Here is a 57,671-nt window from a genome sequence, read left to right as displayed (position 1 = left end):
AATAACGTTTATTAGTTACGGTTTACAATGAACCCGCAGGCCGAACAATAAACAAATCTACCTCCGGGCAAATGCAAAGATAGAAAAGTCCCCACTAATAACATAATAACGTTGAAGCACCCTTCATGCAGCTGGTCCGCCGATGATTCACTCTATCATAATTAACTTATAACCAATTCATTATAATTAATTTATAAAAAACCTCAAAAATTATTTGCATTTAGTCTACAATTCCTATTATATTTGTAGGGTAATACAACGAGATCAAAACCAAAAACCAACCGTTTAACTTTTTAGAACTATGCTTTTAAAGGAGATGCAATCGGACCCGGAACATTTGCAGCGTGCTTTTTCCTACCACCACCGCGCTGCCGCCGGATGTTGCTGTATGTGCCGCTGATACCTTACCCAATCAGTCATCACACATACACTCACCGGAAAAAGAAAATAACATGAACATCAGGGACGACATCGGGCAATTGAGCCTGCGCCTGGCCAAACTGGGCCTTCAGGCAGTAAATATTGAAAACTCACTCGCAGACGATACGTTTAAGGTGGTTTACATCAATAAGAACGCTGGCAAACAAAGCATCTCCCAAAAGGGAAAGAACAAAAAAACTTCCTCATAGCTGTAGTTGACATAATGCAACAATTGCGTATTCATAACGTGGAATAGTTACCAGAGACAGGTGTTTTCGAACACCTGTATTTTTTTATCTACTGGCGTAAGCCAGGCTGCAGATACTTACACTGACTTTATCTTCTACCAACAGGGCGCGGGCGCAGGCCTCGAGTGTGGCCCCAGTGGTCAGTACATCATCTACGAGTAAAATGTGCCGGTCGCGTACTGCGGCGGGTTTTCCCAATGCAAATGCGGTAGCAACGTTGTTCCAGCGGTCGGGCCGGGATTGATGGGTTTGAGTGGTCACGGCCTCTGCGCGTGCCAACACGTCCGGCTGCATGGGACAACCAAGCACCCCTGCGATGCCGGCGGCGAGGAGTGCTGCCTGGTTATAACCGCGATGGCGTTGCTTTAACCGGTTGAGCGGTACCGGTACAATGAGACTCAGCTGTTGCCACCAGCTGCTCTGTTGCAGTTGAAGACCCAGTTGCCGGCCCATATACAGTGCAATGTCTTTCCGCCCGTGATATTTAAACTGGTGGATCAGCCGCTGTAAATGCGCATGGCGGCCGAAGTAATAACCGGCTGTGGCATGCCGCAGCTGTACGCGGCCCCAGAATATCTTCTCAACGGGATTGTGCGGCAGGCTGTGAAAATTGGTCACCGGCAACTTAACGGCGCAGCGGAGGCAGAGCACTTCTTCGCGGCGGGAAAGGTCAAGGCCGCAGCATTCGCATGTACGCGGGTACAGGAGGTGCAACAATGGATGCAACATAATATCTGAGTTATCGGGTTAAAACAACCGCTGGTAAACTTCGTCCACTCTCCCCAGCGACACCACTTCGATATTAAATTTACTGAAATCGAGCCCCTTCTTATGATATTTGGAGATAAATATTTTTTCGAATCCCAGCTTCTCCGCTTCCGCAATTCTCTGTTCGATCCGGTTTACCGCGCGAATCTCGCCGCTCAGGCCCACTTCGCCCGCAAAGCAGCATTTGTGTGAAATCCCGATGTCTTCAAACGAAGATAACAGTGCGCACAGCACAGCCAGGTCGATGGACGGATCTTCGACCTTGATGCCGCCTGCAATGTTGAGGAATACATCTTTCATACCGAAATGAAATCCACCGCGTTTTTCCAGTACAGCCAGCAACAACTGCAGCCTTCTGAGATCGAAACCGGTGGCGGTACGTTGTGGCGTACCGTAAACGGACTGGGTGACCAGTGCCTGCACTTCCACGAGCATCGGGCGCAGGCCCTCGATGGTGGCGGCGATGGCAACCCCGCTCAGCATATCGTCCCGCTGTGAAATAAGAATCTCCGATGGATTGTTGACCTGCCGCAGGCCGTTTCCTGTCATTTCATAAATACCCAGCTCGGCAGTAGAACCGAAGCGGTTCTTGATCGTCCGCAGGATACGGTAGGCGTAATGCTGGTCTCCTTCAAACTGTAAAACCGTATCCACCATATGTTCCAGCACCTTAGGCCCTGCAATGGAGCCATCTTTTGTGATGTGCCCGATCAGAAAAACAGGCGTGTTGCTTTCTTTCGCGAAACGCATCATTTCTCCTGCTGTTTCCCTGATTTGCGATACGCTCCCCGGTGCGGATTCAATCAGGGGAGATTGCAATGTTTGTATGGAATCAACGATGACCAGTTGCGGCTCGAGTTTTTTGATTTCCTGGAAGATGGCCTGCGTGGAAGTTTCTGTCAGCAGGTAAAACTGGTCGTTATGAATCTTCAGCCGGTCCGCCCGCATTTTTATCTGCTGCTCACTTTCCTCCCCGCTGATATACAATGTTTTAATGTTCTTCAACATAAGGGCGTTCTGCAGAAAAAGCGTTGACTTGCCGATGCCCGGCTCTCCGCCCACGAGCACGAGGGAACCCGCCACTATGCCGCCTCCCAGCACTCTGTTCAATTCCGCATCAGGCGTTAACCAGCGTTTTTCTTCTATCGCTTCCACTGCATCCAGGTGCACTACTTTCGGTGCGCGCGGCTGATCAATTTTTGTGCTTTTCCATTCCTGGCGGTGCAGGGGCAACTCTTTCTGAACTTTTTCCTCTACAAAGGTGTTCCATTGATTACAGGAAGGACATTTACCCGTCCATTTTGCCGATTCATATCCACAGTTCTGGCAAAAAAAAGCTGTTTTGATTTTACTCATGCAACAAAGTAAGCCGAAAAAAAGGAGAAGTGATTTTTGTTGCAGAAAAAGTTAAAATACCGATCCAAGAGAAGAAAAAAAGGCGGCAAAAATCCCCGAAAAGAGAAAAGAGCCAACGGAGGATTCCGCTGACTCTTTCTACTTACTAACCCATTAAATTCAGGACTAAATTACTAAATGGGATGAGAATAAAAAAGTTTATTTAAAGGATGTTAATAACTTTTAAAGTGTTAATTCCTGTGGCAGTCAGTCGGCTGTAACCCCCTATTGTAGCCTGTTTCGCCTGCAGATAATTTTATATAAAAAGCTGTAAATTATTGATAGCTAAGGGAGGTAAACCCGGTATTCATATATCAAATTCACGTCATATTATATATCAGACAAATATATAAAACGAAGCTCAAAAATGGGGGTTTCCGGCCAAACTGTCAGTGTTAATTTTTTGCTGCTGACAAAAAATATGTGTAACCGGTCGGTTTCGTTCAAAAAATGTTAAATCGGGTGAATGGTAGGAGATTTGATAGGTATTAGGAGTAATTTTATGTCAATAATTAAAAACAACAACAGATGACTCCAGGAATTATGATTGTATCCCTCATTTTTGTGGGTATCAGTATGCTGGTCAGCCTCCGGTTGAAGAGTAAGTTTAAGGAATACAGCCAGGTGCCTTTGTCTTCCGGCCTTACAGGCAAGGAAGTAGCGGAAAAGATGCTTAAAGATAATGGTATATATGATGTAAAAGTATTATCTGCTGACGGTTTCCTGAGCGACCACTATAACCCGGCCGACAAAACGGTGAACCTGAGCCCGGACGTATATAGCGGGGCCAGCGTGGCCGCCGCGGCCGTGGCGGCACACGAGTGCGGGCACGCGGTGCAGCATGCCACCCGTTATACCTGGCTGAACTTCCGGTCCAAAATGGTGCCGGCGGTGAAAATCAGCTCTTCGCTGGTGCAGATCGTGCTGATCGCGGGTATTTTACTGGTAAATATATTCCCGAACCTGCTGCTGGCAGGTATCATACTGTTCGGGGTGACCACCTTGTTTGCCATTGTGACGCTCCCCGTGGAGTTTGACGCCTCCAAACGGGCGCTGGCGTGGCTCGACAGTACGGGTATGACATACAAGGCTGAGCACGACAAGGCGAAGGATGCCCTCTGGTGGGCAGCAATGACCTATGTGGTGGCGGCAGTCTCCTCCGTAGTTATATTATTACAATATTTAATGATATACCTGGGTGCCCGCGATCGCAATTAGCCTTGTGAAAAAATCCTGTAAGGGCCGGGCTTCCGGCCCTTTTTTGTGCCTGTAGTTCTTTAAAACCGGCGGTTTAATAACCTGTTGATAACTCTATGTCAAATTTTTTATTGAAAATCAATTCGTTACAAGCGCGCCCTGTAAAAAAGACCTGTAAATTGATGGTTTTATTCTTTTTCCGCCTTAGCTTTGCACTCCCAAACAGGGCGAGATTTAATTACTATTTTATTAAGCAATGAATACTTTAAGTTTCAAAACAAAATCTGCTAACGACGCTTACGTAAAGCGCGACTGGTACATTGTGGATGCAACCAACATGACCGTGGGCAGAATGAGCGCCAGGATTGCAGCAATACTGAGAGGTAAGAACAAACCTTACTACACCCCTCATACTGACTGTGGCGACAACATCATTGTGATCAACGCCGACAAGGTTGTTTTCACTGGTAACAAACTGAATGACAAAGAATACCTGACTTACTCCGGTTACCCCGGTGGTCAGAAAGGTGAAACCGCCAAAGACCTGCTGAAACGCCGTCCTGAAGTGGTGATCGAAAGAGCTGTAAAAGGCATGCTTCCTAAAAACCGCCTGGGCCGTGCGATGTACAAAAAACTTTTTGTTTACGCTGGTGCGGAACATCCGCATGCTGCTCAGAAACCGCAGTCTTTAACTTTCTAATCACACCTGAATAATGGAAAAACAAAAAAATACTATCGGTCGTCGTAAGGAAGCAGTTGCCCGCGTATATGTGAGCAAAGGTACCGGCACCATTCTGGTGAACGACAAGGATTATAAAACATATTTCGCGCTGATCTACCTGCAGAACCAGGTTGAAGCGCCTTTCAAAACCATTGACGCGCTGGATAAATTCGATGTAAAAGTGAATGCACAGGGTGGTGGCATCAAAGGCCAGGCAGAAGCGGTAAAACTGGGCATTGCTCGCGCACTGTGCGAAATCAACCCTGAATTCCGTCCTGCGCTGAAAGCAGCCGGCCTGCTGAAACGTGACCCCAGGTCTGTTGAACGTAAGAAACCAGGTAAAGCTAAAGCAAGAAGAAGCTTCCAGTTCTCTAAACGTTAATGATTGCAGCATTCAATTCTTGACCATCAATTTGATTAAAACAACATGGAAAATAATACTTCATTACAGCAGCAGTTACTGGAAGCCGGTGTACACTTCGGTCACCTGAAGAAAAAGTGGAATCCTAAGATGCTGCCTTATATTTTCGCAGAAAAGAAAGGTATTCACATCATAGACCTGAACAAAACCGTTGAAGGCCTGCAGGAAACAGCCGCTGCGCTGAAATCCATCGCCAAGAGCGGTAAAAAGATCATGTTCGTGGCTACCAAAAAGCAGGCGAAAGAGATTGTAGCCGATGCTGCAAAACGCGTTAACATGCCTTACGTAACCGAAAGGTGGTTAGGTGGCATGCTCACCAACTTTGCTACCATCCGTAAAAGCGTGAAAAAAATGCAGAGCATTGAAAAAATGCTGGCGGACGGTACTTTCGACAACATCACCAAAAAAGAGCGCCTCACGCTCTCCCGCGATAAGGACAAAATGGAAAAAGTGCTGGGTGGTATCTCCCAACTGGCACGTGTTCCGGCAGCCCTGTTCATCGTAGACATCAGCCACGAGCACATCGCGCTGGCTGAAGCAAAACGCCTCGGCGTTTCTACCTTTGGTATGGTGGACACCAACTCCGACCCTACCAAAGTTGACTTCGCTATTCCCGCGAATGACGACGCTACCAAATCCATCGCCATCATCGTTAGCTACATCGCTGCAGCTATCGCAGAAGGCCTGGCAGAAAGAGCTGTAGAGAAAACTGACGAAGTGGAAGAAGAAGAAGCCGACAACAAAATCCGCAAATTCGAGCTGGAAGGCGGTGATGACCGTGGCGAAAGAGGCCGCAGACCGGGTGGTCCCGGCGGCAGAAGCGCAGGCCCTGGCGGTCAGCGTGGCCCAGGTGGTCCCGGTGGCAACCGTGGTGGTGGTAACCGTGGCGGTGGCCCGGGCCGAAGCGGCGGTGGTAACCGTCCCGGCGGCAATCGCCCGGGTGGCAACCGTCCCGGCGGTGGTGGCGGATTCCGGCCCTCCGGTGCAGGTAAACCTGGTCCTGCCAGATAATTACTGAACATACACAGTTAGAATAGTGAATCGTGAATGATACCTGTCGTTCACGATTCACATTATAAATTCTCCCGTAACTACATTTTAACTCAATAAACTGATTATATATCATGGCAACAATTACAGCAGCTGATGTAAACAAACTGCGTCAGCAAACCGGAGCCGGTATGATGGATTGCAGAAAGGCACTGGTAGAAACTGACGGTGACTTTGAAAAAGCAGTGGACTACCTGCGCAAGAAAGGCCAGAAAGTGGCTGCTCTTCGCTCTGACCGCGAAACCAAAGAAGGCGTTGTAATCGCTAAAACGAATGCTGAAGGTACTGCCGGTGTAGTGATATTACTGAGTTGCGAAACCGACTTCGTGGCAAAAAATGAGGACTTTGTGAAGTTTGCCCAGTCTATCGCCGACCTCGCACTGGCCAATAGCGTTAAAACTGTTGAAGAACTGAATGCAGCAGCCCTTGACGGCGCTACTGTTGCCGACAAAGTAAACGACCAGGTAGCCAAAATCGGTGAAAAAATCACCCTGAGCAAATTTGAAAGAGTGGAAGCTGCCGCTGTAACCGCCTACATCCACGGGAACTACCGTATGGGCGTACTGGTTGGCTTCAGCAAAGCTGTAGGTGAAGACACCGGCAAAGACGTAGCTATGCAGATCGCCGCGATGAACCCGATCGCTGTAGATGCAGCCGGTGTTCCCGCTGAACTGGTGGCCCGCGAAAAAGAAATTGCTATCGAGCAGATTAAAGCCGAAGGCAAACCTGCTGAAATGGCCGAGAAAATCGCTGCCGGCAAAATCGCTAAATTCTATAAAGAAAGCACGCTGCTGCAACAGGCATTCGTGAAAGACGGTAACAAGTCTGTAGCAGATCACCTGAAATCTGTAGACGGCGACCTGAAAGTAACCACTTTCAAACGCATTGCATTAGGATAATCCATTATGGAAATATAAAAGGAGAGAACGAAAATTCTCTCCTTTTTTTTGCATATACGTTTCGAGGGGATAATTTTGAGGATGGATTTGTATATTTGGCAGTCATTCCAATAACAAATCAGGGTTCGTTCGGGAGAATTTTAGATCTTACAATAATTATAGCTGACATGTTGCCAAAGTACAAAAGAATTCTGCTCAAGCTGAGTGGTGAGTCTCTGATGGGAGATAGTAATTATGGGATTGATCCGAAAGTGATCACCCAGTATGCGCAGGATATTAAAGCCGTAACCGACCTGGGAGTTCAGGTAGCCATTGTAATTGGCGGAGGTAATATTTACCGAGGGATGAATGAGGCGGAAACCGGTATTGAACGGGCACAGGGAGATTATATGGGCATGCTGGCCACCGTTATTAACGGTATGGCGATGCAAAGCGGCCTGGAACGGGCCGGCATGTATACCCGGCTGCAGTCCGCCATCAAAATGGAACAGATTGCGGAGCCTTATATCCGCCGCAGGGCCATCCGCCATCTTGAAAAAGGCCGCGTGGTGATTTTCGGGGCCGGTACCGGTAACCCTTATTTTACGACGGATACTGCCGCCTCGTTGCGTGCGATAGAAATACAGGCGGACGTGATTCTGAAAGGCACCCGTGTAGACGGCATCTACACCGCCGACCCGGAAAAAGATCCGGCAGCTACACGCTACGAGACCATTACATTTTCCGAGGTTTACCAGAAATCACTGAATGTGATGGACATGACCGCCTTTACGCTTTGCCAGGAAAACAAACTGCCGATTATCGTTTTTGACATGAACAAGATTGGCAACCTCCTGCACGTGATCATGGGCAGAAATGTGGGTACGCTGGTGAAAGGATAAACCTGCCACCAGGCGACTCCGATTCATTGAACAGATATTATTTGTTACAAAGGCCGGTTCAACGGATACCCGTTGACCGGCCTTTTGTTGTAAAAAACCCCTTCATCCGGGGAAGAATCCGCGGATATCTGTTCTGTTCTGTGCTTATGGAGAAGAATGCAGTATGCGCCGGGTGATTACGGTGGCAAATGTTGATTGTAATGCGTTAACGCTGGCACATCTGGCCCCTCGGCTCCTTGCGCCTGTTGAATCGTTGCTTTTGGGGCAGTTTCGTTTATGGGATCTTTGCGATAAAAGGCAGCTGAGGAAAATCTGTAATCTTCAGCGCGTTCGCAGCAACCGGCTATCACCGGCATCTGGTGCATGATGTTCAGTTTTTCCTGCGCTTCCGTCAGACTGGCTATCACAAGTACTTCCGATTTTCGCTCCCAAAACTGGAATTGCCGGTCGGCCTTAGGTGTTCGGTATGTTTCCAGTTCTCTGCGGTTTACGGCCTTCAGCCGGTGTTTGATTTGCTGGGCGGTGAACTTCAGCAGCATCTGCCGGATATTTTTAAGCTCCCAGGCAGGCTGTTTTCTCCACAACAAATGAAATTCATTCGGCAGGACCACAAAACCATACAGCCATATGCGGTTTTCCTGCACCATAAAGGTGAGGCTGTCCAGCATAATTTGTTTGTGTATATCGTCTTGCAGCAGCCACCGTCCATTTACGCAATACGCAGAGAGCAGTTCCATATGTTTGTGGTTTCAGTGGTTGGTTTTGTTTATTTTCTGCCAGAGTGAACTCATCGTGGCCCCGACGATCGATGCTGTTCGTTTCTCCGTCCAGAATTCGCTCACCTTAGTTAAGGCGGATGCTGTTTATTTCTTCGTCAGCTCATCGTGATTCCGGTGGTGATACTGTTTATTTCCCCATCCAGAGTACGTCCATCCTAGTTAAGGCGGTTATGCTGTTCGTTTTCTTCGTTAAGCGAGCTCATCGTGATCCCGGTGGTTGATGCTGTTTATTTCCCCCGTCCAGAGTGTGCTTGCTTTAGTTAAGGCGGATGCTGTTTATTTCTTCGCTAGGTGAGCCCATCGTGACTCCTACAATGTTGTCTATTTCTCTGTCTAGGGCGCTCATCATGATTTAGGCGGTTGAAACTGCTTATTCCTCCTTCGATAGTACTCCATCCTAGCTAAGGCGATTGATGCAGCCCAGTTCTTCACCAGGTGAACTCGCATACACGATGTCTCAAAAAATAAAGGCTGCCGGTGGCGGATGGCCAGCTCAGACGTTGTTGTGTTGTACTAAATCAGGATGTCTGTTCCTGCAACAACCTTCACAATGCCGGTGCAGGTTAAAATCAATTAAATATACCTGCTGCCGCGATCGTCTCAGGATGCGCAAGCTGGACGCCAGCCACCCTGCACCGACAAGCCTTTTAAGAAATCCCACGTATTTCTAGGAAGCCGTATATATTCCGCATTTAAGCATTACTACCTATTCTTGCATGCCCTCACGCCAAGCATAAATATTTTATGCGGCAGCGGATTTTTGTGCAACAACCCAGAAGGAATAACCTCATACATCACAAGTGCGGAAAGTGCCAGGACGCCTTCAGTGTTCACCCCAAAATTCAATGGAAGAAGGGCTTTTCTTTCGAAAAGTTTATCGTCCTGGCGAATATGTTGATGTTTGGATTTAAGTAGCTACGATTGCTTGGATCTAATAATGGCCACCAGACTATTGTTTGGGCATGAGTTAAATGCGGCAAAAACGTTTGTTTGAGTTTGAGCATCAACAAGCACTTGTTGGGTATGAACTATCCCAGCAAAATGTTTATTGAGTATGGACAAGCATATAACTGCGAAAACAAAATTCCTTCCTCTCAACACTCTCATGTGCAATTCTTCCGGCATTCCCCGGTTTCTGGCGTTAACCCAATTGGTGTTTTCCAAACGTTCTCCTTCAATGAACTCCGGAAACCCAGGCACTTAGCTAGTTTAACATGTGCATGTCTCCAAGCAAAAAACAATTTTTCTTTGCTGTATATGAGGCATGACAAAGCCTATCCCGCAGACGCCCAGGCACCGGAGGAGCAGAAGGTTTTTGCAATCAGGATAATGCATCCATTAACCGGCATACATTCCCGTTATGTAGATAGTGGTTTGCCTTGCAACGAAATCGATGTTGCCCGTCTCACCGGTCCGTCACGCTTATGAAAATGTGAAGAAATACGCATTAATATCCGGCTCAATCCCTTGTTGGCGCTATAACATGTTGGATCGTTCCCTGAAAGGCCGGTGCCGGGCAACGGTTCCTTCCGGCATTTGTCAGATGCTGTTTTTTTCAATGTGTTGGTTTTTAAATAAACATATGTTACATGCAAATCTTCGTGTATGACTCGTTTTTTGAATAAAAATGGTGATGAAATTAACCAGGAATCATGTTGCTCCGGCATCCGCAACCGGGGGAGAGCCGGCTCGCGTAAAAACTGTTATCCTGTTCATAACTACTTGTGGGTTTAACAAAACGATTAACAGGTGCAAAATAATATAGGAAGTTGAATTAACAATCGTTCATTCTGTTCATTTTCGAATATGGTGTTAACACCTGATCTGAGGGATTATTCCAGCGCCTGATTCGAAACCAGCCTTGGCAGGTAACCGCGACATCCATCCTCTTCTTCATCATATCAACCTCTTGTTATAAAGCTGCCTATTGGCAGATAGTGGTATCTCGTACCCCATTTTGATGCCTGCATTGAATTACAAAAAAAGTAAACTCCATGATCTTACTAACACTGCCCGACAATAAGGGATATGTGGGTTGGCAGATAAGAACAATTCCGCTTTCGTATTTCTGCCGTGAAGACGCTCGATTCGAATCCCTCCGATTGCTAGACAGCTGCACCCCGTACCCCGTCTGATACCGCCATTGAATTAGAAAACAAAGTAGCCACCGTGATCTCACTAGCACTACCCTGACAATAAGGGATACACGGGTTGGCAGGCAAGAACTATTCCGCTTTCATATTTCTACCATGAAGACACTCAATTCGAAACCCGCCTGTTGGTAGACAGCGCCATCTCGCACTCCATTTTGATGTCCACATTGGATTACAAAATAAAGCAGGCCCCACGATCGTACTCGTGTTACCCCGATGATAACGGATATACGGGTTGGCAGATAAGAAACTATTACGCTTTCATATTTCTACGCGAAGACACTCGATTCGAGACCTGCCTGTTGGCAGACATCAGTTCGCGACGCTCATCTCATCGTATACCCGGGATGCAGGCAGACACTTCTCATTACACCGCCGCATCCAGTTCATATTCAAACGTCGCATATTGCTCCCCATCACTTTTTACGGTAATCGTGCCGTTCATTTTCTCAATAAAATCCTTGCAGATAATCAGCGCCAGACCTGCCCCTCTCCCCGTTTCCCGCGCCATTTTACCGGGTAGGCGGTAGTTGAAAATATACGGCATATCCACCGCATGGATACCGGCTCCTTCATTGGTAACCGTCACACGCACACGATTTTCGTGCAGTCGGGCCAGTACATAAATATGATGCCCTCTCCGCGTGTATTTAACCGCATTGTGCAGCAGGTTGCGGTTGACAAACTGGAGCATCTCCCTGTCTGCCAGTATCATCAGCCCCTCTTCCACCTCGACCTCGAGCAAAATGCCCTTTTCCATTATTTCGGTCGCCAGCGGCTCCAACGCCTCGTCGAGCAAATGCCGCACCCCGTGAGGATTTGGCTGATATTCGAACCCGGATAACTGTGACTTCACCCAGCGCAGCACCGTCTCAAAGAGCTGCAGCGTTTCCGTAGCCGTGGTGGCAATACTGAAGGCCATTTCCCGGAAATGTTCGGGGGGAATATCCTTTCGCCGGAATAGTTCCGTGGTGCTGATTATCTGGCTTAGCGGCAGCCGGAAATCATGTGCCAGGATACTGATCAGCTTATTCTTGAAATCGTCGTGATGCTGTAATTCCCTGTTTTTTTGTAGCAGTAATTGGGTGGTTTCCTTATACAGTTTTTTCCTTTGCACTGCAACCCGCTGTACCCGTAAAAAGGCCAGCAGCAGCCCCACTACAAGCAGTACAATCACACTGAAAAAGAAGATGATCAGCTGGCGGTTGGTAATCTCCAGCTGGCCGGCGGCACGGGATTGCCGCTGCAGCGCATTGTTCAGGTGAAGCGCCCGCAGCTCCCTTTCCTGCAAAAAAGACTCCATATAATCCAGCTCTCCTTTGGTGCGCATGACACTTTGCTGTTCCCCTATCTCGCACATCACGTCCGCAAAGTGGAAAGCCCGCGCCTGATCGATTTTTTTATAATACCGGTACAACGATGTCACAGGCGCCATCACCAATCTCTTATACCCGCCGGCAACCGCAGCATCCAGCATCCTTTCGCGGTATAGCAACGAGTCTTTTAGTTTTGCGTAGGAGGCATAGATGTCGAGCTGGGCATTCCCGTATACGGCCAGATAAGTCAGCCCTGCCGGGAGCGCGTTTTTCACGAGCTCATTGATTTCGTTCATCGCCTGCTGCACCTGGCCGTTCAACATTCTTTCATGTGCCAGGAAAAGTCCGGTATAGGTTGTCATCCTCCCGTCGTGATACCGGGTGGCAATGTCGTGCGCCTTGTGCAGCGCCCAGCGGGCGGAATCCTGACGCAGGCTATCTTCCGCAAATACCACATAATAATGGGTCAATACAGGCACCCACAACGAATCGCGGAGCAACCTGCTGCCGATGGAAATGGCCTCCTGCAGGTAGGGGGCCGACAACTGGGTTTGCCCCTGATAATGATAATAGGTGCCGATGTTGGCGAGGGACTGGCTGATGCCGGCTGAATCGCCCAGGTTGCGGTAGCGCTGTAGACTTTCAAGGTAGAAGCGGTAGGCGAGGTTATTATTATTCATGAAAGTGAAACATGCCCCCAGGTTCATGTAGGCATCGGCCAGCCCCTTGGGGTATTTGAGGCGCTCACAAAGCAGGCGGGCGGTTTCGGCGTAGTGCCGGCTGCTGTCGAGGTGCTGTACCAGGTACAGGGCGCTGATGCGGTTGAGAATATTGGCATACTGCAGGCTGTCGTGCCCATACAGGGGGAGCGACGATTGCAGCGAGTGGATGACTGTTTTCTGTGCGCCGGCGCGGAGGGCACAACACAGCATGCACACGCAGAGCATGGAACAAATAGTCCAAACGTGGCGGGGAGGGGAATACTTTGTCATGTTTTATGTATCAGGCAGTCTAAGTCTAATGGTTCAATTTCAGGGTATGATCAGCCGGCATAGTAGTTCCACCGTCGTTTCGCCCGGCGCAGCCTCAATTTGGGAGCTATTTCCCGGATAATTTGTTAAATGCTTGTAAAAGATCCGGCCTGTTCAAAAAATGAACGCGCGTTGCCGGAAGCGCCTGAAAATGAATAAAATGAACAGCAAACGATCGATTGCAGTGTAGTAATTTACACCTAATCGTTGGAATTTGGATGCCCCTATCAGTCATTCGCCAACCCCGCTTTCCCCCATGTGAATGGTTCCCGCAGCATCAGACCGGGGAATGACGGTCTTTACAATCGCGTTTTTTAACCAAAAACTCCCTCATATGGAAAACTTGCAAGTTCAGCATTATGGCTGCCAGGAACTCGACACTACCGTTGCCAAAGACATTAACGGAGGATTCCTCGGACTTAGTTTAACCAACGTAAATGGTAAACTGACGGTAGGCGCACAATTGGACACCAATGCCCTGCTTTCTTCCGTACCCGGCCTGCCCGGTACCGGCGGCGGCGGTTTACCCGGCCTGGGTGGCCTGGGCAGCTTACTGACCCCGGTAACCAACCTGCTCAACAGCCTGCTGGGCGGCGCACTGCGTCTCTAACAGCGAAATTTGTGAAGGTGGACTAAACGAGTCGCCTTCTTACTCTTTAGCGGCTTCCTCCCGGGGAAGCCGCTTTTTTATTGCCCCTCCCCCCTTATTTTTGCTGCAAATCACACATCATGAGAATCGTCACCTATAATGTAAATGGCCTCCGATCGGCCATGACGAAAGGATTCACAGACTGGCTCAGTACCGACCCTGCAGACGTGATCTGCCTCCAGGAAGTAAAAGCACACAGGGAAAACGTGGATTTCCAGCAATTCGAAAAACTCGGCTACCGGGATTTCTGGTACCCCGCCCAGAAGAAAGGGTACAGCGGCGTGGCCATCCTCACCAAAATAAATCCGGACCATGTGCAATATGGAAACGGCTACATGCAAAGCGATGCCGAAGGAAGGGTCATAAGAGCCGATTTTGGCGATGTTACGCTCATCAACGCCTATTTCCCCTCCGGCACCACGGGAGACGAACGGCAGACCTATAAATACCAGTGGCTCGATGAGTTCTATGGTTACCTGCAACTACTCCGGGAAACAAGGCCCAACCTCATCGTGGTAGGCGACTACAATATCGCGCACCAGCCGATCGATATTCACAACCCGGTGAGCAATAAAGACTCCTCGGGATTCCTGCCGGAAGAAAGGGCCTGGATGACGAAGTTTTTTGAAAGCGGTTTCGTGGACACCTTCCGCCACTTTCACCCCGAACCGCACCAGTATTCCTGGTGGAGCTTCCGCGCCAACGCCCGCAACAATAACAAAGGCTGGCGCATCGACTACATTAATGTAACCGCTCCGTTGCAAAACCGCCTCGCGGACGCCCGCATCTGGCAGGACGTAAAACATTCAGACCATTGCCCTGTGTACCTTCAACTGAAACCGATATGATCATATACAATGTTACCGTGAAAGTGTCCGTCGCCATCAAAGACAGCTGGCTGGAATGGATGAAGCAGGAACACATCCCCGCCATCCTGGAAACGGGCCTTTTCCACGACTACCGCATCTGCCGCCTCCTTGAACAGGACGACTCGGACGGGCCCACCTACGTGATCCAGTTCCTGACCGATACACTAGAGAACTATTACACCTATCTGCAGGAGCATTCGCCCCGTTTCAGACAACAAAGTTTCGATACGTTCGGCGACCAGTTCGTCGCCTTCAGAACCGTTATGCAAGTGGTATAAGCGCATAACTTATCCACAGGAAATTCACTATTTTCAAGGCCTCGCCGCTTTGGTACAATAGTTGGTCCAACCAGGCGTTTTATACCATGATGTATTAAAAGTCAATACAGTAGCGTGTTTCGTTCTAAGATGCGAACGATTTATAAGGCCCGGTTTTTTAGGCCAATCAGCTGTAAACGTTACCTGTAGGGTTTTTCAGCCGACAAAAAAAAGTTTTAAAAATTTGGTAATCTTATAAAACGCGCTATATTTGCTCACATCAAACATTTTCTCACTAGTTAAATCTTAACTAACTATGAACAAAGCCGAATTGATCGACAGACTCGCCAAAGATGCTGGCGTTACCAAAACCCAAGCTAACGACGCTTTGGATTCTTTCACTAAAGCTGTTGCCGATACCCTGAAAAAAGGTGGTAAAGTAACCCTGGTTGGTTTCGGTACTTTCTCTGTTTCAAAACGTGCTGCACGTAATGGCAGAAACCCCCAGACCGGCCAGATCATCAAGATCAAAGCTAAAAAAGTGGCTAAATTCAAAGCTGGTAAAGCGTTGTCTGACAAACTCTAAGAGTTGGCGACCCAACTTATTTAAGCAAGGAACATTATTTGTTTCTTGCTTTTTTTATTTTTGCAGCTGGCAGGGCCCCTCCGGGAAGGTTTTCTGCCGTATCATTCATCAATTTTAAATTAATCAAATCATGGGTAGAGGAGATATCAAAACCAAGAAAGGTAAGATCTCTAACGGATCATTCGGTAAAAGCCGTCCGGCTAAAACCAAAAAAGCTGCTGCTCCGAAAGCAGAAAAAAAGGCCTAATCACATCAAGACCTTTATAACGGGGAACCTGGCGGTTTGCTTGCAGATGCCGGATTCCCCGTTTTTTATATCAGGGCGCCAGGCGCTCTATTTTCCAAATATTCCCGCTTTCCAGGGTATACCTTAACCGGTCGTGCAGGCGGCTGCTCCGCCCCTGCCAGAACTCCACCTCCAGGGGCGCCACAATGTACCCGCCCCAGTGCTCCGGCCGCTGCGGGGCGTGGCCGATGTGGCCGGCTTCCAGTTCGCGCACCCTGTCTTCGAGCACCTCCCTGCCGGCAATCACCTCGCTCTGGGGAGAAGCAATCGCCCCTATCCTGCTGCCCACCGGCCTGGAGTTAAAGTATTCGTCGCTCACCTCCGCGGGCGCCTTTATAACGGTTCCCTCTATACGAACCTGCCGCTCCAGCTCTTTCCAGAAAAACAGCAGGCTCACCTGCGGGTTCGCAGCCATTTCCTTCCCCTTGCGGCTTTCGTAATTGGTGAAAAAGAGAAAACCCTGCTCGTTAAAGCTCTTTAACAAAACTATGCGTGCCGAGGGTTTGCCGTCGGGTGAGCTGGTCGCCAGTGTCATGGCATTGGGCTCTTCCAGTTCGCTTTGTATCACTTCCTGCCACCAATGCTCAAACTGCTGCAACGGGTGCGCCGCCACTTCCCGCTCGTTGAGCGTAGCCAGCCGGTAATCCTGCCGAAGGGCCGCTATCTTCTGGTTAATCATCTGTTAGGTTTTTTGCAAAATTACGCTTTTAAATACCCCCGGATGCTGACCGGTATCTCTATAAATGGTAATTTACATCTGTTTTAAATGTGACCTCATGCGCATATTTTACGGTTTTTTCGCTCTGCTGACCATACTCACCGCCTGCCAACCGGCCACGCCGGGTCAACAGGCCAGTGTACAGGACAGCACCCGCACAACCACTCCCAAACCCGCTCCGGCCGTTTATTACAAACGGCTCAAAGGCACGGTGGCCAGCCAACCCGTCACCATGCACCTCATCAAAAGAGGTCCGGCCGCCTTCGAGGGCTGGTATGCATACGACAAACAGGGTATTCCCATCCAGCTGTTCCATAACACAGAAGATACCGTTCAGCTCTCCTTTTCGGAATGGGGCACCCCGGAGGGCGGGGACAACACCTTTAAAGGCACGCTTACGGACGATGGCGCCTACAAAGGCACCTGGTCAGGCAATAACAAAACATTCGATTTCGATCTGAAAGAAGAACTGACCGGTGCGGTGCTGTTCGATGTATTCACCATCTCCGACTCCGCGCTTTTATTCCCGGCCAATCCGAAGTCCCCGTTGGGGGTGGCGTCATCCACCGCCGTATGGCCGGTTGGCGGCGCCGATGAGGCGGCTTTGGCAGCCGTCCGGAAGGCCCTCACCCCGAAAGATGTACCGGAAGACCCGGAGCAAATCGTCCGCCAGCCCGTTGCCTCCTTCCTGCACGAATACAACGCTACCCACGACGAAGTGGATACCAACGATCTCAAAAAAGGCGCCGGCGCCTCCTGGAACTGGGATGCACAACATTCCGTGCGCATTGTCTGGAATGCGTACCCGCTGGTGGCATTCGAAATTTCCGATTACGCCTACACCGGCGGCGCACATGGCAACCATGGCAGCAGCTTTACCGTGGTGGACCTCGCACGGAAAAAACAACTCGGCCTCGACGATGTGTTCAAACCCGGATATAAAGCAGTCCTGGGCACGGCGCTGGAAAACTCGTTCCGCAAAAAGTACAACGTGCCGGCAGGGGAGCCGCTCGATAAACAATACCTGTTCGACAAACACATTGCGCCGAACGACAATTTTTTCGTTACAGACAAGGGTGTGGTGTTTTGCTACACACCTTATGAAATAGCCGCCTATGCCCTGGGGCAGATCACTTTATTCGTACCCTTCGGAGATGTGAAAACCCACGTGAACGAGGCGTACCTGACTAAATAATATGAGCATCAAAGATTCGCAAATATATAATCAACGTTTCCAGGAAGTATACGGCCGGCTGAACGAGCGCCAGCGTGAGGCGGTGGACAACACCGAAGGCCCCGTGATGGTGATTGCCGGCCCGGGCACAGGCAAAACCCAGATACTAGCCTCCCGTATCGGCAAAATCCTCATGGATACCGATTTTCTTCCGCACAACATTCTCTGCCTCACCTACACGGATGCCGGCACCGTGGCCATGCGCCGGCGGCTGACCGATTTTATCGGTCCCGATGCCTACCGTGTCAATATCCACACGTTCCACTCTTTTTGTAACGACGTTATCCAGGATAACCTGTCGCTTTTCGATAAAAACGTACTGGATCCGATTTCCGAGCTCGAGAAAATCCAGCTGCTCAAGACCCTGATAGACGGCTTTTCGAAAGATAATCCCCTCAAACGCTACCGCGGCGATGTGTATTTCGATATGCGCAACCTGGCCAACCTCTTTTCCACGATGAAGCGGGAAGGCTGGACCGTGCCCTTCATCCGTGAAAAAGTAGAGGCCTACGTCAATGCCCTGCCGCAGAACGAAGAGTATATCTATAAAAAAGCCAGTGGCCGCTTTAAAAAGGGCGACCTCAAGGAAGATAAGCTGAACGCCGAAAGGGAAAAAATGGCCCGCCTGCTGGCCGCTGTAGAGCAGTTCGATATCTTCCAGCAAATGATGCTCAAAGCCAACCGGTACGATTTTGACGACATGATCAACTGGGTGATACGGGCGTTTGAGCAAAACCCCAACCTGCTGCTCGACTACAAGGAACGTTTTCAATACATCCTGGTAGACGAATACCAGGATACCAGCGGCACGCAGAACCGCCTCATTGAATTGCTGACCGGCGGGGAAGAAAAACCCAACGTATTTGTGGTGGGCGACGACGACCAGTCGATTTACCGCTTCCAAGGGGCCAACATCGAGAACATGGAAGAGTTCGCCCGCAAGTTCTCGGACGACCTGCTGGCCGTGGTGCTCACGCAGAACTACCGCTCCGTACAGAACGTGCTGGACATTTCCATGACCCTCATCGAAAAAAACGAAGGGTCACGCCTCGTCGACAAACTTCCCGGGCTCAGCAAACAGCTCACGGCCTCCAATGAAAAACTGACCGTGCTCGACATAGCGCCCGTGATACGCCGGTACAACACGCCCCGCGATGAAATGGCCTCCATTACCACAGAGGTGGAGGAAATTCTGGCCAAAGGCGTGCTACCAGGTAAAGTGGCGGTGATTTACAAAGAGAACAAGTACGGCGAGGAACTGGCACAGTATTTCCGCCTGAAAGGCCTTCCTTTTTATTCCAAACGAAACATCAACCTGTTTGAGGTACCCTTTGCCAGGAAGGTGATCCATATATTACGCTACATCGCCTGCGAGCTGGAAACGCCCTACAGCGGCGACGACCTGCTGTTTGAGATCATGCACTACGACTTTTACAAAGTACCGCCGATCGAAGCCGCCCGCATCAGCATTCAGGTGGCGGAAAAGGGATACAGCGAAAAAAGCTCCATCCGCCAGTTTCTGCAGGAATGGAATAAAACCCGTAACCCGACGCTCTTCTCGCTGGCCCCCGATCCGGAAGCGATGCGCCTCGGCAACCTGCTCGAAAAATGGATAGGCGATGCCCACAACATCACCCTGCAGCAGCTGTTCGCCAACGTGATCAGCGAAGGCGGCATTTTGTCGTACATCATGGCCTCTCCCGAAAAGATCTGGCTCATGCGGGTGTTGCAGGCCCTGTTTGATTTTGTGAAAGATGAAACCCATCGCAACCCCGACCTGAACATCATGACGCTTATGGATACGGTAGACCTGATGGAGGACAATGGCCTTGCCATTCCCATGGTACAGGTATCCGGCAACGAAAAAGGGGTAAACCTCCTCACCGCCCATGGCGCCAAAGGCCTGGAGTTCGAATATGTGTTCATGGCCGGTACCAACCGCCACCTCTGGGAGAAAAAGAAAAAAAACAGCGCCGGCTTTTCGTTCCCCGAAACGGTGTTCACCACCGAATCGCTGTCTACCGACGAACAGGAGCTGCGCCGCCTCTTTTACGTGGCCATCACCCGCGCTGAAAAATACCTTTATATCAGCTACCCGGAATTCAAACAGGACGGCAAGCCACTGGAGCCGAGCATGTTCATTACCGAAATCCTCGATTCCCACATCCTGCCCCAGCACAAGGTGGAATTGCCCGACGAAACGCTCTTTGAATTCGAAGCCCTCCAGTACGGCAAAGAGCTGGCCCCGGAAATCGCCCGGATCGACCAGCTGTTTATCGATACCCTCCTGAACGGCTTTACCATGAACGTCACGGCGCTCAACAACTACCTCCGCTGCCCGCTTGCGTTCTATTACCAGAACCTGGTAAGGGTACCCACGGGCCGCTCCGAAAGCACGGAATTCGGGTCTGCCGTGCACTTCGCCCTGGAGAAGCTTTTCCAGAAAATGCAGGAACGCAATAATGCCTTCCCGCCGAAAGAAGAGTTCATCAAAGACTTTAAATACAGCATGCTCCGCAACCGGGAGTGCTTCACCAAAGAGGCTTTTGAGCGGAGAATGGAATACGGCCAGGACATCCTCGGCCATTATTATGACCAGTACATTCACCAATGGAATACCGTGGTGAGCATAGAGCGCAACGTGCGCAACGTGGTGGTGAACGGGGTGCCCATCAAGGGGAAGATCGACAAGCTGGAGTTCAACGGCAATGAGGTGAACGTGGTGGACTACAAAACCGGCGACTACGAAAAAACCAAAAAAACGCTCCGGAAGTTCGACGCGCCCGATGCCCGCACGCCCAACGGGGGCGATTACTGGCGCCAGGCCGTATTTTATAAAATTTTGTTAGATAATTATAAACAGAAAAACTGGCAGGTTGTTAGCACGGAATTTGATTTTATTGAGCCGAACCGGCAGAAACAGTACTTCAAGGAAAAGATCAACATCCGGCCGGAAGACATCACGACCGTTACGCAGCAGCTCACCGATACCTGGATAAAAATCCAGAACAAGGAATTTTATACCGGCTGCGGGAAGGAAGACTGCCAGTGGTGCAATTTTGTAAAGGACAATAAGCTGCAGGTGGCGCTGCACTCGCTGGTGGAAGAAGGGGAAGAGGAAGAATAATGGCCAACAAAGAGTAAGTTTGCAAATCATTTAATATTCAGGATAGGAAACATGAATCAGAATTTCCGGGGCTGGATAAGCTCCCTGTTCATTTTGGCGTTGTGCAGCTTTTTTACCCGGTGTGCGAATATCGTGCCTCCCGGCGGCGGCTCCAGGGATACCCTGCCTCCCCGGCTGCTGTATGTGGACCCCAAGGATTCTTCCCTGAATTTCAACTCCCAGCGCGTTGTTTTCCAGTTCAACGAATTTGTGGAACTGGATAATATCGTGGAAAAACTCATCGTGTCGCCCACCCTGAAGCGGACGCCTGTCATCACCGCCAAGCTCCGTACCGTTACCATGGTGGTGAAAGATTCCCTTCAGCCCAATACCACCTACACCTTTAACTTCGGCGATGCCGTGAAGGACGTGAACGAGCGGAACCCGATAGAGGATTTCCAGTACGTGGTGTCTACCGGTAATTATCTCGACTCGCTCACCATTACGGGCAAGCTCGTGGTGGCCGAAACCGGCAAGGTAGACAGTAATGTGGCCGTGATGCTCTATTCCAACCTCGAAGACTCCGCCGTGTCGAAGGAAAAACCGTTGTACCTGGCCAAAACCAAAGGCGACGGCTCTTACCGTTTCAAGAACCTGAAACCCGGCACCTATCGAATATTCGCCCTCAAAGAAGAAGACCGTGATTTCCAGTACACCGCCCAGCCCACGGAGCTGATCGCCTTTTCAGACAGCGTTCTGCACCTGGACGGGAATATGGAAGAAGTGAACCTGTCCCTTTTCAAGGAAAAAGACACGGTTCGCCCCGAAGAAGAAAAACAGCCCGAGGAGCCTGCTCCGCCGGCCAAAAACGCCAAAAAACCGAAGCTGCAGGTCAGCGCCGGGCTCAACGGAGGCCAGCAGGAACTGGGCGATTCCCTTACGCTGAGCTTCAACTTCCCGATCAAAGCACTCGACTCCGCACAAATACAACTACTCGAAGACACGCTAGGCAACCGGGTGCCTTTTACCCTGCACATGGCCGACACCACGGCCCAGCATTTTAAGCTTGTCTACAACTGGAAACCCGGTATGCCTTACGAGCTGATCCTGCCGAAAGGTTTTGCCACCGACACGTCCGGCCTGCAAACGCAAAAAGCAGACACGGTGACCTTCACCGCCAAAAGTCTCGATGATTACGGTACCATCAAGATCGATCTTGCCATCAGCGACAGCGCGCACCTCGTACTACCGAAAGACACCGGCTATCAGTTTGTGGTGCAGCTAGTTTCCGGCAAAGACATCAAATATTCAGGGGTGATCGTGAACGGCAAATGGCAGCGGGGGCTCATCCAGCCCGGAGAGTACGCCATCAGGGTACTGGTGGACGTGAACCGGAACGGCATCTGGGACACCGGCGTGTACTACGGTTCGCCCAAAAAGCAGCCCGAAAAGGTATTCGCCTATAAAGAGACGATCAACATTAAAAAGAACTGGACGGTGCCAACAACCGTGAAACTATAGCCGGCGTTCCGTAATTTTGCCACATGATCTTCTCTTCCGCACTGATTGAAAATGCTGTCAATGAATTCGCCAGGCTGCCCGGTGTGGGGAAAAAAACCGCATTGCGGCTGGTATTGCACCTGCTCAAGCAGGACGTGGCGCAGGTAGAACTGTTCTCAGAAACGATCGTCCGCATGCGGCGGCAGATCAAATTCTGCCAGCACTGCCACAATGTGTCCGACGAGGATATCTGCACCATTTGTGCCAATCCCGCCCGTCAGGCAGGCATCGTATGCGTGGTGGAAAGCATCCGGGATGTGATTGCCATCGAAAATACACAGCAGTTTAATGGGGTGTACCACGTACTCGGGGGCATCATTTCGCCGATAGACGGCATCGGGCCCGATCAGCTCAATATCCATTCCCTCGTGGAAAGGGTGCAGCAGCAGGGCATCGGGGAAGTGATCATGGCGCTCAGCCCAACCATCGAAGGGGATACTACCATCTATTACCTGTCCAAAAAACTGAAAGACCTGCCGGTGAAAATTACGACCATCGCCCGGGGCATCGCCTTCGGCGGAGAGCTGGAATATGCAGATGAAATGACGCTCGCCAGGTCGCTCACAAACCGCCTGCCGCTGGAGAATTACCTGCAACAGGGGAAATAATTTGTGCTATCTTTATATACGCCACCTGTCAACATCCAAAAAATACGATCATGTTTAAATTAATGCTCCTGTCTTTATTCTTCTCCGTTTCCTTCGGCAACATTTACGATTTTAAAGTCGACGCACTCGAAGGCGGGAAGATCGATTTTTCCAAATACAAAGGCAAAAAGATTCTGATCGTGAATACGGCGTCCATGTGCGGGAATACCCCACAGTATGCAGAACTCGAGAAGCTGTACAAAAAATATAAAAACAAACTGGTGATCATCGGCTTCCCCGCCAATAACTTCGGCGGCCAGGAACCGGGTTCCAATGAAGAAATCAAGGCTTTCTGCACCAAAGAGTACGCCGTTTCTTTCCCCATGACCACCAAAGTGTCGGTAAAAGGGTCCGATATCCATCCCGTGTACCAGTGGCTGACCGCGGAAAGCAGGAAAAAACAGTTTTCTCCCGAAGAAGTGACCTGGAATTTCCAGAAATACCTGCTGGATGAAAAAGGGGAGCTGGTTGCCGTATTTAAGCCCAAAACATTGCCCTCTGCACCGGAAGTGATTGCGGCCATTGAAAAATAATACACCACATGAGCAAACATCTACTGAACACATTCGCAGCCATTTGCTGCAGCGTGCTTTTATTATCCGCCTGCAAGGAGTATAATCCGTCCGAACTGGTCAACTGTGAAAAAGCGGCACTGGATGTTCGGGTGAACGACCGTGCCACCTCTATGAAAATACTCAGCTCCAACCTGCTACGTACTGAAAGCCAGGCACAGCATTTCAAGCTGCTGAGCATGGAGGCCTATGCAGACACGGTGCGGGTGGTGATGAACATTGCCGATGGGCCGTATCCCTCGGCGAAACTCTATTCCGACAGTCTCCAGGTGAAAACCTATTCCTACTCCCGCAAAAACGGCAGCGACACCTCCGGTAAAGTGCTGCTGGGCGTCCGCGGGCAGTTTCTGGTCACCGACAGCGCAGCCATCACCATCTCCGAGATCGATGTGGTGGGCCGCACCGTAACGGGCACTTATTATGTGCAGACCGCCAACCCAGTTGTAAAAGCAAACGGCGCCTTTACCAAGGTGTGTTTTCACTCCATCAAATAATATTGCTGTATTTTTAGCCCATGAATTTTTCAGCGATCATAGGGCAGCGTGCCACGCAGGAACAGTTGCTGCATGCGGTGGAGCATAACCGCCTCAGCCATGCCATGATAATGCTGGCGCCCGAAGGCGCCGGCGGGTTGCCGATGGGCCTTGCATTCGCCCAGTACCTGGTGTGTGAAAACCGCCAGGCCAACGACTCCTGTGGTCAGTGCGCCGCCTGCAAAAAAGCCGCCCAGTACATTCATCCGGATATTCATTTTTCTTATCCCGTTATTCCGCGCAAGCCGGGCGATAAGCCTATCAGTACCGATTATGTGGCAGAATGGCGCGAGTTCATCGATCAGCAGCCGTACGGCAACGCGTACGACTGGTTGCAGTTTATCGGCGCGGAAAACAAACAGGGCAATATCACCGCCCACGAGTGCGCCGATATCATCCACAAACTCAACCTGAAGAGTTTCGAAAGCCAGTACAAAATCCTGTTGATGTGGATGCCCGAATACCTGGGCAACGAAGGCAACCGGCTGCTCAAACTGATCGAGGAACCGCCGGCCAATACCGTTTTCATTCTCGTGGCGGAAAACCAGGAACAGATACTGGCCACCATCCTTTCCCGCACCCAGTTGATCCGTATCAACCCCCTCACCAAAAACGAGGTGGTGACGGCCCTGATGGAGCGCAACCAGGTGAATGAGCAGCGTGCCCGGCAGATTGCCACCATCGCCTCCGGCAATTACCGCGAGGCCCTGCAACTTTTGCAACATAACGACAACGACTATCACGAAATGTTGCGGAGCTGGTTGAATTGCATCTTCATGCAAAACCGCAGCGGCCTGCAGGAATGGGTGGACCACATCGCCAGTCCGAAAATCGGGCGCGAAAACCAGAAGCAGTTTCTCCGCTATTTCATCAACGTGCTGGAACACAGCCTGCGCCTCCAGTATATGGACCGCAGCCAGCTGGCCTTTTCAGACGAAGAGGTGGATTTTGCCGAAAAACTGAAGAAACTGGCCAACCTGGGGCAGATGCAACAACTGACGGAGGAGCTCGACAATGCCTACTACCACATTGAGCGCAATGCCAACGGCAAAATCCTCTTCCATGCGCTGTCTATCCGGCTTCAGCATATCTTCAAGGGGAAGCCGCTGCCTGTATAGCTGTCAACTAATTACCTTACCTTTGTACCTTTATTCCCTGTACAGCCTTTGAATGCTGGAAGTAAATATGTACTTTTAGTGACTTGTGCATGCAGGGATAATTATTTTTTAATATAATAAACATATAAAATATGGCTTGTGCCGGATGTGGTACGGGTGTTGATGGGAAGCCGGCGGGATGCAAGAGTAATGGAGGTTGCAGCAGTGGTGGATGTAACAGATTGAACGTGTTTGACTGGCTGTCCAATATTCCCTTGAGTGATAGTTTAGCACCATTTGACATCATAGAAGTTAGCTTCAATAACGGTAGTCGTAAAGATTTCTTCCGCAATTCCACCAAACAGGTCTTTGAAAAAGGCGAAATGGTGGCCGTGGAAGGCGTCAGCGGTTTCGACGTGGGCATGGTGAACCTTACCGGTGAACTGGTAAAGTTGCAGATGAAAAAACGTCGGGTGGAAGATACCCCCGAAGTGAAAAAACTGCTGCGCCGTGCTTCTACGGAGGACATGAACCGCATGACCGACAACAAAAACCGTGAAAAGGAAGCACTGATCAAAGCGCGGGCCATCGCCCGCAGCCTGGGCCTGGAAATGAAACTGGCCGAAGTGGAAATTCAGGCAGACGGCCGGAAAGCGACGTTCTTTTATACGGCAGACGACCGGGTGGATTTCCGGGAACTGATTAAAGTATACGCCTCCGAATTCCGGGTGAAGGTGGAGATGCGCCAGATCGGTGCCCGCCAGGAAGCCGGAAAAGTAGGCGGTATCGGCAGTTGCGGCCGCGAACTGTGCTGCGCCACCTGGCTGACGGATTTTAAATCCGTAAACACCACCGCCGCGCGCTACCAGAACCTGTCCATTAACCAGGCGAAACTCTCGGGACAGTGCGGCCGTCTCAAATGCTGCCTCAACTATGAACTGGATACCTACCTCGATGCCCTGAAAGATTTCCCCGACGATTGCGATGTAATTGAAACTGCAAGCGGCAATGCAACTTTGCAGAAGCGGGATATCTTCAAAAACCTCATGTGGTATTCCTACGACAACAGCAATAAACAATACCCGCTCACGATCACCCGCGTAAAGGAAATCCGCCAGCTGAACCGCCAGGGCGTCAAGCCGGAGGAACTGAAAGCAGTGGAAGTGGTGAGCAGCAAACCGAATAAAGAAGCCGACCTGGGCTTTGCCGATGTGGTAGGCCAGATCAGCCTGCGCTCGCTCGAAAAAGCTTCACAGAAGCGGAAACAGAAGTCGCGCGACAAACAAAAAGAACAACAGAAAGAAAAACAAAAAGGCGGCGCTCCGCAGCAACAGGGTCAGCCCCAACAGGGTGGGGGCCGGCCGCAGCGCGATCAGCGGCCCAAAAATGAGGCCCGCGGCGAGCAGAAACAGGGTGAACAAAAGCCCCGTGGCGAGCAGCGCCAGCGTAGCGGCAACGAGCCCCGCGGTGAACAAAAGCCCCGGCAGGAACAGCGTCCGCGCAACGAACAACGTGGCGAGCAAAAGCCCCGCGGCGAACAGGCTCCCCGCAATGAGCAGAAAGGCGAACCACGCCCGCCCAGGCAGGATCAGAAACCTCGGGAGCCAAGAGAGCCCAGGGAACCGAGAGAAGGCGGCAAACCGCAGCAAGCCGGCGGGCACAGCGGCCAGCACCATCACAAAAACCGGAACCGGCCGCCCCGGAAACCGGACAACAAACCCGATAACAAACAATAAAAATAAGTACTGAACGTATTATTATAAGTAGAGACGCACTTCGTGGCGTCTCTACCTTTATTGTCCCGTAATGATCGGATTCCCTCCCCGATATAGCACCTCCTGTACACTCAACAACCGCACCCCGGCCGGGCAGCTGGTTATTTTGTGGCTGGCCTTTGAAAAAGCCGGCTGGAATATCAGTGAAATCAATCCCGCCAACATCACCGCATTCACGCATTTCAGCTTCCGCTCGTGGAGTGAACAGATAAGTGCGACCCTCACACCGGGGAACATCCGCCTGAGCAGCGTTTCCACCGGCGCGCAGGTGCTCGACTTCGGCCGCAACCGGCAAAACATCCGGCGCCTGCAACAAACCATTGCAACCATCAATGAAACATACAGCAACGAAGCGCTCGATGTTATCTACGCGGAAAGGGAGCAACGCATCGGTGTTAAAACGGATACCATTCACCTCACCCCGGAGCGGCAGGGTTTTCTGAACATTTTCAAACCGGCAAGGGGATTCTTCATCACACCCATCCTCATAGTACTCAATGTGTTGATTTACCTGGTGCTGACCAACAAAATGCTGTTTGCCGGCAGTTCGTGGTGGCAGGCAGACGTGACAGTGCTGGAACAGGCCGGCGCCAACTTCAAGCCCCTCACTCTTTTCGGGCAGCCGTGGCGCCTGCTCGCTGCCAGCTTTTTACATGCGGATGTGATGCACCTCTTTTTCAACCTGTACGGCATCATGATCGGCGGTACTTATCTCGAGCCGCTCCTGGGCCGGTGGCGCTTCCTGGCAGTATACCTGCTTTGTGCGCTGGCTGCCAGCATCGCCAGCCTCTGGTGGTACGATATCACGCCCACGCTCGGCGCTTCTGGCGCGGTATTCGGGTTGTTGGGTTTCATCTTCACCCTGCTGCTGCGGAAATTCGTGGAGCCCTTCGAACGGCGGGCTCTGCTGATCAGCATTGGCATCTACCTGGCATTCAGCCTGGCCACGATATTCATGCAAACCAATTTCGATCACGGGGCACATATCGGGGGACTGCTGATGGGAATATTGCTCTGCCTGCTGCTGTTCCGGGGGCTGAAAACACCGGCAACCTCCAAAAATACCCTGCCCGCTACCGCCCTGGCCGCAACCGTATTAGTCATTGCTTACTTCCTGCTGCCCCGCGACGTGAACACTTACATTAAAAAGCTACAGCAGCTGGATGAGAATTTTATCCTGTCGTACGGCGTATACAACACCCGTTCCGAAGACGAAAAGGTGAAATGGCTGAAGAATTACAGTATTTATTATATGGATCAGAACCTGCGGATCATGGATGAGATCGATCAGCTTTCCCTGGGAGTAGATTCCCGTAAACGGAATGTGTTGCTCCGCAGGCTGGTGGAAACCCAGAAAAACGTATTCAATTATAACTACCGCACGCTGGTGGAAGGCAAAAATAGCTACGACCACCAGATTCTCGAAGCCCTTCGCGAATTGGATGAAATGCAGAAAGCACTAAGCCGGTAGCTTACTTTTCTTCCTCAAAATAAAGCTTGTAATAATTCATGCTCCGTTCCTCATCGTACCCCCGCTCGATCATTTCGCGGTTGCCGTGGATATACACGTGGAAATTCCGGTCGAGTTTCAGGATGCTTTTGAATACTTTCTGCTGTTTTTTTACCGCCGGGCTTGAAATGTCGAATTCGTCGGGCACATCCAGCCGGTACTCATCCCGGAAATGTTCGCGGTAGTTTTTAAATGCATCTACCGCATCGGGGTGCCCCAGCACTTCCTCGGCAAACTCATCCATCTGGAACTGTTCCTTTTCCTTGAAATAAGCGGCGGACTTGTTGAGCAGTTCGATCTGATCTACCCGGTTCATTTCGAACTCCTCGGGCAGCCGTTTCTGTATGAACTGCTGGCAGAGGTTCACCATCGTTTCGGTCTGGTGGTAACTGTCTTCCCGCCGCTGCACCTGCAGGAAGGCATCTTTCCAGTAAACCGCCTCGTTCTGTTTGCTGATGCTGTCTACGATGCTCACTTTAAAACCTTCCTCCTGCTCTACATTGAACACCAGGCAGCCTTTGTCGAGTTTATTGATGTTGATACCATCGTCGTAGTTCACCTCGTAGTTGTCGTTGCTCAGGTACACTTTCAGGTAGGTATCCCGGTTTTCCGACTTAAAAATACCGATGGCTTCCACTTCTTCCCCATCTACCTGGCATTTCGAAAAATGGGTGATATACAGTTCCCCTCCTTTGATTTTCGGGTGGGTAGAGTGTTTATACAGGTGTTTGGCGATATTGACGGATTGCTCCTGGAAGTTGGCCGGGTCTTCGAAAATGAGGCTGCAGTATTTAAACACCTCGTTCAGGTGGATATCTGCGTCGTGGGTAAACCTGAAATATTCTGCATTGTTGGTAAAGGGCTGGATAAAGTAGCTCAGCAACAGGGTGCCGATGGTTTCATCTTTCAGTTCCAGAGGCTGTTGCGAAAGCACCAGCGGGTCTTCGTTTGTAGCGTTGCCCACCTTGTGGATGGTGAGCCTTTCCAGGTCTTTGATATCTGATACGTGAATCATACGGGCTGCAAATTAGGCGCATTTGCAGTTTTACGCTAAAAAAAATTAATTTAATACGATGAAATACTTCCTCCCCACCCTTTTCATGCTGACTGCTATGGCCGCGGAAGCCCAGGAGCCCTTGTATACCGCCCGCGACCTGACTGCCGAAAATATGTTTTCCACCAACATCGAAGGCCCCAACTTCGACAAAGCGGGCAACCTGTACGTCGTGAATTTTAAGCAGGACGGCACCATCGGCAAGATCGACACCCGGAACGGGAGTGGCGAGGTGTTCGTGACCTTGCCCGAAGGCAGCATTGCCAACAGCATTCAGTTTTCCCGGAGCGGGAATATGCTGCTGGCCGACTTCAAAGGGCATAATGTGCTGCAGGTGGATATGCGCACTAAAAAAGTGAGCGTTTATGTGCACCACCCGCTTTTTAATCAACCTAACGACCTGTGCATCAACCGGAAAGGGCAGATTTTCGCATCCGACCCAAACTGGAAAAACGGCACAGGCCAGCTTTGGCGGGTAGACAAGCCGGGAAGCGCGGTGCTCCTCAGCGGCCAGATGGGTACCACCAATGGCATTACCCTTAGTCCTGATGAAAAAATACTCTATGTCAACGAGAGCGTGCAGCGAAAAGTCTGGAAGTTCAATGTCGACGGCCGGGGCAATATCTCCAATAAAACCCTCTTCGCCGAATTCCCCGACTTTGGTTTCGACGGCATGAAATGCGACAAAGCCGGCAACCTGTATATAACCCGTTACGGCAAAGGCACCATTGCCGTATTGTCGCCCGCCGGGGAGCTGGTGCGGGAAATCCCCCTCAAAGGCAAATCGTGTAGTAACCTGGTATTCGGCGGAGCCGACGGAAAAACCGTGTATGTGACGCTGCAGGACAGAAAGTGCATGGAAACCTTCCGGGTGGAAATTGCGGGGAAGGGGTTCTGATCTTCCTTATTTACCTATCTCCATGAAAAAGTTATTCTATAAACGCCCGGTACCTTTTGGCCGGGCTGGCCATTTCACAGCAGACTATGAGAACATTGCAGGAACTGATCAATACCACAGAGCCGGGCTGGCCGGTGGTAAAGGAATTAATCGCCGCCGCCAACAACAAGGTGGAAATACTTCCCTGCAACAGGGCGGCGGCAGACAGTGCTTTGTATCAAACACAAGTGACTACGCGGTCTCCCATGGGAGCGATCGTGCATGAAAGCGGCGGGTTGTTGATAGATAACGGCTGGATAAGGATCTTGGGCTCCGGCCACCCCAGGTTGAGCCGCTCATTGCCCGGATGGAACAACGCGAAAGCGCCAGCTACGAACGGCATACCAGGTTTTATGCTGGTTGCAGACGATGCCATAGGTGGTTTTTTTGCCATCAACCATAACGCACTGGGAAGCGATTCCGGCAAAATATATTACCTGGCGCCCGACAATCTTGAATGGGAGGCCTTGGATCTGAGCTACACCGATTTCCTCGTTTTTTGTTTCAGTGGCAACCTCGAAGAATTTTATGCCAACCTTCGGTGGGAAAACTGGCAGGAAGGTGTTGCCGCCCTCAATGGAGACCTCGTTTATAATTTTTTCCCCACCCTGTGGACGGCGGAAGGGAAAGATATCAATAAGAACTCGCGCAGGGCGATTCCCGTTGAAGAGCAGTTTGAGCTGAATATGTCTTTCAGAAAACGGTTGGGGCTGCAATAAAAAAACAGCCCCGGTTCCCGGGGCTGTTTTTTTATATCGTTCAATTCATTCTTACGTATTCAGGCCACCGCAAACGCTCAGTACCTGGCCGGTTACATAAGCGCCCATGTCCGAAGCGAGGAAGAGGCACACATTGGCGATATCGTCCGGGGAGCCGAATTTGCCCAGGGGAATCTGATCGAGGTATGCTTTGGCGCCTTCGCCGTCTTTCAGGTAATGCGTCATATCTGTTTCGATGAAACCAGGCGCAACGGCGTTCACGCGGATGTTACGGCTACCAATTTCCTGTGCGATGGATTTGGAAAACCCGATGATACCGGCTTTGGAGGCGGCGTAGCTGCTCTGGCCCGCGTTGCCTTTGATGCCGATGATGGAACTCATGTTAATGATGCTGCCGCTTTTTGCCTTCATCATGGGCCGCATCACCAGCTTGGTCATGTTGAACACGCTTTTCAGGTTGATGTCCATCACCTCGTCCCATTGTTCCTCGCTCATGCGCAGCAGAAGGTTGTCTTTAGAAATACCTGCATTGTTCACACAAATATCCACCGTGCCGAACTCTTTCACCACGTCATTTACCAAGGCTTCGCAATCTGCAAAAACACCGGCATTGCTTTTATATGCTTTCGCTTTTACGCCTTTGGCGGCCAATTTGGCCTCCAGGGCTTTTGCTTTTTCGTCGGAACTTACATAAGTAAATGCAACATGTGCGCCTGCGTCGGCAAATTTCAGGGCTATCGCCTCACCAATTCCGCGGCTGGCACCTGTTACGATGGCTACTTTGTTGTCGAGTAATTTCATTTCTATCAGATAGGTTTTAGCTTATAGTTTGATGAACGAAGGTAATAGAATTTAGACCATTGTTCAGTGTTTTTCAACAAACCGGAGAATCTCTTCCAGCACGTTTCTTTCGTTGCTGAGGCGGGGTACTTTATGCTGGCCGCCCAGTTTGCCCTTGCTCTTCAGCCATTCGGTGAACGTGCCCGGCGCCATCACGTGCACGAGCGGGCCGCGCAGCGCAATGTCTTTATGCCTTTTGGCCTCGTAGTCCGAGTTGATGGTTTTCAGCGTACCGTCGAGCGTGGCAGTGAACTGCTCGAGGCTGGCCGGCGCCTGCTCGAATTCAATCAGCCATTCGTGGCCGCCGTTACCCTGTTCGCTGAAATACACGGGAGCGGCGGTATAATCGTTCACCACGGCGCCGGTCACCTCGCAGGCTTTGGCAATAGCTTTGTCCGTATTGTCCACAATCAGTTCTTCCCCGAATGCGTTGATGAACGATTTGGTGCGCCCGCTTACACGGATGCGGTAGGGCGCCAGGGAAACGAACTGTACAGTGTCACCTACCAGGTAACGCCACAGGCCGCCGTTGGTGCTGATGATGAGGGCGTAGTTTTTCCCGGTCTCCACTTCGTGCAGCTGCAAGGTGCGCGGCGACTCCTTGCCGTATTCTTCCATGGGCATGAACTCATAGAATATACCATGGTTCAGGAACAGGAGCAATCCTTCTTCCCCGATCACATCCTGGGCGGCAAAAAAGCCTTCGGAAGCATTATAGGATTCGAGATAGTTCATGCCCGGTTTACGGATAAGCCGCCTGAACTGCTCGCGGTAGGGCGTAAAGCTCACCCCGCCATGCATGTATACTTCCAGGTTGGGCCATACGTCGGCCAGGTTATCGGTACCGGTCAATTCGAATATCCGTTTGATGAGCACGATCGTCCAGGTAGGTACGCCGGCGATGGAGGTCACGTTTTCGTGGATAACGGCATTGGCCATCCGCTCGATCTTTTCTTCCCATTCGTCCATCAGGGCAATGGACAGGTCGGGCGTGCGGATCATGTTGCCGTAGAAGGGCATGTTCTGCAGCATCACCGCGCTGAGGTCACCATAATAACTGTCGCTGTCAGGGCTGAGCTTATTCACCTGGTGGCTCCCCCCGATCACGAGCGATTTGCCGGTGAGCACATCGGAGTCGGGGAAATTGTTGTAGTACAGGGAAAACACATCACGGCCGGCGCGGTAGTGGTTATCGTCGAGGCTTTCCACGGAAACGGGGATGAACTTGCTTTTGTCTGCCGTGGTGCCGCTCGATTTGGCGAACCATTTGATCGGGGTATTCCAGAGCACGTTCTGCTCCCCCTCCATCGTACGCTGGATGTAGGGTTTGATCGATTCGTAGTTATGAACCGGCACCCGCTGTTTGAATTCGTCTATCTTGAATATATTGGAAAAACCGTATTGTTTGCCAAATTCTGTGTACTGTGCGGCGCTCAGCAGGTTCTGAAACACCTGCTGCTGTACCTGCAGCGGGTATTGCATAAAGTGCTCGATGCGGCCCATACGGATTCTGGCCAATTGGGAAAGCGCTGGACTTAAAATCTTCATACCAGGTTTTAACTAGGGTTGTGATAGCTGTTATTGTTTCGCCGCTTCGTCAAGGTAATCTTTCCTGCGAAGTATAAAATTCTGGCCAAGATACACTTTTCTCACCTGCTCGTCTTCTGCCAGCTCTTCGGCTGTTCCGGCTTTGAGTATTTTGCCTTCGAATAATAAATAGGCCCTGTCCGTAATGGAAAGGGTTTCCTGTACGTTGTGGTCTGTAATAAGAATGCCGATATTTCTGTACTTAAGCTTGGCAACGATGGCCTGGATATCCTCTACGGCAATCGGGTCGATGCCCGCAAAAGGTTCGTCGAGCAGGATGAATTTGGGATCCACTGCCAGGGCCCGGGCAATTTCAGTTCTGCGCCTTTCCCCGCCGCTGAGCACATCGCCCGGACTTTTCCGCACGTGTTGAAGGCGAAATTCGGCCAGCAGCTGCTCCAGCTTGTCTTTCTGCTCCGCTTTGCTCAGTTTGGTCATTTCCAGCACGGCCGCGATATTGTCTTCCACACTCAGCTTCCGGAACACGCTCGCTTCCTGCGGCAGATAACCGATGCCCATCTGGGCCCGCTTATACATGGGCAGCTTCGTGATGTTGACGTCGTTGAGGAACACCTCTCCTTCATCGGGCTTGATGAGCCCCACTACCATGTAAAAAGTGGTGGTTTTACCCGCCCCGTTAGGCCCCAACAAGCCCACGATCTCTCCCTGAGTTACCTCTACCGACACGTGGTTGACCACCGTCCGGGCCCGGTAACGCTTTACCAGTTGTTGCGTATGTATTCTTAATGCCATATTGTGAAACTTAGCAAAAATAATAAAATCAGCGAATGGACAACGGTTTGGGCGTTTTATATAATTATTTTAACGAATCTGGCATTCCTAGTTAATTATGGGGGGATATGCTATTTTTGCGAGGTTTTTCAAGATACATCTCAAATTATATGAAAGTTACGGAACATATCGCGCAAGCGAACGATACGCTGATCTCCTTTGAGATATTGCCGCCGCTCAAGGGCAAAAGCATTGAATCCATCTACGACCACCTGGACCCGCTGATGGAATTCAAACCGTCGTATATCAATGTAACCTACCACCGTAGCGAACATATGTTTAAAAAGCGGGCAGACGGGTCGTTCGACAAGGTGGAAATTCGCAAACGCCCCGGAACAGTGGGTATTTGCGCTGCCATCATGAACCATTACTCCGTAGATGCCGTACCGCACCTCATTTGCGGAGGCTTCAGCAAGGAAGAGACGGAGAACGCCCTCATCGATCTGAACTTCCTCGGCATCGACAATGTGCTGGTGCTGCGGGGCGATGCTCCCAAAAACGAGACCTTCTTCGAAGCCCACCCCAACGGCCACCGTTACGCGCTGGAGCTGCTGAACCAGGTGGTGCAGATGAACAATGGCATTTATCTCGAAGAAGACCTCATGGGCGGCATCAAAACCAAATTCTGTATCGGTGTGGCCGGCTACCCGGAAAAACACTTCGAGGCACCCAACCTGCAAACAGACCTGGGTTACCTGAAGCGCAAAGTGGAAGCGGGTGCGGATTATATCGTCACACAAATGTTTTTCGATAACCAGAAGTTTTTCGACTTCGTGACCCGCTGCCGCGAGGCTGGGATCACCGTGCCCATTATTCCGGGCCTCAAACCCCTCACCACCAAAAAACAACTGAGCGTACTGCCCCGCACTTTCCATGTGGATATGCCGGACGAGTTTGCACAGGAGGTGATGAAATGCAAAACAGACAAGGAAGTGGAAACGGTAGGCACCGAATGGCTGATACAGCAATCCAGGGAACTGAAGGCTGCCGGCGTACCGGTACTGCACTACTATACATTGGGGAAACCCCACGTGGTACAGCAGGTGGTGGCCGCCATCAAATAAAAAAATCAGCCATTGCGTGGATACGCAATGGCTCTTTTCCCTATAACTGTCACACCTTTTGTTTAAAAACTTATTGTGATGATGTATTGCTGATATTAAGACGCGGGCAATTACATTTACCCCTATTGCAAAAAATAAAAAAGGGAGACCCGCCGCCATGGCAGATCTCCCTTTTTTCTGGGGATTTTTTTACAGGTCAGTAATCTTCCCGGTTGAACAAAAAGCCCAGGCTGATGCCGAGGTACCTGTTTTTACTTTCGGTAAAATCACTCCTGTCAATATCGGTGAGGCCCATGCTGTAGTTGGCTCCCAGCATCAGCCCATTGTTAAATTCATAGCCCAGCGTGAAGTTGGCGCCGGCATCCCAGGGATGCATCCGTACCACGGCGATGTTATCATTCGCCTCCCGCGAAAATTGCACTTTCTTGGAGTTCTGCGTAATGCTTTGCCCGTTTTTTACAATATCATAATGATAGCGACCCTTCAGTCCGCGTGCCGCATAGGGGCCAAGTCCGGCGCGGAGGTTGCCGGGACCTAACGGTAATTTATATACGAAGTTAAGGGGTATCTCCAGGTAGTTCAACTGCAGCCGGGCTCCCTTCGGAATATAAAGGCCATCCAGTTCGGTTTTGGGGGTACGGGTTTCGCTGAAACCGGAACCTTTGGTAATGTAGCGGATGACGGGCTGAAAATAAAAACCGTTCGCCAACGGCACATTGATCATCAGATCAAGATGCCAGCCATGAAAAGTTTTCATCAGGCTTTCGGCCTGGCCAAAATCTCCCGCGGCCGCCCCGGTGATGTCGATATTGGATGCGGTATAGCCGGCATCGATGCCAACACTTACCTGGGCCTTACTGTGCATTAAAAATGCCAGTGAGATAAACAGCAGACCTGCTTTTTTCATACTTGTAGTTTTTCAATAGGGACCTTGCTGTGCTATAGGAGATAGTAAAGGGGCGCCGTAAATCCTTGTTCTTTTTTTGGGTACGGGCTTGATTTTGCTAAAATGTATGCTCGTGCTCTATTTCTTATTTCTTAACGGGCTCAAACATACGGCAAACTTTTTTGATTTCTAGTACCCCGCTCCTCCCGCGATAGAATATTTACACTAATTTAATCGAGATTATGTCCAGGTCGGCCATCATACAGCAAAGCCAGAGAAAAAACAAGGGTGCCGGCCAAAAGGTTCGGTCATTAACAAAAAAAGGTAGCAAGACCTGCGAACAGGTCTCACTACCTCGTTAATTTATGCCGGACGGAAGAATTAACGGCCGCCGAACTTATACCCCAGGGTCAGCCCGAAGGAGGTATTTTTAAAGGTATCATCGTTATCGGGCCCGGAGATGTTCACCAGTCCGAGGTCCGTAAACAAACCTACGTTAAAGCCCATCGGGAATTCATACCCGAACTGGAAGTTTGCGCCGGCATCCATTCTTTTCAGGTCTTTTCCGTCGCCCCATTCGATATCCCGGCTAACGGTAGTACCGAACAGCTGGCCTTCCCATTTACCGCCCAGCCCATATGCGATGTAGGGGCCAAGGCCGATGAACAGGTTGCCGTTACCCACTTCGGGTTTGTACATGAAGTTGATCGGCAGCTCCAGGTAGTGAATGCGGGCTTTCAGGTCTACGTCCCTGAGATCGTTACCGCCTTTCCCTACGTAGAGCAGGCTCGGCTGAACATAAAAATCATCCGCCAGTGGAATGTCTACTGTTACGCCTGCTCTTAAACCAGTCATCAGTTTGCTTGTTTCCTTATTCCCGCCGTTTTTGGTGGTCACGCTGGAAAAACTAGGTCCTGCGGTTACCCCAAACTTCACCTGGGCAAAGGTAGCTCCGGCTATCAGCAAGGCAGCAACGGATAATGCTAATTTTTTCATGATTTGCTTTTGTTGTTTTAGACAGATTTATATATAGTCAGGATGAAATGATAACTCATGAGATGCAAAATTGTTTACTTGGTTCCGCCAAACAGGTAACCGACTGAAAACGTCCACACCCTGTTCTTGCTCTTGTCGTCCGAACTGTTGTCGGTTCCGGAGAGTATCTTACCAAACCCCATGCCGTATTGCGCGGAAACGAGGAAGTTACCGAATTCGGCACCTGCCATGATGTTGCCACCATAATCAAAACGTTTGTATTTGTCGTAACCCTTATTCTGGTCACCATCGTTGAAAGGTGTGTCGTCGTCCCATTTGATGTTCGACTCACCGCTGGTTTTTACGCCGGCCAAACTGGTTTCCCATTTGTTTTTACCGCCAACACCGAACGCGGCGTATGGGCCGATACCCAAAAAGAGCTTGGTCTGGTCCCCTACAGGAATCTTACCCACGAAATTGACCGGGATTTCGATGTACTGCGGATTGGTGGTGGTTTTGTAATAAGTATTGCCGTCTGTGTTTCCGCCTGTCAGCTTTGCACCCTTACCGGTGTAAAATACGCCCGGTTGCAGCGACAGGACTGGTGAGAGCGGGAGGTCTGCAACGGCACCTATGTGGAAAGAATTTAAAGAGCGACTGTTATCTACGCCACCGCTGTTGGTGTTCGTAATATTGGCGACATTCCAACCGCCTTTCACCCCTACTCTGACCTGTGCCATTGCGGCTACGGATAAACCGAGAGCCATACATGAAAGAACAATCTTTTTCGTCATAACCTTGTGTTTTGGTGATGACTAAGACTTTCCAAAGAACGTGCCAAAGGGAATTCAACAGCCTATAACGATTTGTAATTCAATTAATTACCGGGTCCTTTTAGCGGCCTCTCCGGCCTCCCGTTGCAGAAAGCCATCCAGTTGTTCCACACCCAATCGTTTGGCCAGTATTTTTTTATTGGCATCCAGCAGGTACACAACGGGCGTTGAGTACACATCATAGAATTTGCGGTAGTTACTGGTGTACCCGGGGTCCCAGGCGTGAATCCAGCCGGTGAGCTTTTTATCGCGGATGAAGCCGCTCCACTCTTCTTTCGTGCCCTCTGTTTTTACGCCGAGCATGGTGACGCCCTGTTTTTTCCAGCTGGCCTTGTAAGCGGAATCCAGTTTAGGCACCTCCGTTATACAGTGCCCGCAGGTGGGATCCCAGAATACGATCACGGTGTACTTCGATTTGATGTCGTACAACGACGTGCGGCGGCCGGATGTGTCCTGCAGCACCAGTTGTGCGGCTTTCTGGCCGATGAGGTTCGGGGCGATGGTGTAGGCGCGGGAAATGATCTTTTCTTTCTGTTCTTCGTTCACCCAATACGCCTGGTTGGTGACGTAATATTTTTCCACAACGTGCACAAAAACGGCATCCATTCCCATGATCTGGGAAGATTCATAGGTTTGGGTGAGCCACCACACCATGAACTTGAAGCTTTCCTTATCCTTTTTTGTTCTGGCGACCAGTTTATCGGCCTCGGCAATCACGGAATCGGGCACGGGTGCCACCAGCTGGTTAAAGTACCGCCCCAGCCGGGCTTCCAGCACGGGTGTGCGCACAAGGCGGCCATCGGCCAGGTCCACATCATCCCAATAATGGGCTTTATAGTAGCGGTAGGGATAGGTGGAGTCCAGCGAACCGTCAGCCTTTTTGGGCATGGGTGGCACTTCCGGCTCGCGCATGGCCCTGAAAATGGCGGCAAGAAGGGTTTTAGGATGTTTGGCGATAATATCCGTACGGTATTGCTGCAGCTTTTTACCTATCCCTTCGGACGCGGCCCTGGCCTTTGCCGTGTCCAGCTGGGTGCGGGCCGCACCCAGCTGGCGGCGCACCTCGTCCATCTGGTCGGCCATGCCGGCAATGTAGCGGTTGTAGGCAGCAAACAGGGCATTGTCGGCGGATTGTTTGAATTCCGTTTTCCGGATGAGGTCACTGGTATCAGCAATGATGGAAAAAGTGGTCTCTTTATCGAGCAGTATTTCAAAAAAGCGCTGTTTGCCCGGCAGAACGATCAGGTAGATGCCGCCGGGCTGGGTTTCTTTGCCCTCCAACACAGCGGTGCCCTGCTGGTTCAATTGGGCGGAATCCATTACATAAGTGCTTTTCCCCATGTAGTGGCCCAGGTAAACGGTACCCCCGGTATACCCTTTCAGCTGAACCGTGATATTGTAACCCTGTCCCTGCAGGGATAATGCGCTGCAGAGGCAGCAGAAGAAGAATAGCAGTTTTTGCATAGGTGAGATAAAAGTAGCAAAAACCGTCCTACCTTTGCACCCGTGAGGAAAAAAAATGTAGTACTGGAAAATGTGCCCGTAACCGCTTACGCCGCTGAGGGCAAAGCGCTGGCAAGGGTAGACGGTAAAGTTGTTTTTATTGAAGGCGGCGTAGTGCCCGGAGATGTCGTAGATGTCAGGCTGGGTAAAAATAAAAAAGACTGGGCCGAAGGGAAAGCCATTAAAATACGGAGCCTTTCCCCGCAGCGCGTCGACCCGTTTTGCCAGCATTTCGGGCTGTGCGGGGGATGTAAATGGCAGATGCTGCCTTATGAATTGCAGTTGCAGTACAAACAACAGCAGGTAACCGACCATTTACAACGCATCGGCCACCTGGCCCTGCCGGAAATGCCGCCCATCCTCGGTGCCGCCAAAACGCGGCATTACCGCAACAAGCTGGAGTTCACCTTTTCCAACAAAGCCTATCTCACCAACGAAGAAATCGCCGAAGCCGGCGAACAATGGCCAAAGCGCAACGCTTTGGGGTTCCATATCCCCAGGCTGTTCGACAAAGTGCTCGATATCCGGACCTGCCACCTGCAGGAAGAGCCGGCCAACCTGATCAAAAATACCATCCGGAGCTGGGCCGAAGCGCACCAGCTGCCGTTTTACGATATCCGCCAGCAGGAGGGCTGGCTCCGTAACCTGGTATTGCGCATCTGCACTACCGGCGAAGTGATGGTCAACCTCGTGATTCACCACGAACTGAAAGCAGAGCGAGAAGCCCTGCTGAACCACCTGTTGGCCACCGTGCCCGGTATTACCACCCTGCTGTACACCATCAATCCCAAAAAGAATGATAGTATCTTTGACCTGGAACCGAAAGTGTTTTTCGGGAAAGGATATGTGGAGGAAAAGCTGGAGGACTTTACCTTTAAAATAGGCCCCAAATCGTTTTTCCAGACCAATACCTATCAGGGCGAAGCCCTGTACAGGGTGACCCGCGACTTTGCGGGGCTTACCGGCAAGGAAACGGTGTACGACCTGTATTGCGGCACCGGCAGCATCGGCATATTTGTGTCGCGGCAGGCTGGCAAGGTAATTGGCATAGAGCTGATTCCTGAAGCCATTGCAGACGCAAAAGAAAATGCGGCAGCGAACAATGTAGAAAATGCTGCGTTTTTTGCAGGGGATGTCATAGATATCTGCGACGACGCTTTTTTTGCCGAACACGGCGCCCCTGATGTGATCATCACCGATCCGCCCCGTGCCGGCATGCACGAAAAGCTGACGGCAAAACTGCTTGAAGTGGCCGCCCCGCGCGTTGTGTACGTATCCTGTAATCCCGCTACGCAGGCCAGGGACCTGGCTTTGCTGGCCGAAAAATATACCGTTGAAAAAGTACAGGCGGTAGACATGTTCCCGCATACCCACCACATTGAGAACGTGGTGCTGTTGCAGAGAAAATATTAGTAACCATAACGCATAAGTATACACGAAATGAGTGAATTCAGGCCCGGCAGGTTTCAGATGTTGCCCCTGGTAATCAAAAATCTGCTGATCATCAACGGATTGGTTTTCCTCGCACAGGTGACCCTTGAAAACATCATGCGGATCGACCTAACTGAGCTGTTCGGCCTGCACTACTGGGGTTCGGAGTTGTTCCGCCCCCACCAGTTTGTGACCCACCTCTTCATGCATGGCGGTTTCTGGCACCTGTTTTCGAATATGTTCGCGCTCTGGATGTTCGGCAGCGTACTCGAAAACAACTGGGGGCCAAAACGTTTTCTGATATTTTATATGGTCTGCGGACTAGGAGCCGCACTCTGCCATATGGGGGTGATTACGTACGACAATATGCGGTTCTCCACCGCGGTGCAGGATTTTAACAATAATCCCACCTATGCGGCTTTTTCAAACATCGTCGACAAATTCGGGATCAGCGGCTACCGGTTCAGCCTGGGACCACAGGATTTTACCATGGGCGGCTTCCGGGAAGCCTGGAGCGTGCAGCCACCGGAATCTTTCGATATGGTGCGCCAGGCCCGGGTACTGCTATCCTATTCCGTAGAAATCTATAAAAATACGCCCACCGTCGGCGCTTCCGGCGCGGTTTTCGGTGTACTGTTCGCCTTTGGATACCTCTTCCCGAATAGCTACCTTTTTATATTGCCTATCCCCTTCCCGATCAAAGCCAAGTATTTCGTGGGTGGCTACATCCTGATGGAGCTGTACCTCGGCTTCAAAAACTCCGCTGGCGACAACGTAGCGCATTTTGCCCACCTGGGTGGCGTATTATTTGCATACATTTTGCTGAAGATATGGAACAAACGGAACCGCCGGACGTTCTATTAACGGCAAAATGCCTAAATTTGTAACATAAACACCATAGCCATGCAAGTAGCAGAAAAAGAGCGGATGCCCCGGCTATCATTGGGGGAAGAGAGGAACATGGTAACCCAGCTGCTGCTCCTGAATATCACCGTATTCATCCTCTTGTTTTTCATCAAGATCATTTACCAGATGGAAAACACCGGCTTGGCAGCCTTCGAGCGGGACATCATGGCCAATACCCAGTTTCCCGCAGATCCGAAAGTGCTCCTTACCAAGCCATGGACGCCCCTGACCGCCATGTTCGCCCATACGGGCTTCTGGGACGTGTTCAGTAACCTCGTATGGCTTTTCTGCTTCGGCTCCATTCTTCAAAACATCGGCGGTTTCCGCCTCATCGTACCGGTATATCTCTTTGGCGGTTTAAGCGGCATGGCATTTTTCATGGCCGGCATCAACCTGGTTCCCGGCCTGCGCGTCTATATCCCCTCGGGCAGCATTATCGGAGCGGGAGCGGGTGTAATGGCAATGGCCGTGGGCGTTACCACCCTGGCTCCGCGCCATCGCGTGTTTCCCCTCCTGCTGAAAGGCGGCATCCCGGTATGGGTGCTTTCCGTCGTGTTCCTGGCACTCCACATTACCAGCCTTGCCACCTCCGACCGCTACCCCTCCATCGCCGGAAGCCTGTTCCTGCTGGGCGGCGCCTTTATGGGCTTTATGTTTATCGCCCAATACAAAAAAGGCCGCAACTGGGGCGCGCCGGTCAATAAAGTGATTTTCAACGCAGGTCATATTTTCCACCCCAAAGAACAGAAGGAAATACTCAAAGAAGAGTACCTCGAACCGTCGAAACCCACTGCCACCACCCCTTTTCAGAAAGTGGGCACGGTTCCGGAACATAAACTCAACGAACTGCTCGATAAAATCAACGACCAGGGCCTGCAAAGCCTTACACCGGAAGAGCGGGAAACTCTGCTCCGCGCCAGCAAAGAAAATGGGGAGGACTATTAATTGTGCTCCTGAGTCCCTAACTTTAGCCAACATATTTCCCCAAAAGTGAAACTCATTCGTGTCATCATCCGGCGTTTGTTGCTGTGGAGCAATGTATCCCTCGCCATAGCGCTGCTGCTTTCATTTTTCCTGACATTTATCGATCCCGCCTCATTCTCGCCCGCGGGCTTTGCCGGCTTGCCCTTCATTTTCCTGTGGCTCATCTGCCTTTTCATTATCCCCATCTGGCTGTTTTACCGGCGCAAATACTGGCTCATTTCCATTCCCGCATTATTGCTCACCCTGCCCGGCCTTATCACCAGCTGGGGGTTCCACTTTACCAGCAGCAGCAGCAAACCCAGTCCCGGCTCATTTACGGTCATGACGTTCAACTGCAGCAGCATGGGGCTCAACGGATATCTTATCGATACCCTGGAGCAGGTGCGCATATATGAGGAACTTGAAAAAGCGAGCCCGGACATTCTTTGCCTGCAGGAATTTTTCACCCATGCTGAGGCAGATTTCATCAATCATATCAACAACATCCGTAAAAAACTGAACTACGGGCATTACTACTTTATCCGTCAATTCACCATCATGGAAACATGGCATTATGGCTCGGTGCTCTTTTCCCGCTTTCCCATCATAGACACGGCCAACGTACCGCTGCCGAATGCGGGCCCGTTCGAAGTATTGATGCGCGCCCGGCTGTTGATTGGCAAAGACACGGTGCGGCTGCTCTCCGGCCACCTGGCTTCCTACAAGCTCCGGCAACAGGATTATGCGGTGCTCACCTCACCCAAAGGCCTGGTGCGCAAAGTAGCCAATAAAATGCGGCGCTCGTTTGGACCTCGCTCCCAACAGGCACAGATTTTACGTGATGAAATTACTGCATCGACAGATCCCCTTATTGTAGTGGGCGACCTCAACGACGTACCCGTTTCTTTTACCTACAAAACGGTGCGCGGCAACCTGCAGGATGCATTCCTGGCGAAGGGCGCCGGGCTGGGAAGGACGTTTTCCGCCCTCGCGCCAAACCTCCGGATAGATTATATCTTTGCAGACCGGCATTTTAACGTTGATAACTTTTTTATCTACCGCCGTAAAGGATTTGAACATTTTCCGGTGATGACCCGTTTATCAAGCGGCAAATAATTTATTAACAGCTTGTTTTTTAATGCGTTAAATTTATAGCGGCCAAACAAACTGCCTGTTGAAATTTTTACGACTTTTTACAAAGGGGTTTTTCCTGACCCTGAACGTGGTAACTGTTCTGTTTTTCCTGCTGGCCTGCCTGGCTCCCTTTATCTCGCCGGTTAGGTTCTGGCCTATCAGTTTTATCACGCTGGGATTCCCGTTCCTGCTTGTCATCCTCGTTTTATTCCTCATATTCTGGCTCATCTTTCATCCACGATATGCCCTCATTCCGCTGGTGGCGCTGGTCATCGGCTGGAAGTCGGTGTCCGCTTTTTTCAGCTTCCGCTGGCCGGCCCGCTGGGAAACCACGCAAAAGCCGGAGGGCAGCTTCAACGTGATGAGCTACAACGTCGCCCTGTTCGGGCTGTACAGCCAGAAAAACAGCAAGCCCACGCGCCAGGCCATGTTCAGGCTTATCAGGGAACAGCAGCCGGATGTGCTTTGCCTGCAGGACTTTTACACCTCGGAAAAAAAAGGCGATTTTAACAACCGGGAAGATATTTCCGACGAAATGAAACTGCCCTACCGCTTCTTTTCCAGCGATTTCAACCGCGATGGCAACCAGCATTGGGGAAGCATCATTTTTTCAAAATTCCCCATCGTGAAGTCGGACAAGGTGAAGCTCTCCCCCGGCCCCCTGGGCGAAAGCCTCATTTATGCGGATATTCTGCGGGGAAGCGACACCATCCGCATCGTCAACATGCACCTGGAATCGTACCGGTTCAATGCGCAGGACTACCAGTCCATCGAAAAGATCAAAAAACAGGAAGATACTGGTCTGGTGGCAGCCAAAGGCATTATGCACAAAATGCGCGACGCCTCGGCGCGGCGCAGCCGGCAGGCCAACATCGTGGCGGATTTCATCCGCACCAGTCCGCACACGGTCATTGTTTGCGGCGACTTTAACGATACGCCCGCTTCCTACACCTATTTTAAAATCAGGGGCAACCTTCAGGACGTGTTCCTTAAAAAGGGCAGCGGCATCGGCAGAACCTTTTCCGGACTTTCGCCCACTTTACGGATCGACTACATTTTTGCCGACCGCCGGTTCGACGTGAACGGCTTCCGGACCATCCATTCCGACCTGAGCGACCACTACCCCGTCATCGCCAATTTATCGTTCAGATAACTGCGGATAAAGCGCATTCGTAATTTTTATTCCCCCTTTTGCACAAAAAATTCGAAATTGGGGGCATTAAAAATGCGAAATTCGCCGAGCCGAAATACGCGAAATAATTGATATGTCAGAACAGCTTAAATTCTACAATACCCTTAGCCGGCAGAAAGAAGTTTTTACACCGCTATATCCCGGTCACGTGGGCATGTACGTGTGCGGTCCCACCGTTTCCGGAGAATCGCACCTGGGCCACGCCCGTCCTTTCATCACTTTCGACGTGGTATACCGCTACCTGCAGCACCTCGGGTATAAGGTGAGATACGTAAGAAACATCACCGATGCCGGCCACTTCGAAGAAGAAGGCCGCGCCGCCGAAGATAAAATCGCCAAGGTGGCGCTGCTCGAAAAACTCGAGCCCATGGAACTGGTGCAGAAATATACCAACCTCTACCACTGGGCCATGGACCAGTTCAACACGCTCAAACCGAGCATTGAGCCCACGGCTACCGGCCACATCGTTGAACAAATCGAGATGATCAAAAAAATCATGGATGCCGGGTTCGCCTATGAATCCAACGGCTCCGTGTATTTCGACGTCAAAAAATATTCCGAGGGCCATCACTACGGCATCCTTAGCGGCCGAGTGCTGGAAGACCAGCTGGAAACCACCCGTGAGCTCGAAAACCAGGAAGAGAAGCGGAACAAAGTGGATTTTGCACTCTGGAAAAAAGCCCCGCCGGAACATCTCATGCGCTGGCCCAGCCCCTGGGGCGAAGGTTTTCCGGGATGGCACATCGAGTGCTCGGCGATGAGCGGCAAATACCTCGGCAAACAATTCGACATTCACGGCGGCGGCATGGACCTTCAGTTCCCGCACCACGAATGCGAGATTGCCCAAAGTGAGATTGCCAACGGCGAAATGATGGCCCGCTACTGGGTGCACAATAACATGATTACCATCAACGGGAAAAAAATGGGCAAAAGCTACGGCAACGTAATCCGCCTGACGGAGCTGTTCGCCGGCACACATCCCTTGCTGGAACAGGGTTATAGCCCCATGACCATCCGCTTCTTCATTCTCCAGACGCACTACCGCAGCACGCTCGACTTCTCCAACGAAGCCCTGCAGGCCGCAGAAAAAGGGTTGCAGCGCCTCTGGTACGCATATGAAGTGTTACAGAAACTGGTGTACGCCGGCAACGGTTCTCCGGTGAACGAGGAGCTCGACAAACAGGTGCAGGAATGGTGCCGCGATTGCGCCACCGCCATGAACGACGACATCAGCACCGCCAAAGTGCTCGCCAACCTGTTCGAACTGGCGCCCGTGATCAATTCGCTCCGTGGCGGACAGGTAAAAATGCATGAACTCAGCGAAAGTACTTTCACCCTGTTGCAGCAAACCTGGCAAACCTACCTCATCGACATACTTGGCCTGCGCCCCGAAAAGCCCGCAGACAACAATATGCTCGAAGGCGTGCTCCAGCTGCTGATTGACATCCGCAAGGAAGCCAAAGGCAAAAAAGACTACGCTACTTCAGACAAGATCCGCAACCAGCTGCTCTCTATCGGCATCCAGCTGAAAGATGAGAAGGACGGCACGGTAACTTATGCAATCGAGTAATGACTTTTACATTGTTGAATACATACGGAAAAGCCTGTGCGGTGCTGATCTTGGCCGCCACACTGGCTGCCTGCAACACCGGCACCAAACAACCGGCAGCAACCGATTCCACCGCCGCTGCCGGAAAGCAGGCCCCTGCTTTCGCCACTGATTCCGCATATGCCAATATTGAACGGCAGATCTCCTTCGGGCCTCGGGTGCCCGGCACGCCGGCCCAGGAGAAATGCGCGGCCTGGCTCACCGCATCGTTGCGCGCGTGGGCGGATACCGTGTATGTACAGCGCGCTAAAGTGCAGGTAACGCCGGGGAAAGAAGTGCCCTGTATCAACATCATAGCCGCTTTTAATCCTGCCGCGCAACGCCGCATTTTACTGCTGGCGCATTGGGATACACGGCCAAGGGCAGACAAAGACGCCTTCGATAAAACCAAACCGATGGACGGCGCCGATGATGGCGCCAGTGGTGCGGGCATATTGCTCGAAACCGCCCGCCAGCTGCATGCGCGCAGGCCGGAATACGGCATTGACCTGCTGCTTACCGACGCGGAAGACTACGACCAGCAATATTGCCTCGGCACCCAGTATTGGGCCCGCAATCCGCATGTACCGGGTTATAAGGCCGAATACGGCATCCTGCTCGATATGGTCGGTGGAAGAAACGCTACCTTTTTTATGGAAGGCACTTCCCGCCAGTATGCCTATGCACCCATGAAAATGTTCTGGGACGTGGCCAACAACAGCGGGCACAGCAGCTATTTTTCCTACGCGGAACCGCCGGGCGGAACCCCGTATATTGAAGACGATCACACTTACGTGAACCAGATCGCCAAAATCCCCACCTTCGATGTGATCGCGATGCAACCCAACGGCAGCCTGATGCCGCATCATCATACCACCAGCGACAACCTCTCCGTTATAGATCCGCAAACCCTCCGGGCCGTTGGCCAGACCTTGTTAAACGTGCTGTACGGCGAGCCTTTTAAATATTAATGTATGGCTACACATCATGACATTTACATTCCCCACCTGAGCCGCGATAAAAAACTGGGGAAGATCATTCTTTCGCCGCTGGAAGAATTGCCCATACGGAAAAACATCGCCCTGAAACTGATCGGCTCCATCATGAGCCAGCAGCTGTCGGTGAAAGTGGCGGACGTGATTTATAACCGCTTCCTCCAGCTCTACAACGGCAAAGAACCGCGCCCGCAGCAGATCCTCGACACGCCGCCCGAAACCCTCCGCGGCATCGGTCTCTCCAATGCCAAAGTGAGCTATGTGCATAACGTAGCACGTTTTGTCCTGGAAGAAAAACTGACGGACGCAAAACTGCATAAACTCAGCAACGACGAGCTGATCGCTTACCTCACCCGCATCAAAGGCGTAGGGCAGTGGACTGTCGAAATGCTGCTGATGTTTTATCTCGGCCGTGAAGATATTTTCGCTATAGATGACTGGGGCATCCAGCAGGCCATGAACAAATTGTACAAGCTCGATCCGTCCGATAAAAAAGCGCATCGCGCAAAGCTGTTGCAGCTGTCGGCCAAATGGGCCCCCTATCGGACTCACGCCTGCCGGTACCTCTGGGCATGGAAAGACAATGCGCCGGTTAACGGGTAATGCGGATCCAATCGAATGTTAATAGACCGGTGCCGGTACAAAGATGAAGTGGTTCCCTTTTCGCGGAGAACGCTGCATGTAGTTGGAGAAATCCCAGGAATACGTATGCCCTAACGGATAGTGTAAGATCTCAAACGGGTGGTATCGGAGTCTGTGTCGAGCTGAATCAGCCCCACCCCTTTCGCATAATAATTCGTGCTCAGTTCCGTAACCGGTAAAAACGGATCGGCGGAAATGTCCATCCGTACGCCAATCACATCTTTATAATTTGTGCCCAATACGGTTTTGCCGGTGCCCCGCTGGATGATGGTGTAGGTTACGGTGAGCGGTATTTCGCCGATGATCGGCAGGTCGATGATAAACTCCTCCTCCCATGTTTTCCCCAGCGCCAGATTATCTTTCAGGTAAATAGTCTGCACCGGTTCGCTCGGCGTGCCGGTCAGTTCCGACACATCCGCCAGTTGGATGTAATCCCCGCCCCCGCAACGGAACAGCGACATGCTGCCCGACCCGTCGTCCGTCTCCAGCACACGGAAAGTTTTGCCCCCCACAACGCTGTCTCCCTTCACTTCCATGGTATACCTGAACGTGTCCGGCGCCCCGATAGCCACCTGCTCATACGCAAAAGTGGAACCGGTGGAGTAAGGTGCATAATCGCAGGTGCCCGTTTTTACAGGCTCCTCCAGGCTCTTTTCCTTTTTACAGGCCGACAGTATACCAGCAAGCAGTACAACAGCAATGAGTAGGGGTGGCTTCATGTGAAAAGAATTCGTTCCTGAAAGTTACCCTTTATTTTCTTCAATTGAAAGGGTACATCCTACGCTTAATTTAGAAAATATTTAAAGAAAAACAAGATAATTTTAAAACGATACTTATCAAGTTACTATTATTTAACCCACCTAAAAAAACCCACAATGCGAAAAATTCCACGTTTCGCCACGGCCCTTCTGCTGGCCGCAATGGCGTATTGCACGGGAGGCATGTCCGTTTCCCATGCCCAGGTAACTACAGGAACTTCCCCGAAAAACATCACGGTCAAAGGCAAAATCAGGGATGGCAAGAACATTCCGTTGCCGGGCGTTACCGTGCGGGTGAAGGGCTCCACCAAGGGCACCGTTTCAGATGAAAAAGGGACTTTCTCCATTCCCGATGTAGACCCGCAATCGGTGCTGGTCGTCCAGTTCATCGGGTACGAACAGCAGGAGTACAATGTAAATGGCTCCACCTCCGTCAGCATCCTGCTGAAAGAAACAGAAAAACAGTTGGACGAGTATGTTGTGACCGGTTACGGCACCACCAAAAAAGTGACGAAAACCGGCTCCGTCAGCACCGTCAAAGGCTCCGAGATCAAACAGGCGCCAACAGTGAACATTTCAAACGCATTAGTAGGGCGCGTTTCGGGCCTGATGGCCATCAACAGCAGCGGGGAACCGGGCTACGACGGATCGCGCATTCTCATCCGCGGGCGCAGTACATTCAACAATTCGGATCCGCTGGTAGTGATCGACGGTATTCCGCGCGATGGTTTTCAGCGCCTCAACCCGAACGACATCGAAAACGTATCGGTGCTGAAAGACGCCTCCGCCGCCATCTTCGGCTCAAGGGCGGCCAACGGTGTTATTCTTATCACCACCAAACGCGGGCGGACAGGCAAACCGCTGCTGAGCTACAGTTTCAACCAGGGCCTCACGCAGCCTACCCGCCTGCCCAAAATGGCCGATGCGCCCACTTACGCGCGCATCGTGAATGAAATCAACGTGAACGCCGGCGACCAGCCGAGCTTTTCGGAAGAAAGGATCAAAAAATTCGCCGACGGCTCCGACCCCTGGGGGCATCCGAATACCGACTGGATCGATGAGGTGGTGAAGCCCCTCTCCGGCCAGAACCGCCACGATCTTTCGCTGCGCGGCGGCTCGGATAAATTCGTGTATTACGTGTCGCTCGGCACACTCTTCCAGGATGGTATCTTCAAAAAAAGCGCCACCAAGTACCGCCAGCACAACATCCGCATCAACCTCGACGCGAATGTGAACAAGTACCTCACCGTGCGGATGGACGTGGCTGGCCGACTCGAAGACCGGAATTTCCCGCCGCGCAGCGCCGGCTCCATTTTCCGCGCCCTGCTCCGTGGCAGGCCCACCGAAGCGGCGCGCTGGCCAAACGGGCTGCCGGGGCCCGACATTGAGTACGGTGATAACCCGGTAGTCACCAGCACCAACGAAATCGGTTATCAGCGCGACAGGACGTACGTCATCAACAGCAACCTCGGTGTGGTGCTCTACATCCCCAAGGTAGACGGGCTCTTCCTCGACGCCAACTTCGCGCTCGATCAGAATTTCAACTTCCAGAAACGTTTCATCAAACCCTGGACGCTCTACACCTACCAGGGCATGGACGCCAACGGGCAACCGAAGCTCGAGGCCTCCAAACGCGGCGTGAACGCACCGGAGCTGGAAGAATGGTACGGGCAGAACCAGAACGTCACGCTCAACGCCAAGATCAACTACATCAAAAGTTTCGGCAAACACAACGTGACCGGTATCCTCGCCGTGGAGCAAAACACCAACAAGGGCGACAACTTCTGGGCGAGGCGGCGCTATTTTATTTCCGGCGCGGTGGACCAACTTTTTGCCGGCAGCAATGAAGAAAAAGACAACACGGGCCGCGCATTCGACTATGCCCGCCTGAACTATTTCGGGCGCGTTTCTTACAACTATGACGAAAAATACCTGTTCGATTTCAACTGGCGGTACGATGGTTCCCAGAACTTTCCCTCCGGCAGGCGCTTCGGCTTTTTCCCGGGCGTATCTGCGGGCTGGGTGGTGTCGCGCGAAAATTTCTGGAAAAGCGCCATGGGCACTACCATCGACTATTTCAAACTGCGTGGTTCCTACGGGCAGATGGGGAACGACCTCGTCAACCCCTTCCAGTATATGAATACCTTCGGCATCGCCGATGGCGGTTCCGTGTTCGGCGACAAACTGAACCAGGGCATCTACACGCTCCGCATCCCCAACCCGGGCATTACCTGGGAAGTATCACATAACCTCGACCTGGCCGTGGAAGCGAAATTTTTCAACGGCCTCATCGCAGTTGAAGCAGAGTATTTCCGCACCAACCGCTCCAGCATTCTCACCAAACGTTCCGCTTCCGTGCCCATCTACACGGGTTTAACGCTGCCGGATGAAAACATCGGCAAGGTGCAGAACCAGGGCGTAGATCTGAACATTTCGCACAAGCGCACCGTCAACAAATTCAAGTACGAAATCGTAGCAAACGTATCACACGCAAAGAACAAAATTGTGTTCTGGGACGAGGTGCCTAATGTGCCCGAATGGCAGCGCTCCACGGGCCGGCAGATCGGGGCGGCGCTGTATTATGAGGCCACCGGTATTTTCAAAAACAAGGAAGAAATCGAAAAATACCCACATGTTGGCGGCGCAGTGCCGGGCGACGTGATATTCAGGGATGTGAATAACGACGGGCAGATCAATGACCTCGACCGGGTGCGCGTGAACCGTTCCGAATATCCGCTCTGGAACTACGGCCTTACGCTGGGCGCAGAATTCCACAATTTCGACCTTACCATGCTCTGGCAGGCAGCCACAGGCAGCAGCCAGTACATCCGCACCGAATCCGGGCTGATCGGCAACTTCCCGATGCGAATCGTGGAAGACCGCTGGACGCCGCAAAACCCCAACGGTTCAATGCCGCGCCCGTACGACCGCGACAAGGAATACTGGGTGAGCAGGCCCAATACGTTCTGGTTATGGAACACCAACTACCTGCGCCTCAAAACGCTGGAACTGGGCTACACCATTCCGCAAACCCTGCGTAAAAAAGCCGGGCTCGAAGACCTCCGCGTGTACGTGAGCGGGCAAAACCTGCTGACGTTCGACAAAGTGAAAATCTTCGACCCCGAATCACCCACCGGCAGCGGACAGTACTACCCGCAAACAAGAATCTTCAACGCCGGCCTGAACGTAACCTTCTAAAAAATCATGCTATGAAAACATTCATAAACATACTCCTATTGATAGCCATTTGCTCGGTGGCCTGTAATAAAGACCTCCTGGAAAAAAGACCGCAGACGGAATTTATGGAAGAAGACGTCTGGCGCGACCCCAACCTGGTGCAGGCTTACGTCAACGACCTGTACACCAAAATGCGCCACGGCTTTAACGAGGTGATGCTGGGCTCGATGACCGATGAGGCCCGTTTTATCCATAACTACGGCACCACTACGTCCGTTACCGAGGCCATGAGCCCCGAAGACCTTGGCGCGCTCAACCTCTTCGGCGAGTGGGACAAACATTACAAAGCCATCCGCAACTGTAATATCTTTTTTGAAATGGTGGGCACCGCCAAGGATCTGAAAGACGATCAGCGTCAGCGCCTCCGCGGGGAAGTGCATTTCCTGCGCGCCTATTTTTATCATATGCTGGTGAAATACTGGGGTGGTGTGCCTTTGGTGACACAGATCTTTAAACTGACCGACGGGCAGAATATGCTTATCCCCCGCAACAGTTTTGAAGAATGTGTGCAGTATATCGTAAACGAATGCGACAGCGCTATCAAGCTCCTGCCGGAGGTACACGACCGCGACAACAAGGGCCGCGCCAATAAGTTCGCCGCCATGGCCCTGAAATCGCGCATCCTGTTATATGCCGCCAGCGACCTGTTCAACCAGGCGGGCAACACCAAACCCGAATGGGGCTACGTGCAGGTAGGCAAAGCCGAGCGCGACACGCGCTGGGCCAAAGCAAGGGCCGCGGCCAATGATCTCATCCAGACGAAGGCCTTCGCGCTGTATAAACCCGGCACCTCACCCTCGGAGAATTACACCCGCATATTCCTGGATAAAGACAATTCAGAGATCATCTTCTGCAAGTACTTTAACAAACAGCAGCTCGGCACCAGCCATGATTTGTACAACGGGCCGAACGGTTACCACAACTGGGGCGGCAACGTGCCGCTTGAAAACTTCGTGGAGGGGTACCAGATGGCGGACGGTTCGGAATTCAGCTGGAGCAACCCCGTGCACGCGGCCAAGCCGTATGAAAGCCGCGACCCTCGCTTTTATGCCACCATTCTTTATAACGGCGCCAAATGGAAAAAACGCCCCAGCGATGCGATCGGCCTCGACCCGGTGGGTGTTATACAAACCGGCAAATATGAAAAGAAAAATGGCGGCGGCATAGAAGTGGTGAATGGCCTGGATACCCGCCAGGGACCGATCGAAAACTGGAACGGCAGCTATACCGGCTACTACTTGCGCAAGTTTATGGATATCAACCTCGACGCACAGTTTTTCCGCGGCGACCAGGCCTGGCCTTTTTTCCGGTATGCGGAGATATTGTTTAATTACGCGGAAGCCACGATGGAACTGGGCAACGAAGCCGAAGCCCGCACCATTATTAACGAAATCCGTACGCGTGGTGGCATGCCCGCCCTCGATGCGGCGGTTACGGGCGACGCCCTCAAAAGGATGTACCGCTACGAACGCCGCTATGAACTGGCTTTCGAAGAACACCGCTACTTCGATGCCCGGCGCTGGCTGATTGCCGAAACCGTGTTCAGCGGACCGGCCAAAGCCATCGAGATTTACGGTAAACTGAATCCGGACACACTCCTATATACTTACAAAGTATTAACAAATGGCGTCCAGGAAAGAAAGTTCACCAAGAAGCACTACCTTCTGCCAATCATGGCTGAAGAAATCCGCAGAAATAGCAAAATGACCCCCAACCCGGGGTACTGATTCCCTTTACCGCCCTGCCTGTGCGCCTGAAAGCGCATGGGCAGGGTTAATGTATAAAGTACATTTGTTAATCCCGTAAAGCCCCTCAAATAATTTGTGTATATCATGTGCATAAGTCGTACATTCGACATCCAATTAACATGTGATTAACGTCCCAAAACGAGATTAACAGCTTAAGAGTATTCCACCAGTTTAGAAAAATGGTCCATAACATTAAGGCAACTATCTGCTCACATTTACTTAATACCCCCTTAATGTTGACTTAACGCCAGAACAGGAGCTTTGCATCGACTTAGGAACAAGTTAACTATCTAAACAAATGACCATCATGAAACACAGTTTTGTTTTCTCGCCAAAACAATTTCTTACTGCTGCTGCCATTGTTGTAGGCTTTTCTATGCAAGCCACCGCGCAAAGTGAAACCTTTGCCTATGCCGGAACCCACAAAGAAAACCCTAAAACTTCCGCAGCCCCCGAAGAAAAAAATGCCCTGGTTCTGAAAGGAACCAAAATGAACATCCAGCAGGATGCAGATGCCGCCCTGCGCTTCCTGGTGTTCATCGAAAACCCGACACTTGATAAACTCACGCTGTATATCAAAGACAGCAACAACAACACCCTGCACAAAGAAGACCTGCAGGTCACTTCACCAAGGTTTGTAGCCCGTTACAACTTAGAGAACCTGGAGGATGGCGCTTATACGTTCGAGGTACGGAATGGAAAAAATAAACTGGAAAAGGCTATCGACATCAAAACACAGATGATGGTAAACCGCGTGGTTTCCGTTGACTAACGTGTTGTATAAAATAAAAGCGGGTGCACCACTTCCGGTACACCCGCTTTTTTATGATTTTTGCTACCGGCTTACATGATAGACTGGTAAAGCGTTTCCATCATATTACCCCGTACGCTGAGCAATGAGATTTTTGTGTTGGCACCGCCGTTGGGGCAAACCCGGTTGCTCAGGAAAATGAACACCAGGTTGTACTGCGGATCTATCCACACACAGGTACCGGTGAAGCCGGTATGCCCGTAAGTGAGCGGTGACGCGCTTTTGGCGGGATAAGGCTCCTGCCTGGTGGCGTTATCCTTCTCGGGTTTGTCGAACCCCAACCCGCGGCGGCTGATACCGCTGCCGTATGAAGAAAAAAGCTGCAGCGTTTCGGGTTTGATATATACGCTTCCGTTATAGCTGCCGCCATTGGCCAGCATCTGGCTCAGCACACCGAGGTCGGTGGCGTTGGAAAACAGCCCGGCGTGCCCGGCTACTCCCCCGAACATCGCGGCGCCTGGGTCGTGCACATCTCCCCGGATCCATTGCACCCTGAAATTATTTTCGAATTCAGTGGGTACCAGATGCGATAACGGCAATCTGCTGCGCGGCTCAAAGCCGGTAGTGATGAGGCCAAGCGGCTCATAAAATGTTTCGCGCACATAGTTGTCCAGCCGTTTGCCGGTGAGCGCTTCCACGATTTTCCCGAGGAAAATAAAATCATTGTCGCTGTAAATATACTGGCGGCCGGCGGGCAGCAGCTTGCTGTCAAGTATCCGGCGGAACATGGTATCGGTATAACGCGGCGTCATGTACAGATTTTCCGCCACGCGCAGCGTGTGTAGGCTGTCCTGCATCTGGCTAAACAACACACTGTCGGGCCAGCCGTTCTCATAAAGCACCTCCTTGTAGAAAGGAATGTACGACACGAGCCCTGCCTGGTGCAGGAGGATGTCCCGGATGCGGAGGTATTCCTTATCGGTGCCGCGCACAAAAGGCAGGTAGGCGCCCAATGTGGCATCGAGCTGCAGTTTACCCTCGTCGTACAAACGCATCACCGAAATGGTGGTAGCGCATATTTTGGTGACGGAAGCCAGGTCGTACACGGAGCTGTCGGTAACCGGCTCACGCTGGCTGTAGTCGTAAAACCCGAAGTTTTTATGATACACCTGTTTGCCGTTGCGGAGCACCAGCACCTGGCAACCCGGAGCGGCGCCTTTGCTGATCATGTCATACGCCAGGGAATCAATGCGTTGCAGCACGAGCGGGTTCATGCCCACTGTTTCCGGTGCTGCGGACTCAAGTTGAGCAGGCACTGCCGGCTGAACGATGGATGTGATACCGGTACCGAATTTGAAATTGTTGCACACCGTCACGGGCAGTTTGCCTTTCGGTTCCAGCTTGCCGAAAATCACGTCGGCGGCGGCCTTATGAGTGAGGCTGTCGTCTTCGTACGCCGCGATCACCGTAGGTGCTTCGCAGAAAAAGCGGATGGCATACGGGTTGCCGAATGCTACCACAACAGCGGGCATTTCTTCCTGCACCTGGTTGATCACCGCCTTTTCCGCACGGGTAATACCGAAATCGTTGGCGGGGCGGCGGCTATAGTCCTGCAGGGCGATGATCACCGCCTGGTAATCGGCCTTCAGGCGCTTCACCATGGCAGACACCTGGGCTTCAGACTGGCGCGATGAAAATACGTACGCATCGGCATCCGGGCGATATTGTTTTACGGCTTCCACGAAGGTGTTGTTCCCCCCGTCAACCCCAACAGCCAGCACGGCAATCTTTTTTCCGGCGGCCATCGGCAGCAGGTGGTTGTCGTTTCGCAGCAGGGTGATGGCAGATTCGGATACCCGTTTCCGTAAGGGCAGCACGGCGGCATTCAGGTCTGCCGTGATGTTCACGGGGTCGATGGGCTGCAGGTTGGCCAGGCCCAGTTCGTATTTGGCGCGCAGCACTTTTTTCACCCGGCGGTACACGTCTTCTTTACTGATAGTCCCTTTTTTAATGGCCTGCGCGATGGCGGTGATGCTACCCTTGGCGGTAGAAGGCAATTCCATCAGGTCGTTGCCCGCCAGTAACGATTGCAGCGATTCCTGCCCGTTGTTGTAATATTTTGAAATGCCTTTCATTTCCAATGCATCCGTCACGATCAGCCCGTCGAACCCGAGGTCTTTCTGCAGCAGGTTGGTAACGGTTTTGTAGGAAATGGAAGTAGGCGTATTGGCTTTGTTGTCAATGGCCGGCACATACAGGTGGGCGATCATCACCGAGCCTACACCCGCTTCTATCGCCCTGCGGAAGGGGTATAATTCCAGCGAATCGAGGTCTGACAATGTTTTGTTGATGGAAGGCAGGTCGTAGTGGGAATCCACATCGGTATCGCCGTGCCCTGGGAAATGTTTGGCGCAGGCCATGATACCCGCATCCTGCATGCCTTTGATGATAGCTACGC

At 51.4% G+C, this 57,671-nt stretch carries 50 protein-coding genes (1 of these 50 cut by a window edge); 35 read left to right on the top strand and 15 right to left on the bottom strand.

What is annotated here, in order from left to right:
• The first annotated feature begins 452 nt into the window (after positions 1-452).
• A complete protein-coding gene (locus EGT74_RS26880; protein ID WP_158618072.1) occupies positions 453-629 on the top strand; it encodes a hypothetical protein in 177 nt (58 codons plus the stop codon).
• 84 nt (positions 630-713) lie between these two features.
• On the opposite strand, the gene EGT74_RS09550 is transcribed toward EGT74_RS26880, so the two are convergent.
• Both EGT74_RS09550 and radA read right to left on the bottom strand, forming a co-directional pair.
• Positions 714-1,397, bottom strand: a complete 684-nt coding sequence (locus EGT74_RS09550) for a ComF family protein (RefSeq protein WP_123846279.1) — start codon at positions 1,395-1,397, stop codon at positions 714-716.
• 18 nt (positions 1,398-1,415) lie between these two features.
• On the bottom strand, positions 1,416-2,792 hold the full coding sequence (radA, locus tag EGT74_RS09545) for a DNA repair protein RadA (protein ID WP_123846278.1): 1,377 nt from the start codon (positions 2,790-2,792) through the stop codon (positions 1,416-1,418).
• Positions 2,793-3,359: 567 nt separating this feature from the next.
• Here radA and EGT74_RS09540 point away from each other — a divergent pair.
• From EGT74_RS09540 to pyrH, 6 genes are all read left to right on the top strand, one after another.
• Positions 3,360-4,049, top strand: coding sequence for a zinc metallopeptidase (locus EGT74_RS09540; protein ID WP_123846277.1), 690 nt, complete (start codon positions 3,360-3,362; stop codon positions 4,047-4,049).
• A gap of 235 nt (positions 4,050-4,284) precedes the next feature.
• Positions 4,285-4,728, top strand: a complete 444-nt coding sequence (gene rplM / locus EGT74_RS09535) for a 50S ribosomal protein L13 (protein ID WP_123846276.1) — start codon at positions 4,285-4,287, stop codon at positions 4,726-4,728.
• A 13-nt stretch (positions 4,729-4,741) separates the two neighbouring features.
• On the top strand, positions 4,742-5,131 hold the full coding sequence (gene rpsI / locus EGT74_RS09530) for a 30S ribosomal protein S9 (RefSeq protein ID WP_074241452.1): 390 nt from the start codon (positions 4,742-4,744) through the stop codon (positions 5,129-5,131).
• A gap of 45 nt (positions 5,132-5,176) precedes the next feature.
• Positions 5,177-6,181 carry a 30S ribosomal protein S2 gene (gene rpsB, locus EGT74_RS09525; RefSeq protein ID WP_123846275.1) on the top strand — a complete coding sequence of 335 codons (1,005 nt, stop codon included), beginning with the start codon at positions 5,177-5,179 and terminating at the stop codon, positions 6,179-6,181.
• Positions 6,182-6,294: 113 nt separating this feature from the next.
• Positions 6,295-7,119, top strand: coding sequence for a translation elongation factor Ts (gene tsf, locus EGT74_RS09520; protein WP_123846274.1), 825 nt, complete (start codon positions 6,295-6,297; stop codon positions 7,117-7,119).
• A gap of 167 nt (positions 7,120-7,286) precedes the next feature.
• Complete coding sequence (gene pyrH, locus EGT74_RS09515) at positions 7,287-8,000, top strand: UMP kinase (RefSeq protein ID WP_123846273.1); 714 nt, start codon at positions 7,287-7,289, stop codon at positions 7,998-8,000.
• Between the two features lie 176 nt (positions 8,001-8,176).
• On the opposite strand, the gene EGT74_RS09510 is transcribed toward pyrH, so the two are convergent.
• Together EGT74_RS09510 and EGT74_RS09505 are read right to left on the bottom strand one after the other, a co-directional pair.
• Positions 8,177-8,737: a hypothetical protein gene (locus EGT74_RS09510; protein ID WP_123846272.1), complete on the bottom strand. Its 561-nt coding sequence runs from the start codon at positions 8,735-8,737 to the stop codon at positions 8,177-8,179.
• 2,562 nt (positions 8,738-11,299) lie between these two features.
• Complete coding sequence (locus EGT74_RS09505) at positions 11,300-13,240, bottom strand: ATP-binding protein (protein WP_123846271.1); 1,941 nt, start codon at positions 13,238-13,240, stop codon at positions 11,300-11,302.
• A gap of 373 nt (positions 13,241-13,613) precedes the next feature.
• Here EGT74_RS09505 and EGT74_RS09500 point away from each other — a divergent pair, with 373 nt between their 5' ends.
• From EGT74_RS09500 to EGT74_RS09480, 5 genes are all read left to right on the top strand, one after another.
• On the top strand, positions 13,614-13,889 hold the full coding sequence (locus tag EGT74_RS09500; protein ID WP_123846270.1) for a hypothetical protein: 276 nt from the start codon (positions 13,614-13,616) through the stop codon (positions 13,887-13,889).
• 119 nt (positions 13,890-14,008) lie between these two features.
• The gene (locus EGT74_RS09495; RefSeq protein WP_123846269.1) at positions 14,009-14,776 is read left to right on the top strand and encodes an exodeoxyribonuclease III; all 768 of its coding nucleotides are present in this window, start codon (positions 14,009-14,011) and stop codon (positions 14,774-14,776) included.
• A complete protein-coding gene (locus tag EGT74_RS09490) occupies positions 14,773-15,075 on the top strand; it encodes a DUF4286 family protein (protein ID WP_123846268.1) in 303 nt (100 codons plus the stop codon). Before EGT74_RS09495 ends, EGT74_RS09490 begins: the two co-directional genes overlap by 4 nt.
• 295 nt (positions 15,076-15,370) lie before the next feature.
• On the top strand, positions 15,371-15,640 hold the full coding sequence (locus EGT74_RS09485; RefSeq protein ID WP_123846267.1) for an HU family DNA-binding protein: 270 nt from the start codon (positions 15,371-15,373) through the stop codon (positions 15,638-15,640).
• Positions 15,641-15,770: 130 nt separating this feature from the next.
• Positions 15,771-15,887, top strand: a complete 117-nt coding sequence (locus EGT74_RS09480; RefSeq protein WP_123846266.1) for a 30S ribosomal protein THX — start codon at positions 15,771-15,773, stop codon at positions 15,885-15,887.
• A 70-nt stretch (positions 15,888-15,957) separates the two neighbouring features.
• On the opposite strand, the gene pdxH is transcribed toward EGT74_RS09480, so the two are convergent.
• Complete coding sequence (gene pdxH / locus EGT74_RS09475; RefSeq protein WP_220392832.1) at positions 15,958-16,605, bottom strand: pyridoxamine 5'-phosphate oxidase; 648 nt, start codon at positions 16,603-16,605, stop codon at positions 15,958-15,960.
• 97 nt (positions 16,606-16,702) lie between these two features.
• Here pdxH and EGT74_RS09470 point away from each other — a divergent pair, with 97 nt between their 5' ends.
• The 9 genes from EGT74_RS09470 to EGT74_RS09430 all read left to right on the top strand — a co-directional run bounded on the left by EGT74_RS09470 (position 16,703) and on the right by EGT74_RS09430 (position 28,639).
• Complete coding sequence (locus EGT74_RS09470) at positions 16,703-17,839, top strand: DUF3298 and DUF4163 domain-containing protein (protein ID WP_158618071.1); 1,137 nt, start codon at positions 16,703-16,705, stop codon at positions 17,837-17,839.
• Between the two features lies 1 nt (position 17,840).
• Positions 17,841-21,005: an ATP-dependent helicase gene (locus EGT74_RS09465; protein ID WP_123846264.1), complete on the top strand. Its 3,165-nt coding sequence runs from the start codon at positions 17,841-17,843 to the stop codon at positions 21,003-21,005.
• Between the two features lie 51 nt (positions 21,006-21,056).
• Positions 21,057-22,505, top strand: coding sequence for an Ig-like domain-containing protein (locus tag EGT74_RS09460; protein WP_123846263.1), 1,449 nt, complete (start codon positions 21,057-21,059; stop codon positions 22,503-22,505).
• 23 nt (positions 22,506-22,528) lie between these two features.
• Complete coding sequence (recR, locus tag EGT74_RS09455) at positions 22,529-23,152, top strand: recombination mediator RecR (protein ID WP_123846262.1); 624 nt, start codon at positions 22,529-22,531, stop codon at positions 23,150-23,152.
• 50 nt (positions 23,153-23,202) lie between these two features.
• Positions 23,203-23,724, top strand: a complete 522-nt coding sequence (locus EGT74_RS09450; protein ID WP_123846261.1) for a glutathione peroxidase — start codon at positions 23,203-23,205, stop codon at positions 23,722-23,724.
• 8 nt (positions 23,725-23,732) lie between these two features.
• A complete protein-coding gene (locus EGT74_RS09445; protein WP_123846260.1) occupies positions 23,733-24,257 on the top strand; it encodes a hypothetical protein in 525 nt (174 codons plus the stop codon).
• 20 nt (positions 24,258-24,277) lie between these two features.
• On the top strand, positions 24,278-25,414 hold the full coding sequence (locus EGT74_RS09440; RefSeq protein WP_123846259.1) for a DNA polymerase III subunit: 1,137 nt from the start codon (positions 24,278-24,280) through the stop codon (positions 25,412-25,414).
• A gap of 254 nt (positions 25,415-25,668) precedes the next feature.
• Entirely contained in the window at positions 25,669-27,129 is a 1,461-nt protein-coding gene (gene ricT, locus EGT74_RS09435; RefSeq protein WP_246008161.1) for a PSP1 domain-containing protein, read from the top strand.
• A 70-nt stretch (positions 27,130-27,199) separates the two neighbouring features.
• Complete coding sequence (locus EGT74_RS09430; protein ID WP_123846257.1) at positions 27,200-28,639, top strand: rhomboid family intramembrane serine protease; 1,440 nt, start codon at positions 27,200-27,202, stop codon at positions 28,637-28,639.
• A gap of 1 nt (position 28,640) precedes the next feature.
• Here the strand turns inward: EGT74_RS09430 and EGT74_RS09425 are convergent, their stop codons facing one another.
• Entirely contained in the window at positions 28,641-29,693 is a 1,053-nt protein-coding gene (locus EGT74_RS09425) for a nucleoid-associated protein (protein WP_123846256.1), read from the bottom strand.
• A gap of 58 nt (positions 29,694-29,751) precedes the next feature.
• On the opposite strand from EGT74_RS09425, the gene EGT74_RS09420 reads away from it, so the two are divergent.
• Positions 29,752-30,630: an SMP-30/gluconolactonase/LRE family protein gene (locus tag EGT74_RS09420; protein ID WP_123846255.1), complete on the top strand. Its 879-nt coding sequence runs from the start codon at positions 29,752-29,754 to the stop codon at positions 30,628-30,630.
• 86 nt (positions 30,631-30,716) lie between these two features.
• The gene (locus EGT74_RS09415) at positions 30,717-31,388 is read left to right on the top strand and encodes a DUF2625 domain-containing protein (RefSeq protein WP_123846254.1); all 672 of its coding nucleotides are present in this window, start codon (positions 30,717-30,719) and stop codon (positions 31,386-31,388) included.
• 51 nt (positions 31,389-31,439) lie between these two features.
• Here EGT74_RS09415 and fabG read toward each other — a convergent pair whose 3' ends face one another.
• The 3 genes from fabG to lptB all read right to left on the bottom strand — a co-directional run bounded on the left by fabG (position 31,440) and on the right by lptB (position 34,568).
• The gene (fabG, locus tag EGT74_RS09410; protein WP_123846253.1) at positions 31,440-32,189 is read right to left on the bottom strand and encodes a 3-oxoacyl-[acyl-carrier-protein] reductase; all 750 of its coding nucleotides are present in this window, start codon (positions 32,187-32,189) and stop codon (positions 31,440-31,442) included.
• A 63-nt stretch (positions 32,190-32,252) separates the two neighbouring features.
• Entirely contained in the window at positions 32,253-33,776 is a 1,524-nt protein-coding gene (locus EGT74_RS09405) for a GH3 auxin-responsive promoter family protein (protein ID WP_123846252.1), read from the bottom strand.
• Between the two features lie 30 nt (positions 33,777-33,806).
• Positions 33,807-34,568 carry an LPS export ABC transporter ATP-binding protein gene (gene lptB, locus EGT74_RS09400; RefSeq protein ID WP_123846251.1) on the bottom strand — a complete coding sequence of 254 codons (762 nt, stop codon included), beginning with the start codon at positions 34,566-34,568 and terminating at the stop codon, positions 33,807-33,809.
• 149 nt (positions 34,569-34,717) lie between these two features.
• On the opposite strand from lptB, the gene metF reads away from it, so the two are divergent.
• On the top strand, positions 34,718-35,671 hold the full coding sequence (gene metF / locus EGT74_RS09395) for a methylenetetrahydrofolate reductase [NAD(P)H] (RefSeq protein ID WP_123846250.1): 954 nt from the start codon (positions 34,718-34,720) through the stop codon (positions 35,669-35,671).
• Positions 35,672-35,867: 196 nt separating this feature from the next.
• On the opposite strand, the gene EGT74_RS09390 is transcribed toward metF, so the two are convergent.
• From EGT74_RS09390 to EGT74_RS09375, 4 genes are all read right to left on the bottom strand, one after another.
• On the bottom strand, positions 35,868-36,578 hold the full coding sequence (locus tag EGT74_RS09390) for a porin family protein (protein WP_123846249.1): 711 nt from the start codon (positions 36,576-36,578) through the stop codon (positions 35,868-35,870).
• Positions 36,579-36,938: 360 nt separating this feature from the next.
• A complete protein-coding gene (locus EGT74_RS09385) occupies positions 36,939-37,553 on the bottom strand; it encodes a porin family protein (RefSeq protein WP_123846248.1) in 615 nt (204 codons plus the stop codon).
• Positions 37,554-37,627: 74 nt separating this feature from the next.
• On the bottom strand, positions 37,628-38,326 hold the full coding sequence (locus EGT74_RS09380) for a porin family protein (RefSeq protein WP_123846247.1): 699 nt from the start codon (positions 38,324-38,326) through the stop codon (positions 37,628-37,630).
• 87 nt (positions 38,327-38,413) lie between these two features.
• A complete protein-coding gene (locus EGT74_RS09375) occupies positions 38,414-39,829 on the bottom strand; it encodes a TlpA family protein disulfide reductase (RefSeq protein WP_123846246.1) in 1,416 nt (471 codons plus the stop codon).
• A gap of 42 nt (positions 39,830-39,871) precedes the next feature.
• Here EGT74_RS09375 and rlmD point away from each other — a divergent pair, with 42 nt between their 5' ends.
• The 8 genes from rlmD (at position 39,872) to EGT74_RS09335 (ending at position 48,680) form a co-directional block, all read left to right on the top strand.
• Complete coding sequence (gene rlmD / locus EGT74_RS09370) at positions 39,872-41,281, top strand: 23S rRNA (uracil(1939)-C(5))-methyltransferase RlmD (RefSeq protein ID WP_123846245.1); 1,410 nt, start codon at positions 39,872-39,874, stop codon at positions 41,279-41,281.
• 27 nt (positions 41,282-41,308) lie between these two features.
• Positions 41,309-42,163, top strand: coding sequence for a rhomboid family intramembrane serine protease (locus EGT74_RS09365; protein WP_220392831.1), 855 nt, complete (start codon positions 41,309-41,311; stop codon positions 42,161-42,163).
• A 39-nt stretch (positions 42,164-42,202) separates the two neighbouring features.
• Entirely contained in the window at positions 42,203-43,150 is a 948-nt protein-coding gene (locus EGT74_RS09360) for a rhomboid family intramembrane serine protease (protein ID WP_123846244.1), read from the top strand.
• 45 nt (positions 43,151-43,195) lie between these two features.
• Positions 43,196-44,284, top strand: a complete 1,089-nt coding sequence (locus EGT74_RS09355) for an endonuclease/exonuclease/phosphatase family protein (RefSeq protein ID WP_123846243.1) — start codon at positions 43,196-43,198, stop codon at positions 44,282-44,284.
• Positions 44,285-44,342: 58 nt separating this feature from the next.
• Positions 44,343-45,455, top strand: a complete 1,113-nt coding sequence (locus tag EGT74_RS09350) for an endonuclease/exonuclease/phosphatase family protein (RefSeq protein ID WP_123846242.1) — start codon at positions 44,343-44,345, stop codon at positions 45,453-45,455.
• 112 nt (positions 45,456-45,567) lie between these two features.
• Positions 45,568-47,064: a cysteine--tRNA ligase gene (gene cysS / locus EGT74_RS09345; protein WP_123846241.1), complete on the top strand. Its 1,497-nt coding sequence runs from the start codon at positions 45,568-45,570 to the stop codon at positions 47,062-47,064.
• Positions 47,064-48,053 (top strand): M28 family peptidase, encoded by a 990-nt coding sequence (locus EGT74_RS09340; protein WP_123846240.1) that lies wholly within the window; start codon positions 47,064-47,066, stop codon positions 48,051-48,053. Before cysS ends, EGT74_RS09340 begins: the two co-directional genes overlap by 1 nt.
• Before the next feature lie 3 nt (positions 48,054-48,056).
• Positions 48,057-48,680 (top strand): DNA-3-methyladenine glycosylase family protein, encoded by a 624-nt coding sequence (locus EGT74_RS09335; protein ID WP_123846239.1) that lies wholly within the window; start codon positions 48,057-48,059, stop codon positions 48,678-48,680.
• A gap of 110 nt (positions 48,681-48,790) precedes the next feature.
• Here the strand turns inward: EGT74_RS09335 and EGT74_RS09330 are convergent, their stop codons facing one another.
• Positions 48,791-49,438 (bottom strand): hypothetical protein, encoded by a 648-nt coding sequence (locus EGT74_RS09330; protein WP_123846238.1) that lies wholly within the window; start codon positions 49,436-49,438, stop codon positions 48,791-48,793.
• Positions 49,439-49,594: 156 nt separating this feature from the next.
• Here EGT74_RS09330 and EGT74_RS09325 point away from each other — a divergent pair, with 156 nt between their 5' ends.
• The 3 genes from EGT74_RS09325 to EGT74_RS09315 all read left to right on the top strand — a co-directional run bounded on the left by EGT74_RS09325 (position 49,595) and on the right by EGT74_RS09315 (position 55,234).
• Positions 49,595-52,675: a SusC/RagA family TonB-linked outer membrane protein gene (locus tag EGT74_RS09325; protein WP_123846237.1), complete on the top strand. Its 3,081-nt coding sequence runs from the start codon at positions 49,595-49,597 to the stop codon at positions 52,673-52,675.
• A gap of 11 nt (positions 52,676-52,686) precedes the next feature.
• Positions 52,687-54,441, top strand: coding sequence for a RagB/SusD family nutrient uptake outer membrane protein (locus tag EGT74_RS09320; RefSeq protein ID WP_123846236.1), 1,755 nt, complete (start codon positions 52,687-52,689; stop codon positions 54,439-54,441).
• Between the two features lie 328 nt (positions 54,442-54,769).
• Positions 54,770-55,234 (top strand): hypothetical protein, encoded by a 465-nt coding sequence (locus EGT74_RS09315; RefSeq protein WP_123846235.1) that lies wholly within the window; start codon positions 54,770-54,772, stop codon positions 55,232-55,234.
• 71 nt (positions 55,235-55,305) lie between these two features.
• Here EGT74_RS09315 and EGT74_RS09310 read toward each other — a convergent pair whose 3' ends face one another.
• Positions 55,306-57,671, bottom strand: partial view of a glycoside hydrolase family 3 N-terminal domain-containing protein gene (locus EGT74_RS09310; RefSeq protein ID WP_123846234.1) — the 3' portion only. Its footprint extends 613 nt past the window's final position; the window shows 2,366 of its 2,979 coding nt (coding positions 614-2,979); the start codon falls outside the window, past its right edge; its stop codon occupies positions 55,306-55,308.

Source organism: Chitinophaga lutea, assembly GCF_003813775.1.
Taxonomy (GTDB): Bacteria; Bacteroidota; Bacteroidia; order Chitinophagales; family Chitinophagaceae; genus Chitinophaga; species Chitinophaga lutea.
Note: the sequence above shows the minus strand (reverse complement) of the source record. Positions and strands in the feature narration are given on the sequence as shown.

Bases quoted from the DNA above. Each gene is read 5' to 3' on its own strand.
- EGT74_RS26880 (WP_158618072.1), top strand. From the start codon at position 453: ATGAACATCAGGGACGACATCGGGCAATTGAGCCTGCGCCTGGCCAAA.
- EGT74_RS09550 (WP_123846279.1), bottom strand. From the start codon at position 1,397: ATGTTGCATCCATTGTTGCACCTCCTGTACCCGCGTACATGCGAATGC.
- radA (WP_123846278.1), bottom strand. From the start codon at position 2,792: ATGAGTAAAATCAAAACAGCTTTTTTTTGCCAGAACTGTGGATATGAA.
- EGT74_RS09540 (WP_123846277.1), top strand. From the start codon at position 3,360: ATGACTCCAGGAATTATGATTGTATCCCTCATTTTTGTGGGTATCAGT.
- rplM (WP_123846276.1), top strand. From the start codon at position 4,285: ATGAATACTTTAAGTTTCAAAACAAAATCTGCTAACGACGCTTACGTA.
- rpsI (WP_074241452.1), top strand. From the start codon at position 4,742: ATGGAAAAACAAAAAAATACTATCGGTCGTCGTAAGGAAGCAGTTGCC.
- rpsB (WP_123846275.1), top strand. From the start codon at position 5,177: ATGGAAAATAATACTTCATTACAGCAGCAGTTACTGGAAGCCGGTGTA.
- tsf (WP_123846274.1), top strand. From the start codon at position 6,295: ATGGCAACAATTACAGCAGCTGATGTAAACAAACTGCGTCAGCAAACC.
- pyrH (WP_123846273.1), top strand. From the start codon at position 7,287: ATGTTGCCAAAGTACAAAAGAATTCTGCTCAAGCTGAGTGGTGAGTCT.
- EGT74_RS09510 (WP_123846272.1), bottom strand. From the start codon at position 8,737: ATGGAACTGCTCTCTGCGTATTGCGTAAATGGACGGTGGCTGCTGCAA.
- EGT74_RS09505 (WP_123846271.1), bottom strand. From the start codon at position 13,240: ATGACAAAGTATTCCCCTCCCCGCCACGTTTGGACTATTTGTTCCATG.
- EGT74_RS09500 (WP_123846270.1), top strand. From the start codon at position 13,614: ATGGAAAACTTGCAAGTTCAGCATTATGGCTGCCAGGAACTCGACACT.
- EGT74_RS09495 (WP_123846269.1), top strand. From the start codon at position 14,009: ATGAGAATCGTCACCTATAATGTAAATGGCCTCCGATCGGCCATGACG.
- EGT74_RS09490 (WP_123846268.1), top strand. From the start codon at position 14,773: ATGATCATATACAATGTTACCGTGAAAGTGTCCGTCGCCATCAAAGAC.
- EGT74_RS09485 (WP_123846267.1), top strand. From the start codon at position 15,371: ATGAACAAAGCCGAATTGATCGACAGACTCGCCAAAGATGCTGGCGTT.
- EGT74_RS09480 (WP_123846266.1), top strand. From the start codon at position 15,771: ATGGGTAGAGGAGATATCAAAACCAAGAAAGGTAAGATCTCTAACGGA.
- pdxH (WP_220392832.1), bottom strand. From the start codon at position 16,605: ATGATTAACCAGAAGATAGCGGCCCTTCGGCAGGATTACCGGCTGGCT.
- EGT74_RS09470 (WP_158618071.1), top strand. From the start codon at position 16,703: ATGCGCATATTTTACGGTTTTTTCGCTCTGCTGACCATACTCACCGCC.
- EGT74_RS09465 (WP_123846264.1), top strand. From the start codon at position 17,841: ATGAGCATCAAAGATTCGCAAATATATAATCAACGTTTCCAGGAAGTA.
- EGT74_RS09460 (WP_123846263.1), top strand. From the start codon at position 21,057: ATGAATCAGAATTTCCGGGGCTGGATAAGCTCCCTGTTCATTTTGGCG.
- recR (WP_123846262.1), top strand. From the start codon at position 22,529: ATGATCTTCTCTTCCGCACTGATTGAAAATGCTGTCAATGAATTCGCC.
- EGT74_RS09450 (WP_123846261.1), top strand. From the start codon at position 23,203: ATGTTTAAATTAATGCTCCTGTCTTTATTCTTCTCCGTTTCCTTCGGC.
- EGT74_RS09445 (WP_123846260.1), top strand. From the start codon at position 23,733: ATGAGCAAACATCTACTGAACACATTCGCAGCCATTTGCTGCAGCGTG.
- EGT74_RS09440 (WP_123846259.1), top strand. From the start codon at position 24,278: ATGAATTTTTCAGCGATCATAGGGCAGCGTGCCACGCAGGAACAGTTG.
- EGT74_RS09430 (WP_123846257.1), top strand. From the start codon at position 27,200: ATGATCGGATTCCCTCCCCGATATAGCACCTCCTGTACACTCAACAAC.
- EGT74_RS09425 (WP_123846256.1), bottom strand. From the start codon at position 29,693: ATGATTCACGTATCAGATATCAAAGACCTGGAAAGGCTCACCATCCAC.
- EGT74_RS09420 (WP_123846255.1), top strand. From the start codon at position 29,752: ATGAAATACTTCCTCCCCACCCTTTTCATGCTGACTGCTATGGCCGCG.
- EGT74_RS09415 (WP_123846254.1), top strand. From the start codon at position 30,717: ATGAGAACATTGCAGGAACTGATCAATACCACAGAGCCGGGCTGGCCG.
- fabG (WP_123846253.1), bottom strand. From the start codon at position 32,189: ATGAAATTACTCGACAACAAAGTAGCCATCGTAACAGGTGCCAGCCGC.
- EGT74_RS09405 (WP_123846252.1), bottom strand. From the start codon at position 33,776: ATGAAGATTTTAAGTCCAGCGCTTTCCCAATTGGCCAGAATCCGTATG.
- lptB (WP_123846251.1), bottom strand. From the start codon at position 34,568: ATGGCATTAAGAATACATACGCAACAACTGGTAAAGCGTTACCGGGCC.
- metF (WP_123846250.1), top strand. From the start codon at position 34,718: ATGAAAGTTACGGAACATATCGCGCAAGCGAACGATACGCTGATCTCC.
- EGT74_RS09390 (WP_123846249.1), bottom strand. From the start codon at position 36,578: ATGAAAAAAGCAGGTCTGCTGTTTATCTCACTGGCATTTTTAATGCAC.
- EGT74_RS09385 (WP_123846248.1), bottom strand. From the start codon at position 37,553: ATGAAAAAATTAGCATTATCCGTTGCTGCCTTGCTGATAGCCGGAGCT.
- EGT74_RS09380 (WP_123846247.1), bottom strand. From the start codon at position 38,326: ATGACGAAAAAGATTGTTCTTTCATGTATGGCTCTCGGTTTATCCGTA.
- EGT74_RS09375 (WP_123846246.1), bottom strand. From the start codon at position 39,829: ATGCAAAAACTGCTATTCTTCTTCTGCTGCCTCTGCAGCGCATTATCC.
- EGT74_RS09365 (WP_220392831.1), top strand. From the start codon at position 41,309: ATGAGTGAATTCAGGCCCGGCAGGTTTCAGATGTTGCCCCTGGTAATC.
- EGT74_RS09360 (WP_123846244.1), top strand. From the start codon at position 42,203: ATGCAAGTAGCAGAAAAAGAGCGGATGCCCCGGCTATCATTGGGGGAA.
- cysS (WP_123846241.1), top strand. From the start codon at position 45,568: ATGTCAGAACAGCTTAAATTCTACAATACCCTTAGCCGGCAGAAAGAA.
- EGT74_RS09340 (WP_123846240.1), top strand. From the start codon at position 47,064: ATGACTTTTACATTGTTGAATACATACGGAAAAGCCTGTGCGGTGCTG.
- EGT74_RS09335 (WP_123846239.1), top strand. From the start codon at position 48,057: ATGGCTACACATCATGACATTTACATTCCCCACCTGAGCCGCGATAAA.
- EGT74_RS09330 (WP_123846238.1), bottom strand. From the start codon at position 49,438: ATGAAGCCACCCCTACTCATTGCTGTTGTACTGCTTGCTGGTATACTG.
- EGT74_RS09325 (WP_123846237.1), top strand. From the start codon at position 49,595: ATGCGAAAAATTCCACGTTTCGCCACGGCCCTTCTGCTGGCCGCAATG.
- EGT74_RS09320 (WP_123846236.1), top strand. From the start codon at position 52,687: ATGAAAACATTCATAAACATACTCCTATTGATAGCCATTTGCTCGGTG.
- EGT74_RS09315 (WP_123846235.1), top strand. From the start codon at position 54,770: ATGAAACACAGTTTTGTTTTCTCGCCAAAACAATTTCTTACTGCTGCT.